This is a genomic window from Pseudonocardia sp. NPDC049154, assembly GCF_040648315.1.
Taxonomy (GTDB): domain Bacteria; phylum Actinomycetota; class Actinomycetes; order Mycobacteriales; family Pseudonocardiaceae; genus Pseudonocardia.
In genome coordinates, this window is sequence record NZ_JBEZDN010000002.1 from 63,835 (window position 1) to 118,807 (window position 54,973).

Genomic DNA, 54,973 nt, shown 5'->3' on the forward strand with positions numbered 1-54,973 from the left:
CGGTGCTGTTTGCAGAGCTCTGCTGGCACGGGCTCGTGGTTGTCTCTCTAGTGGTTGCCCTGGCGTTTGTGCGCGTGCCCCTCGTCCGGCGTTCCGCCGGCCGCGCCCTGCTCGACCGAAACGCCCTTGAGCGCCGCGCCCAGTTTCTCCTGAACCATTGGAATGTGCTGGCCCAAGTAATAGTCCATGTCGAATCTGGAGCCCTCGTTGTACGGGTAGAGCGAACTGACCTTGATCATTTCATCCCTCCCCTGCGATACCGGCACCGACGATCCCGCAGGGCGTGCGCCAGGGCAAGTCCGTCACTCACGCTCACGCCCTCTGCCCGGGCAGCAGTGCGGTACCTCCCGATCCGGCTGAGCAACCCCCTGCTTGTCCGAGTGCCGGTCGTCTGGCGCCGGCTGGGTCGGCGTTCGACGGTAGGTGATGGGGAGTGATCGTTCTGTCCAGCGTGCCGGGCCGTTCGTGCTCGGTCGAAGTTACCGGCCGTTCCGGGCCCGGATCCGTTGCGTGTTGTACCAGTCGTAATGGCAACGGAGCGGACGCCCGTACCAGCAGGCGGCCTTGGAGCCTGGTGATCGAGAGCGGCGCCCCTCGTTGCGGTGTCGCTGCCGGAGGAGATGCCCGTAGAAGCCATCGGGCTCGACCCGGGTGATCGACCTCCAGATCGGAGCAGGTGCGTCAGGCACACCCACTCCGTCTGGAGGTCCTCGCCTTGATCAAGGCGACGCACCGACCCGGCTGTCAACAACGGCCGGGGTCCGTACACCTAGGCGAACACCGAACGGCCGTCCGCAGCGCGGTCGGTGGCGACCCTGCTGACATCGATCGTCATGGCTCCTCCTCGTGGCCAGATCAGGACGACAGCCCCACCCAGCGTCGCCCGTTGGCCTGGACGACGCGGCCGAACGCCGACCCGCTGAAGTGCCCCTCGGCACCGATTGCTGACGGTGTGCCCTCGAGCTCGGCAGCGATCTTGTCGCGCGTCCGGGCCGCTGTGTCCGGGTCGACGTCGAAGATGATCCGGAGGTCGCCGTCGCCGAGCTGGATCGGGCAGTGCACGACGTCGCCGAGGATGATCGCGCGCTCAGTGCCGGAAGAGACCACCAGCGAGCAGTGGCCGGGGGTGTGACCCGGACTGGCGAGCACGTTCACCCCGCGCGCCAGAACCTGACCGTCGACGACCGACTCCACGCGGCCCTGCAGGGGCGCCTGCACCGCCTCGGGGTGCGGCCCGACCGCCGCCAGCCCCTCGTCGGTGACGTCCTGCCAGAACTCGAGCTCGCCGTCGCCGACCAGGTGGCGGGCGTTGGGGAAGGTCAGCTTGCCGTCCTGTGCGGTCCACCCGACGTGGTCAAGGTGCAGGTGCGTGTAGAACACCGTATCGACGTCGGCGGGCTGCACGCCGGCCTGGCGCAGGCTGGACAGCAGCCGCCCGCCGCGGAACTCCCCGCCGACGGGCTCGAAGGGTACGGTCATGTCCCCGAAGCCGAGGTCGACAACGATCTTCTCGTCGCCGGTCTCGATGAGGAAGCCGCCGAGGGTCAGCAGCAGCAGGCCGTCGGCGTCGAACAGCTCGCGGTGGGCCTCCCACAGCTCGGCGCTGCCGGTGGGGAACACCGCCTCCGCCGACACCGAGGCGTCGCCATCGGGCAGGTACGTGATCCGGATGTCGCCGACGTCGACGGACTCCACCGGAGCGGGACGGGCGGGAACGGTCATGCCAGCGCTCCCAACACCGGCTTGAAGGGGAAGATCTGGGTGTCGACGACGACGCCGTCGGCAACGTACGGGTCGCCGTCGAGTACCGACCTCAGCTCGGCCGCGTCGGCGACCTCGGCGACGAGGATGCCGCCGGCGCCGTCCTCGAACGGGCCTGCGATGCGGATCGCGCCCGCCGCGACCTGCTCCTTGAGGTACGCGCCGTGCGGGCCGCGCACCTTCTCGATCAGCTCCGTGTCCTCGGTGTACTTCCAGACCACGGTGAAGAACGCCATGCGATGTCTCCTTCGGATGTCGGGCTCACTGCCATTCACAGTGCGCCTGGATGCCGGCCCCGTCGTCGGTCAGCCAGCCCTTGTCGCCCGCGTACGCGAGCATCGCGGTGAAGGCGGCGGGCCAGTCGTCACCGACGCGCCCCTGCGCCATTCGCTCGATCGTGCGCGGCACCTCGCCGGTCCCACCGGCCTCGCGGAACACCTCGTAGAAGACGTGGTGCCCAGAAGTGCTTCCACCCGGTGCCGCTGCTGTTCAACGTGCTGGCGATGGTCGCCGTTCGTCAGAGACCCGCAGCTCAGAGAACACCCGCGTTGGGCTCGCCGCCGCCCGGGCCCGCGGCCGGGTGGGTGCGGCCCAGCGTGCTGACCCCGGCCAGGCTGGGCATCGCCCGGTAGCTCGACACGGGCGAGCACACCTTCGGCGAGATCGCCCAGGCCGTCGGCGTCGGGCGGGCGACGCTGTACCGGCACCTTTCGGTACCACGCCGCCCGCCCGATGAGGCCAGCCCAGCCCGTTGGTCGGTGGCCTATGTGCAGTCCCTCGAGACACTGGTAACCGGTGGAGCAGGCCACGCTGTGGTGCTCATCAGATCAGAATCTCCTCGAGATCGTACGATCAGGTCACGGCGAAGCCCTTGTAGCCGGCGTTCGCCATTTCGGACCACTTCTGAAGGTAGGTCGGCAGGCCGCCGGGGTAGTTGAGCAGCTGGCGCGGCTTGCCGGGGACGTTGGCGCCCATGTACCAGGAGTTGGCCTTCTCGTAGAGGCCGGCTTCGGTCAGCTCGGTGACGTGCGAGGTCCAGTTCCGGTCCGAGTCCGGCTCGGACTCGATCCGGCTGTAGCCGTTGTCGCGCAGGTAGTCGAGGGTGTCGAGGATCAGGTCGCCCTGCAGCTCTGCGCAGGTCGGACCGTTGCAGAAGCCGGATGGGCTCTGCGGGCCGTAGAGGAAGAACATGTTCGGGAACTTGGCCGTAGCGACTCCGAGGTAGGCCTCGACACCGTTGGACCACGTGTCCTTGAGTGAGCGGCCGTCGGTGCCCACGATGTCGATCGCGGTCAGCCCGCCGGTCACCGCGTCGAACCCGGTGGCGAGCACGATGATGTCGAACTCGCGATTGCCGGAGGCGGTTCGGATCCCGTGCGGAAGGATCCGCTCGATCGGGTCCTCGTGCAGGTCGACCAGTTCGACGTTGTCCTGGTTGAAGATGTCGTAGTAGGTGCGCTCCAGGGAGGGGCGCTTGACGCCGAAGGGGTAGGCCTTCTTCAGCGGCGCGAGCTTCTCCCGCAGGATCGGGTCCTTGATGCGGGCGCGCGTGCGGTCCCGCCAGAAGCGGTAGGCAGTGTCGTTCGCCTCCTCCTCGAACAGGACGTCCTGGTAGGTGCCGAGCCAGAACTTGAAGCCGCCCTCCCACAGCTCCTCGTAGGTGGCAGTGCGCTCCTCCTCGCTCACCTCGAGTGCGGACTTGGGGATGAAGTCCCACTCGAAGCCGGCGAAGGTGGTCCCGCGACGGCTGAAACGCTCCTCGAGGTGAAGCTTGATGCGCTCGTTGTCCTCGTCGCTGAGGTCGAACTGGCGCATGGGGAGCGCCTGGACCGGGGTGCGCTGGAAGATCGTCAGCTGCGAGGCGGACTTCGCGGCCTCCTGGGCGACCTGCACCCCGCTCGCACCGGTGCCGATGATGGCGATCCGCTTGTCACGCAGGTCGACACCCTCCTGCGGCCACAGCCCGGTGTGGTGGCTGATGCCCTCGAAGTCGTCGAGGCCGGGGATGTCCGGGAAGATCGGCTTTGACCCGAACCCTGTGCAGAGCACGAAGTACCGGCAGATAGTCGTCGAGCCGTCGCCCGCCTTGACCGTCCAGCGGTTGGTCTTCTCATCGAAGGTCGCCGATTCGACCCTGGCGTTGAAGCGGATGTCCTTGCTCAGGTCGAGCTTCTCATCGACGTGCGCGAAGTAGCGGCGCAGCTCCTGCCAGCCCGGGTACAGCTCGGAGAACCCGAAGTCCTTCCACAGGTCCTCGCGGGTGAACTGGTAGATCGGGCCTTCGCTGTCCACGCGGGCGCCCGGGTAGCAGTTCCAGTACCAGATGCCACCCATGCCGCCGCCAGCCTCGAGCACCTTCGCCGTGAAACCGCGCTTGCGGAGGTTCTCTAGCTGGTAGAGACCGGCGAAGCCGGCCCCGACGATCAGGACATCGAACTCCTCGACGCTGGTCGTACTCACAGTTGAACTCCCTCTCCTCGTTGAGTATCGAACGGAATGACGATGCGAAACCCTGGCCGCGGTCTATGCGGATCGGATGTAGGCGGTCTTGACGTTGGTGAAGAAGGCGCGAGCGGCCTTGCCCTGTTCGCGGTCGGTGTTGCTGGAGGCCTTGAGCCCGCCGAACGGCACGTGCGGCTCGACGCCGGTCGTCTCCCGGTTGACGTGCACCATTTCGGCGCGGGACCGGCGTAGGAAGGCCATGGTATTGCCGAGGTTCGAGGTGAACACGGATGCCGCGAGCCCGAACGCGGTGTCGTTGGCCTTCTCGAGGGCCTCCTCGGTTCCCGCCACCGGCTGCAGTACGGCGAGCGGGCCGGAGATCTCCTCGTGCATCAGGGGGCTGTCGTCTGCGACTCCGGCCAGCAGCGTCGGGGAGACGAAGTAGCCGGATCGTTCGGTCCCAGTGCGGCCGCCGGCGATGATTTCGGCCCCTTCAGCCTCGGCGAGCTGCAGGTAGTGATGGAACTTCTCGTACTGGGCGCGGGAGGCCAGGGGGCCGACGTCGGTCGCCTCGTCCCGCGGGTCGCCCACGACGAGTGCGCGGATGCGCTCGATGAGCAGCTTCCGCAGCTCGCCCTCCACCGCGGCCTCGACGTACACGCGACTCGTCGCGGTGCAGCGCTGCCCGGTGGAGAACATCGATGCCGAGACGATCCGCTCGGCGGCGTCGGCCAGATCGGCGTCGGCGAGCACGACGAGCGGGTTCTTGCCGCCCATCTCCGGCTGTACCTTCACGTTCCGGTCCGCCACAGCCTCGCGCAGGCTCGTGCCGACGCGGCCGGCCCCGGTGAACGCCACCGCGCCACGTCGGGGGCCGCCGGTGAGTGCGGGCGATAGCGCGGCTCCGCTGCCGGTCACGACGTTGAGCAGCCCGGCGGGCGGGCCGGCATCCGCGAGGGCGGCGGTCAGCCGGACCGCCGTCCCGGTGCTCGCCTCCGCGGGATTCCAGACGACGGCGTTGCCGAATCCCAGGGCGGGGGCGATCTTCCAGGCGGGGACTGCGACCGGGAAGTTCCACGGTGTGATCGCGAGGACGACCCCGACCGGCTCCGACAGGGTCAACAGCGTTGTCGCCGGGTCGGCGCTCGGGTAGACCTCTCCGGCTGACTGCAGGACTTCGCCGGCGAAATACCGGAAGATCGACGCCGCCCGCAGCGCCTCGGCCCGGGCGTCCCGGATCGTCTTGCCCATGTCCGCGGTCATGGCGAGGGCGAGGTCCTCGGCGGCCGCCTCGACCGCGGCGGCGGCCTGGCGCAGGAACTCGGCGCGCTCGGGCGCGGGCGTCGCCGCCCATTCGGGTTGCGCCTTCGCGGCCGCGGCGTACGCGTCGGCGACGTCCGCGGCGGTCGCGGCCGAGTAGGCGCCGGTCTCCCGGCGCGGGTCCGCGGGGTCGGTGGCGCGGAACGCCGCCGCCGCGGACCGCCACCGGCCGTCGATGAACAGCGATTCCCCCGCCGGCGCGGGTGCAACGGTGGTCATCGGTCTCCCGCCTCGGATGACGGGCGGGACGCGGTGCCCGCGGGTTCGCGAGGGTCGTCGGGGCCGGCGAAGGGTCCGGCCTTCGGGCCGGGAACGAGGCCAGGCGCCCAGCCCCGCACCGGGCTGCGAAGGTGGAACAGCAGCAGTGGCCATAGGGCCTCGCCGCCTGCCGTCACAGCCATTGTCGTCGCGGCGTCGTCCCATCCGTGGAGATGTCCGTACTCGTTGCGCCACGCGAGCGCCCGGGTGGTCGATTTGTGCAGGTCGTGCTCTGCCGTCGTGCCGATCGCCCCGTGGACCTGGTGGGCGTTTCGGGTCACGACGGAGGCCGCGTGGCCGGCGCAGGACCGCGCGGCCGCGACCGCGAACGGCAGGCCAGGGTCCCTGGCTGCGGCCAGGTCGACGGCCCCGTCGACGGCCGCCCGAGCGAGGGTGGTCTCCGCGGCGGCGTCGGTGATCAGCGCTTGGACGGCCTGGAAGTCTGCCAGTCGGCGGCCGAACTGCACGCGGGTCCCGGCGTGCTCGATGCTCAGCTCGACGGCCCGCTCGAGGGCCCCGGAGATCTGCGCGGCGCGGGCCAACGCGCCACGCAGCAGCAGGTCCTCGACCAGGAGCCGCTCCACTGGCACGCCGCGCATGGGACCCGCGTCCACGACGGTGCTCCGAGGCTCGCCCGCCAGGTTTGTCCCGTGCCCCAGGACGAGGTCGGCGGGTGCGACCACGGCGACGCGCCACCCGTCACCGTCGGGCCGGACCAGGATGACCCGGTCGGCGACGGCGGCGTACGGCGCGGCCCCGCGCCCGTCGACGCCGAGGACGCAGACGGTGTCCACACCCCCGTCCTCGGCGGCCGGTAGTCCGGTCCGGTCCAGCAGCCAACCGGCCAGCAGGTCGTGCTCGACCTGCGGGACGTCGAGCGCGTGGAAGGCCAGCCTCCGAATGAGGTACGCCCCGTCCGGCCACTCCGCCCCGCTGCCTCCCGAGGCCTCCGGCGTGGTCAGCCGGGCGAACCCGAGATCGGTCAGCGAGGCCCACAGGTCCCGGTCGAAGTAGGGGGCGCCGCGGTCGTTCACGGGCCGGCCGCGCCGGTCGCCCAGCACGGAGTCGATCGTCTCGGCCAGCATGGGGTCGACGTGTCGGGCGCTCATCGGCTGACTCCGATCTGGCGCGCGACGATCCCCCGCAGGACCTCGTTCGAGCCGCCGCGCAGGGTGAAGCCGGGCATCTCGAGCAGGCTCGCCCGCACGTGCTCTTGCAGCCGGGGTTCACGGTCCGGCGGGAGGCCGCCCGCGAGCGCGTCCGCGACGTCGGCGATATCGCCCTCGTGCCGGGTCCCCAGCAGCTTGACGACCGCGGCCTCACTTGACGCCGAGTCGCCCTGCGCGAGGGTCTCCGCCACGTCCGTGGACATGCGGTGCAGGGCCGCAGTGCGGGCGACGAGCCGGCCGACACGAGCGTCCGCGGGCACCGAGCCGCGCCCGGTGGCGGCTACCAGCTCCTGCAGCAGGGGGTAGGTCGACAGCAGCCGCTCCGGGCCGCTGCGCTCGAAGGCGAGCTCCGAGGTGACCTGCTTCCACCCGTCCCCGATGTTGCCGAGCACGCCGCCGTCCGGGACGAATGCCTCGTCGAGCACCACTTCGTTGAAGTGGTGTTCCCCGTTCATCGAAGTGATCGGCTTGACCTGCACCCGGGGGTTGTCGAGCTCGACCACGAACTGGCTGAGCCCGGCGTGCCGGTCGTCGGGGTCGGTCGCGGTGCGGGCCAGCACGACCAACGCGTGCGCCCGGTGCGCCCCGGAGGTCCACACCTTCGTGCCGGTGAGCTCCCACCCGCCGTCGACCTCGGTGGCGCGCGTGCGGACGCTCGCCAGGTCCGAGCCGGAGTCGGGCTCGCTCATGCCCAACCCGAAGTAATACGCGCCGGAGGCGATCCGAGGCAGGTAACGCCGCTTCTGCTCCTCGGTCCCGTACTTGAGGATCGAGGGCGCGATCTGCCGGTCGGCGATCCAGTGGGCGGCGACCGGGGCGCCGGCGGCGAGCAGCTCCTCGGTCACGGAGAACCGCTCAAGATGCCCCCGGTCGTGGCCGCCGAACTCGGCTGGAATGGTCATCCCGACCCAGCCCCGCTCGGCGAGCAAGCGGCTGAACGACTCGTCCCAGCCGGTGAGCCAGCTGTTGACCCGGGGAGTGAACACGCCCGCCTCGACGGCTCCCGCCAGGAAGCGGCGCACCTCGGCCCGCAGCTCACGCAGTTCCGGTCTCGGCCGGTCCGTGATCGTCGAGGTCATCACGCGCACTTCTCGTTCACGGGGGCCGGGTGGTCGCCCGCCACGACGTTGCGGGCGAACAGGTCCGCGACCTCGCCCGGCGAGTAGCCGGCCTGGGCGAGGATCTCGGCGGAGTTCTCCCCAAGACGCGGGGCGTGGCGAGTGAGCCCGACCGGGGTCTCCGAGAAGTCCATCGGGGTCGGGGTCACGAAGTACCGGCCCTCGGAGGGGTGCTCGACGCTGCGCAAGAGGTTCCGCTCGCGGACGTAGTCGTTCTGCCCCACCGCAGCGAGGTCGAGCAGTTCGCTTGCCGGGATCTCGTGCTTCGCACAGAGCTCCAGCCACTCGTCGGTCGTCCGGTGCCGGGCCATCTGACCGACGGTGGCGAGCAGCTCGTTCATGTTTCGGTGGCGGTCGTTGACCTCCCGGAACCGCGGGTCGTCGGCGAGTTCGGGCTGGCCAGCGAGAGCGAAGAAGTCACGCCAGTTCTGGTCGGAGTACGGCATGATGCAGATCCACCCGTCGGCCGTCCGATGCGGCCGGCGCTCCGACACGAGGATCCGGGACCAGCCGAAGTCCCCCTCGGGCGGATCAAAGGTGTGACCACCCAGGTGCTCGACCAGGTTGAACGCAATCATCGCATCGACCATCGGCACATCCACGCTCTGTCCCCGGCCCGTCGTGCGGGCCCGCAGCACCGCCGCCAGGGCCGCGACCGCGATGTGCAGTGCGACCACCTTGTCCGCGATGACGTATGGGGCGTAGCTCGGCTGCCCGTAGACCCGATCGGTGAGCAACGCCGCACCCGACGCGGCCTGCACGATGTCGTCGTAGGCCGGGCTGTCCGCCAACTCTGTCCGGGAGCCGTAGGCCTGCGCGGTGCACATCACCAGCCGCGGGTTGCACTCGGACAACGCCTCGTAGGTGATGCCCAGGCGCTCCCTGGACCGCGGCCGCAGGTTCGTGACGATCACGTCGGCGTCCTCGACCAGCCGCCGCAGCGCCGCAAGCCCGTCCGGCTCGCGCAGGTTCAGCGCGATGCTGCGCTTGTTGCGCTGCAGGTTCAGCGTCATCGCGGTCATCCCGGCGTGGCGGCGGGCGCCGATGCCGCGGGTCATGTCTCCGTCCAACGGCTCAACCTTCACCACATCGGCACCGAGGTCGCCGAGCACGGCCGTGGCGTACGGACCCATCACCACGGTCGTGAGATCGATGACGCGAACCCCGTGCAACGGCCCGACCGCGCTGGGCCACGCCGCGCCATCCGGGCGGCCTGGATCATCTGTGATGTCATGCACAGGCCGCACTGTGCCATCCAGCTGCGAAGACCGCAAGTACGTGAGATGCTACGTATATACGTTGCAGTTACGATGAGCGGGGAGGCGTGCATGACGACACACGGCGCGATGCGGGGACGCGGACGACCTCGGCATCGCATGATCGATCTGATGGCGGCCCTGCTCCAGGAGGCGGCAGGGTCTCCGGACGGTCTGACCCTCACCGAGATGGCCGCGAGGTCCGAGGCACCGTTGAGCACGGTGCAGACCCTGGTGAACGGGCTCGTCGTCGCCGGATATCTCGATGAGCGAGCGCGGCGCTACACGCTGGGAGCAGCGCCCTACCTGCTGAACTTGATGGCCGGCCGGTATATGCCCGGGAAGGTGACCCACGAGCACCTGAAAGCGATACATGGCGAGACCGGCCTGACGACAGTCCTCTCGATCGCGGTCGCCAATGATTTGTTCTACGTGGACCACGTGTCGAACGATCCGAAGTACGCATACCTGGCGGAGAACCGAGTGCGGCGGTCTCTCATACGGACCTCGTCGGGCTGGGTCCTGCTTGCAGGCATGGAACAGCGCAGTCTCTGGACCTACCTCCGGAATCTCCCTCAGGACGAGGAGCAGTACGTCGATCTCTTCCTCGACCACCTTCAAGGGCTGCAGGAAACCGGGATCTGCGCCTCCCCGCACGTCTCTGACATCGGCGAAGGAGTGTCGATGGCCGTCAAGGAAAACGGCCGGACCAGGGCGGCGATTGGAATCGTCGGAACTCGGCACGACATATCAGCCAGATGCGACGAGTTGGTGGAAACGCTTCTGCGCCACCAACCTTCGTTCAGCCTCGATGCACCATCGGAATGATTCGGGGAGGGTGCGTCGTCATGCACGAATGGCCTCCCGGCCTGGAGCGATAGGGCTTGCTGAACGTCCTACGTGGTCTCGGCCGACCCGACGAGCGCCTGGGTCTCGGCGGTCTGCTTCGCCGCGTCGGCCAGTGACCCGCCGCCCGCGGCCTTGCTGAGGTTCTCTGTGAGGCCGTGCGAGCCGTGCGCGCCGCGGGCCTTCGCGACCTGGACGATATGTGGGCCCGGGCTGGGGCCTCGCCACATGTGACCGTGGATTGCCGGGCAGGAAGTGGGTCCTGGCCGCGTAGAGCCACACGATGTGGGAGGCCCCAGCGGACCGGAAGCGTCCGAGCGTCGGGCTGGATGTGCACGCACGATCGGTGGTGGCCTGAGGCTGGACGGGGCGACCGGCGAGGTGTTCGAGCGCCGGCTGACCCCGGACCACGGCGAGCTGCTGGGCTGGCTGCGTTCGCTGCCCGGCCCGGTCGCGACGACCTATGAAGCCGGCCCGACCGGGTTCGGGCTGGCCCGGTTCCTGGCCGATGAAGGCGTCGACTGCCAGGTGGCGGCGCCGTCGAAGCGGCAGCGCCCGTGCGGGGACCGGGTCAGGACCGACCGCCGCGACGCCGGGCACCTGGCCCGGCTGCTGCACCTGGGCGAGATCGTGGCGGTGGCCGTCCCGAGCGCGAGCAGGAGACCGCCCGGGATCTGGTCCGGGCCCACGAGGACGTCCGCGCGGATCTGATGGCGGCCCGGCACCGCCTGTCCTACGCTGTTGCTGGGCCAGGGCATCGTCTACTCCGGCGGCAAGCCCTGGACCGGAACCCACGACCGGTGGCTGCGCGCCCAGCGCCGGCTGCCGGCGTTCGACCAGCCCGGGTTGGGGCTGGCCTTCGACATCGCCTACGACACCGTGCTGGCCACCCTCGCCCGACGGGAACGGCTCGACGCCGCGATCGGCGAGATGGCCGCCGAGAGCGCGTTCTCCCCGGTGGTGACCCGGCTGGGGTGCCTGCGCGGGGTCTGCACGTTGGCGGCGTTCGGGTGCGGTCGAGATCGGAGACTGGACCCGGCTCAGCAGGCAGGCGATCGTCGCGGACCTGGGGCTGGTGCCCACCGAGTCCTCCTCCGGCACCACCAGATCCCAGGGCTCGATCACCAAGACCGGCAACGCGCACGCCCGCCGGCTCCTGGTCGAGGCCGGCTGGCACCACCGCCGCCCCCTGCGCCCCAGCGTCGTGCTCACCCGCCGGCAGAACCGCGCCGGCCCGACCAGCGGATGAAGGTTGCGCAGCGATTCGGTACACGACTCAGCTCGACCTGCCCGCTCCACGCCCAAGCGCAGCACGATCGGCATCGCGCACTTCCGGCGCCTTCGAAGTGGGCCCACTTCAACTGCTCGGCGGCGTCGTCCTCGCCCGCAGCCACGTGGCGATCCCTGCTGACAGGCCGCGCGACTTCGGCGTGTGCTGCACGACGCTCACGATCAGCGCGGCTTCTTGCGGTAGGGACCATTTGACGGCGTGGTAGACCGCAGAGAGCGAGGCAGTGCTGTCGATGAGCAGCAGGCCCGGGGCTGCCGTCCGCGCCTCTTCCCATGGGCCCACGAGATCAGTGGGCGGTTGTGATGTCCACGCGAGGTAAATTGGCACGCTCGCATGTACCCGAAGCTGGGTGAGGTGATAGCTCGCGCCGACGGCCCCGCGCTCGTCTGCGTCGGCCGGATGGTGCAGTTGCTCGCCGACCAAGTGCCGGTGTTCGTCGCCGTTCGCTCGCCTGGCCGGGGTCGGCGTCGGCACCGCCTCCCGCGCGATCAGCGGCCGCGGCTCCATCGACCGCCACCAAGGACAAGGTCCTCGCCGCCGCCGCCGCCCAGCTCGGCTACCGGCCCAACGCCGCCGCCCGCGCCCTGCGTGAACGCCGCACCCGGGTGATCGGGCTGCTGCTGCCCGACATCCACAACGAGTTCTACACCGCCAGCGCCGCGGTCCTGCAGACCGTGCTCGACGACGCCGGCTTCCAGCTCCTCGTCGCCACGACCGGCAACGACCCGAAGGCCGAGCAGGCCGCCCTCGCCGCCATGCTCGACGGGCAGGTCGACGGGATCGTCCACGTCCCCGTCGACGACACCGCGGAGCTGCCCACCGACGTCCCGATCGTGCAGCTCAACCGCCGCTCCGAGCCCACGCGGGTGCCCGCCGTCGTCAGCGACGACGTCGACGGGGTCGCCGCACTCACCGCGGCGATCATCGAGGCCGGGCACACCGACCTCGCCGTGATCGTCGGCCCGCCCGACCACAGCACCAGCCGCGGCCGGCTTGCCGGCTACCACCGGGCAGTGGCCGAGGCCGGTATCCCCGAGACGGACGAGCGCACCGATCGCGGCCGCTCCCGCGTGCTGGTCTGCCCCTTCACCCCCGACGGCGGCGCCGCCGCCCTCGCCGACGTCGCCGACGACCTGCCACACGCCCTCATCGCGCTGTCCAGCCGGCTCACGCTCGGCGTCCTGCGCGAGTGCGGCGAACGCGGCATCCGGATCCCCGCCGACCTGTCCCTCGCCGGCCGCGGCGACCCCGAGTGGTACGCGGTCGGGCAGCCGCCGCTGACCACCTACGTCCCACCCCTGGCCGAGATGGGACGCCGCGCCGCCCTCACCCTCCTCGACCTCCTCGGCGAGAGGCCGATTACACCCGCGACGCCGCTCGTCGTGCCCGGTCGCCTCGTCGTTCGGTCGTCGGTCGCCGGACTCATCGCCGGCGCGCAGCATCCGACGACGGTACGAGCGTGATCGAAGGGGCGACGCCGCCTCGAGCCGCGCATCCCGGCCTCCACCCGTGCGGGCAGCCGTTCGCTCGTCGGTCGCTCAGGCCGACGGTGGCTCGTACCGGACGTCCCGTTGCGCGGCCTGATCCAGCTGCTCGGGTGTCAGCAGGACAGTCGTCCGGGAGATCGCCGCTCCGGAGGCGGCGGTGCGAAGGCTCAGTGCCGCCGCAGCGACGTCGTCCGGTACCTCGCCCAGGACGACCAGATCGTGCGGTCCGAACGCGAAATAGCAGGCCTCGACTCGTCCGCCGACGCTCTCCACCATCTCGACGATCGCTGCTCGCCGCGCGCTCCCGCCCTGGTCGAGCACCCCGCGCGCGCCCTCGGGCGAATAGCTCACCTGCCACAGGTACCTCGGCATCGTCGCCACGCCTTCCTCGGGGGTGGGTCGTGTCGAGCAATCCTTGACCCGGAGCCGCCGGCGCGACAACCCGTCGGCCGGGCGAGAAGCGCGGGGGAGTGCTCTCCGTGGTTCTGATTTCGGGTCGTGCCCTTGGCACACCGCCGCAGCCGGAGGCGGCGTTGGTGCCGGTACGGGGAAGCGTGGCCACTGTGTCGGCAGGAAGGACCAGGCGGGCGGTGGCGAGAGCGAGGGCGACCTCGCCGGTTGTTCGATCAGCGTCTTCGGCCCAGGAGGCCTCCTGCTCGGTCTCAGGTACCGAGTAGCAGGCGACCAGCAGGTTCGAGAGCTCGCGCAGGAGCTCTTCGACGGCGTGAGCACGGCTCGTGCCGCGGATGGGTGTCATGGTGGCGCTCTTCTGTCCGCTGCTTCGGCAGGTGGGGACCGCCGGGGGTCAGGGCCAGATCAGGTTGTCCGCGAGGCTGGATGCCGTGGCCTCGCCGTGGGTGAGAAGCTCGTGGGGGTCGTCCCGGAAGGCCTGCAGCACGATGAGCGCGGCGAGGTGACGTTCGTCGGGGTCGCGCAGCAGGCGGGTGCGGGTGGAGCCCGTGGGTCCGACGAAGGCGAGCGGTGTGCTCGGGTCGTTGCAGGTCCCCGCGATCACGGTCCACGCCGGGTCGCTCATGGCTTTTCGGGCGTGCAAGGTCGGCGCTGCGGGGGTCGTGTCGACCCGGCAGTCGAGTCCGGCTCGTCGGACGATCTGAGCGACCAGGTGCAGGTCGATCTTTCCGACGTTCCGGTCGGTCGCGTAGCCGTTGTCGGTGGTGGCGGTCGGGTGCGTCATCGTCTGATCGCCAGTGAGGTCGGCAGGGGGTCGCTGTGGAGCTGCTCGGCGGGTATGCCGGCCGTGTGGAGCTGGTCGAGGGCCGTGGCCTGCATGCGGGGTGGCCCGCAGACGACGATGTCGTGCTGCTGCCAGGTCCGGGCCCGCAGGGCGGCTCCGACCGGGGAGCTGGGCCGGTGGGTGCCGGTGGAGGCGACGACCGGGGTGACGGTCAGCCACGGCCGGTGGCGGGGGCGCGGGCCGCTGGTGAGCAGGGCGTGGAGCTCGTTCTTGCTGCGCGCGGCCGCGTAGATGTGTGTGCGGGGCGGGTCCTCGCGGGTGTCGAGAGCGGCGATCAGGGCGTTGAGTGGGCCGAGGCCGGTTCCTCGGCCGAGCAGCAGTAGATCCCTGGTCGTGGTGAGGGCGTCCGGGAGCCGTCCGAGCGGTGGGCCGATCCGCCAGGTGTCGCCTGGCCGGGTCCGGGCGACCAGGGCGGGGCTGACCACTCCGCCGGGCAGGGCGCGAACGTGGAAGCGCAGGACCCCGTCGGGGCGGGCCGGCTCGATGGGGGACAGGCAGCGCCACAGACCGGGTCGCTGGGGGATCTCGACGCTGATGTACTGGCCGGGGTGGTGGGGCAGCGGCTCGAGGGTCTGCACCACGATGCCGGCGAGGTCGGCGGCGAGTCGGTGGTGTTCGACGACACGGCCCAGCCACAGCGCCGGTCCGCGGTCGGCAGCGGCGGCGGTGAGCATCTCGTGGGTGGCGGCGGTGTAGGCGCCGGCCCAGGCGTCAGCGAGCGAGGGTGTCCACACCGGGCCGTGGATGTGTGCGAGAGCGGCGAGCAGCGCCTGCGCGCCGGCCTCGTAGTGGGTGGCGGTGACGCCGTGTTTGCGGTGGTCGCGCCCGAGATCGGCGAGTCGGCGGGTGAGTTCGCGGCGCTGATCGAGGCGTTGCACCAGCCAGATCAGCGTGTCGGCCAGCGGTGCTCGACGGCCGTACGGGTCGAGCGGGAACAGGGTGCGCAGCCCGGGGGCGTGTGCGAACAGGGCCTCGTAGAAGCGCTCGTTCAGCTCCTCGGCGCGGTTCTCGACCCGGGCGCGGCTGCGCCTGAGCAGGTCGAGCTGCGCCTGGTCCAGGGTCTCCATCCCGCGAGCGCGACGCGGCCGCCCGCGCGGTCGTGTCGTGCCGCGGCTCGGTGCGGGGCTCGGGTCGGCCGACGCCGGAGAGCCCGTCGTGGCGGCGCTCGGGGCCTGTGGGGTCGCCGGGTGGTGCATCAGCGCCTGCCGAGCTGGGCGGGGGTACCGGCCACGGCACCGCGGCAGGTCGCGAGCTGCTCGGCGGTGCGCGACAGGATCGCCTGCGCCCCGACCGCCGCGCCGTACTCGGCACGGACCGCGCGATCGGCAGCTGTGTCGGCGATGAGGACGAGCCGCTCGGCGTGGACCGCGGCGCGCAGCAGCAGCGAGTAGGTCCAGAGACGCACTGGTGATCCACCTTGTTGTTCGGTGAGTTCGGGTATGACGGTGAGCTCGGGGCCGGCCGGTAGGTGGGTGGCGACGGCGGTCAGCGTGAGGGTCTCGGCGTGAGCGCGGGCCGGGTCGCGCGGGAGACGCAGCCGCAGCAGTGCAGCGACGACGCCCATGTCAGGCCGCCTTGTCGGTGAGGGCCCAGTCCGCGATGACCCGCTGCAGCTGGCGGGTGCCCTGTCTGCCCCGGGCGAGCGTCGGCGTGGTCCGGGCCATCTCGGGGGCGGGGACGACCAGGATCGGGCATCGGGCCTGGCGCAGGCACTGGCGCGCGGTGGGCGGGATGGTCCAGCGGCCGGGGCGCCCGGCCCCGAGGACGAGCAGGTCCGTGTCGAGGTGGGCCAGCCGTGGCAGCCGGTATCCGGGGCGGCCCTCGACGACCACGGTGCGCAGGTCGATGTCGTCCGGTGCCCCGCCCATCGCCTCGTCGAAGGCCTGCGTGATGAGCTGCAGGCGCGTGGTGACACCCGGTTTGTGCGCGGTGGCGCGCATGGACTCCAGGTCGTTGCCGGTCTCCCAGACGTGGATGGCGTAGAGCACGGCGTCGCGCTCGCGTGCGGAGTCGGCGGCGACTCGCAGCGCCTGCAGGTTGGTCAGCGTTCCGGTCACGCCGACGATCACCCGCTTTCGAGCAGACGTCATTGCTTCTTCATCCCTTCGCTTCCGATATCGACCCGACAAATCGGCGCGACGACGCGCGGCAGCGTGAGGCCGGGTGACGGGCATGCGGGCGTCGGCAGGGGACTGAGGAGGACACCCGCATGCCCCGGTCCAGGCACCTCCTGGACGACACCCACGATGCCGGGGACCGCGGCCCGCGGCAGGGGTGGCGGCCGGCCAACTCTGCACCCGTGAATCTGCCGGACCTCGGCAATCAGCTGTGGGGGGTCGGCAGGGGATGGGTCAGCCGGGGTCGGGTGCGGGGAGGTCCCGCTGGGGCCAGCCGAGCAGGCGGGCGCCGAGTACGGCGGCGTGCACGGTGAAGCGTTGTGCGGGGTCGGTCGGGTCGTAACCGGTGAGCTCGGCGATGCGCTCCAGCCGGTAGGTGACCGCGCGCACGGACAGGTGCAGTCGTCGTGCGGTCTCGGTCACCACGCAACCGGTGGCGAAGTAGGCGTCGAGGGTCTCCAGCAGCGGTCCGGCGCCGCCGCGGGCGCGTGCCAGGGGACTGGCCACGGCGTGCACGAGGTCGGTGATGGCGGGCTGGTCGCGCAGCAGGACCCGGTAGATCAGCAGGTCCTCGGCCCGCACGACCGGCATGTCCAGCTGCAGGCGCACCGCCATGCCCAGCGCTTCGCGGGCCTCTTCGTAGGAGCGGGCGATGCCGTAGGAGCCCGGGTAGGGCCGGCCCACCGTGATGCGCCAGGGGCCGCCACGCGGAAAGCGGCTCAGGTCGGTGTGCATCAGCTCGCCCAGTCCTCCGCGGGTGGCGGGTACCCACCGGGCGACGTGGGAGCCGTGGGGCCGGCCGGGGCGGTCGGGGTGGCGGGCGCGACCACGACGATGCTGCCGTCCTTGGTCGCGACGAGCACGTCGCGGTCCCCGATGCCCTGCACGACCGCACGTTCCAGGCTGCTCAGGGCGGCCTCGGCGTCGACGAGCCGGCCGGTGGGCGCGGCCAGGGCCACCTGGTGGGGTTGGGCCATGTCGAGCCCGAACGGCTCGGCGCGCTCGACCAACGCGCCGATGTCGGCGTCGCCGCGCAGCAGGTCTTCGATCAGCTCGCGCCGCAGGGTCTCCTCGCTGCGCATCATGTCGCGGCGGGCGAGGGTGTAGCCCTCGGCGACGCTGGCCACGGCCCGGTCGACCGCGCGCATGACGGCCTCGGCGGCATTCGCGGTGGTGGCGCTGTCGGGGAACGTCACCACGGCGGGCAGCTCGCGCCACAGCCGCCAGGCCGCCGACAGGTACAGCTGGACGGCGTTGCCGGCGGACACGCCGAGCTCGGCGGCTCGGCGGCCGTTGAGCCCGACGGCGTCGAGCTCGGCCTTGTCCGGTCGGCGGCCGGTGGTGGCGGCCTCGACCAGTACCGACAGGAAACCGCCGAGGAGCTCGACCGGGACGCCTCCGGCGCCGCGGCTGGCCTCCTGCGCGACCCGGTGCAGCCAGGCCTGCTCGCCGCTTCGGGTCTGCGGATCGGGTGGGATGCCGGGTCGTCCGGTCGGGTGGGTCATCGCTGTCGTTCTCCTCCGCCGTACCTGCGGTCGAGGCGGCGTCCGGTCCAGATTGCCGGAGCACGGCAATCAAGTGCAATCCAACTTCGTTCGGGTTCGTCCCTGCGCCGGGCCGGGTGAACAGGGCACCGTCGAGAACGGCGCCCCTGTCGTCGCGGCCTCGCCCGCGATGGTGCCTTGATCATTTCTGGTTTCGGGCCGGGTCCTTGCCCGGCTGAAGGAGGGTTCGAGACACGTGCATCCATCCTGTGCAGATCCGGTGCCGCTCGCCGCGGCCGCGACCCACATGCGGTCGATGCAGCCATGCCAGGCCACGACGAGGATCCTGACTGCGAGCGCGCGGCTGCTGGAAAACCTTGCCGCTGTGCTGGTCTACGACCAGACCGCCGTGCCGGCCTGCGTGCAGCGCGCCGCCGCGACGCTGGCAGGCGAGGTGCTCGCGACCTGCCAGCCCGCTGCAGACCGCCCTCGCCGTGCCGTGTCGGACGACGCGTCACCACGACAGCGCACACCGTTCACCAGATCCATCCGGCTCGGGAGGATGGGATGACCCGGACACTGCCGCAGTCCGCGCCCACCTACCTCGACACTGACCTCGAGCCCGACCTCGGCTCCGGCCTCGACGCCCACCCGTCCTCGTCGCTGCGCCGGTCCGGAGCCGGACCCGTGGTCGACCACGGCACTGGTCGCGCCTCGCGCTGCAGACCTGACCCGCAGACCCGTGCGGTGACGGTGGTCAGCTCGGCAGCGAGTGCCCGGGCGCAGCGCAGGATCGTCGGCTCGAGGCCGGAATCCGGCCCGCTTTCGGTGAGGATCACCGCCGCTGACGCGCGGTCGATGCCGCGAAGTGTTCCGGCGCTGATCGGACGGGTGCGCAGCGAACTCGAGTCGCGGGTCGCGGATCGCGGACACGCCGGGGGCCCGGTGGTCGTCGACCTGTCCGAGCTGCCGGTGCTCGGCGCGGCGATGTGTGCACCGTTGATCCTGCTGATCCGGCTGCTGCATGAGCTCGTCGCTCCCGCCGAGGTGGTCGTCGTGGGAGTCGCCTCGACCGTGCGGGCCTGCCTGGTGGGTGGCCTGCCTGATGGGGTGCGGTTGGTCGACCGGCGCGGGCGGAGCTGGCCGCACTGATCCGCCGCCGCGGTGGGGCGATCCGCCAACGCAGCAGCGCTGCGACCACCCCGATGCGGACAGCGGGGCGGGTGAAGCCGTACGGGCTGAGTAGGACCAGACCCTTGATGTGCGGCGCGGGCCTGGCCGCCAGCGCCACCGCGGCGCCGAACCCGTGGGCGAGCACGGTCATCCCGTCCGGGGCCTCGCGGGCCAGCCGGGCGAGGAGCGCGTCGACCCACCGGCCGTAGTCATGCAGCCGATGGGTGTTCGGGCGGCCCGCCGACCCCCAGCCCGCCCTCGCCGGGCAGGTCGACCGCGACCACCCGGTACCGGGTGGCGAGCCGCTCGAGCAGCCGGGTCATCACAGCGGCGTTGCCGTGCCGGCCGGGCAGCACGACGAGGGTCTGCCGGTGCTGGGCCCCGGCGGTGACCAGATGAGCACTGCGGTGGCCATACGGGGCCACAGCGCTGACCTGCCGTCGTCGATGCGGCAGCGCCCAGTTGTCCAGGCGATGTCGGCACCAACTCTGGATCGCCCTTCGGGCGGACCTACCGCGGTAGACCCACATGACGTGTTCCTCTCGCTGGTTTCCCTCGCCGCATGCCCGAGCAGGTGCGCTGCGAGGGAGCCGTGCGATGACGGGACGGCTCGTCGCCGGCACGACAGACTCGGACACTCGTCCGCTCGGGCGCGTATCTGCCGCGCGTGAATCCTGCATGGTCATCAACGCATTCCGAAAAACCGTCGCACAACGGAAGGCATGCAGACCGGCCCGGAGGGCTCGGCAGCATCGGCCATTGCTGTGGCAGGTTCAGCGGGCGCGTGCCTCGCGCCGGAACCAGGATGCGGACGGCCTTGCGTGGCCACGGGTATCGCGCAGCCCCCACCTGGGCGCGGGCCTACCTCGCCGCGGCCAGGCCCTCGGGGCGGTAGGGGACCGCCCGCAACAGGGTGACCTCCATGACCTGTCCGTTCGGGAGTACGTACTGCACTTTCTGGCCCTGCTTCTTCCCGGGCAACGCCTGCCCCAGCGGGGAGTCGGGCGAGCAGAGCATCAGGTCGGCCGGGTACGCGCCCTCTTCGTGATGGGCTAGCAGAAACGTCTCGGTCTCCTGGTCGTCCTCGTAGCGGACGGTGAGCACCATCCCGGGTTCGGCCACACCGTCGTCCGGAGGATCCTGACCCACCAGCGGGTTCTGCAGCAGTTCCTGCAGTTTCCGGATCCGGTTGTCGCGCTCCCGTCGGTCGGTCAACAGTTGCTGGTCGGTGTTCTGGTCGGCGCTGTCGCCGATGAACTGCTCGGCCGCCGGCCCGCTGAGTCCCTCGGTCCGCTGCCGCAACAGTGTCATCAGCTCCGCCGTGAGGCGGTCATAAGCGCTTTGCGCCAGCCAGACCTGAGTTTCGGTCATCTTCGTCACTCCTCACAGGAACATGTCGGTGAAAGCCGCCCGGTCCGCGAGTAGCGCGGGCGCGCGATGGCTGCAGATGCGAAGGAGCACGGCCCGGGGCGCGTCGGGCCGTGCTCAATAGTGGCCGAGCCTAGCGATCGTGAAACCGCGTCGTCGACCGCTTCCGCAGTTGTTTCCGGCCGTCGGCACCCCGCATCTTCTCGGGGCCGTGGGGCGGCACCGCACACATGTACCACATCCGCCGGAATGGCACGCGATATTGCCGGACGCCGGAAACGAGAGCCGCTGCGAGGTTGCGGGACCTCGCCCTGCCCCCGCCGGGTTCCCGCGGGCATGGTGGATGTCGGGCCTGCCGACCTCCTCCGTGTGGCGCCACAGTCGGCAGGCCCACCAAGTCCTGATCAACCAGGGCCTCGACGATCCGTCCGGGCTGCTGGACGGCTATCTCATGCCAAGGGGTGCGTGCTGTGGAGTCGGCTGTGCGGCCACGGGTGATCGTGGGCGTGGGCGGGCGGGGTGCTCATCCACGGGTCGTCGACACCGCGATGTCGCTGGCCCGCGGCACCGGCGCGGTCCTGTACGCGGTCGACGTCCGCGACGAGCACGACGACCGCGCCGCCGGGGCGGGCGGCCGCTGCGACCCGCCGGCGCTGCAGGACGCCCACCGCGCGCTGGCGCAGGCGTCGATATCCGCCGACGACGTCCACATCCGTCTCGTCGTCACGCCGGGAGACCCTGACGAGACGCTGCTACGGCTGGCCGACCGCCCTGATGACCTGCTCGTTCTCGGTCACTCCCGACACCCCGCGCAGCGCGCCGAGCGTCCGCTGGCACTGCGGTGCGCTGCCCGCGCCCGCTGCTCGGTGGTCATCGTGCCGTGTGAGCATCCGCTGTCTGGGCTGGGCTCTGGTCCGCGGCGCCGATCAGGGGGTGCTGGGCGGCACCGAGCCGGGCTACCGGCACGGCCTGCGGGCGCGGCGGCAGCAACGTCTGGAGGGTCGCCCGATGGCGGGCTCACCTGAACTCGCCGCCGTCGTCCGCGCCTACTCGCAGCCGGGTATTTACACAGCCGGGAAACGCCGACCCGACCATCGGGCCATGCCCAAATAGCCTGTCCGAAACAATCCCTATTTCCGCAATGCTGCGAACGATCGGTCGTGCGCCACTTCCGCCGCCATCGGGGCGGTCGAACCGGCCACCATCCGGTGACGCCGATCTTTGGAGTTGTCGTGCCTGACAAATGTCGTGCCTCTGGTTCGCCGCGTACCCGCGCTTACGGGCACGCGTCGGCTTCGCCGTGGGTTCTCGCCGCCACCACACACGGCCTCGGCATGTCCGTCGCGATCGCCGCCGAACCGCACGAGGCCGAGGACAGCGTCCGAGACATCGTCCAGGAGTGGGGCGAGCAGTCCTTCCCGGCCAGCGATCCACCGGCCAACTGGTGACCGACCGAAGCCCTCTCTCCGGTCCTGACGAATAAGCACTGTTGAGGAGAAGTGCAATGTTGAACAACCACGAGCGGCACGTGCTCGACGAGGTCGAACACCGGCTCCGCACCGACGACCCCGACTTCGCCACCCGGCTGGGGGATGGCCAGCAGCGGCTGCCCGTCCGCAGCCGTACCCGCAGCTGCCCTCGCCAGTTCCACTTCAGCCGGCCGGTCGTCGGCCTGCTCGTCCTGGTCGTCGGTCTGCTCGTCCTGGGACTCGCCGGCCCGGCCCTTCTCGTCGCGGCCCTGGCCGCCTTCGTGGGCTGGGTGAGCGCCGTGCACGTCGAGCCACCCGTCGAGGCCAAGGAGAACAAGGGGAGCACACGGTGAACGACACCGATCAGCCCCTCGCTCCTGATCAGCAGCAGGCGGGCGCGGCCGTACATGCTGAGCCCGACGGGCGGTGGAGATGCACGGTCGAGGAGCTCCCCTCGGCGCCGCGGCGCACGGGGCGGGTCGTGGTGGTCGGCGCCGGGATGGTCGGGCTGGCCACCGCGTGGTTCCTGCAGCAACGTGGGGTCGACGTCGATGTCCTCGAGCGGAACGAGGTCGCGGCGGGCTCCTCGTGGGGCAACGCCGGGTGGCTCGCGCCCGCGCTGACCACCCCGCTGCCCGAACCGGCCGTGCTGCGCTACGGAATGCGCGCCGCGCTCGATCCCGCCTCGCCGGTCTACGTCCCGATCAGCCTGGAGGCGAGCCTGTGGCGGTTCCTGGCCGGGTTCGCCCGCAACTGCACCACGCGCCGATGGCGGCGCGGCATGGCCGCCTACCGGGGCGTCAACCGCCAGGCCCTCGACGCCTTCGACGAGCTCGCCGCCGGCGGGGTCGAGGCCCCGACCCGGCCGGCGGACCCGTTCCTGGTCTGTTTCTCCCACGCCGACGAACGCGCGCGCCTGATCGAGGAACTGGGTGAGCTGGAACGGATCGGGCAGAAGGTCGGCTTCGACGTCCTGAGCGGGGAGCAGGCACGCGAGCGCGCCCCGATCCTCACCGAGCACGTCGCGGCCGCGGTGCAGCTGCACGACCAGCGGTTCATCGACCCGCCGCGCTATATCGCCGCGCTCGCCGACGCGGTCCGGGCGCGCGGGGCCGTCGTCAGCGAGAACACCCGGGTCTCAGACGTGTTCGACGACGGGCAGCAGGTCTGGGTGCGCTCCCGCACAGGGGTGCACCGCTATGACGCGGCCGTGATCGCCACCGGCGCGTGGCTGCCCGAACTCGGTTACCGGTTCGGGGTGCGGGTGCCCGTCCAGGCCGGGCGCGGCTACAGCTTCACCGTCGCTGCCGAGCAGCTGCCCGACGGGCCGGTCTACCTGCCGGTCCAGCGCGTCGCCTGCACTCCGCTGGGGGAGCGGCTGCGGATCGCCGGCATGATGGAGTTCCGCGACCCCGACGAGCCCCTCGACCAGCGGCGCGTGCAGGCGATCGTGAACGCCGCGCGGCCTTTTCTGCGCGGGGTGGACCTCGACGAGCGCCGGGACGAATGGGTCGGCTCCCGCCCGTGCACCCCGGACGGGCTGCCCCTGGTCGGTCCGACGACCTCGCCGCGGGTGTTCGCCGCCGGCGGGCACGGCATGTGGGGCATCGTGCTCGGCCCGCTCACCGGACGCCTGCTCGCCGACGCTGTCGTCACCGGGAACGTGCCGTACGAGCTGCACCCCTTCCGCCCGATCCGGTGACCGGGCCCCCGGCGGCGCCGGGCGTCGACGGCCCGACCGCTGCGGCTCCGTGGGCTCGGCACCGCTCCTGCACGTGGCCGACTGTGGGTCGCCCCTCGGGAAGCCCGCAGCGCGTCCTTGCGACCCGATCCATGACGAGTCGCGCTGAGATGACCCACGACGCCGCGGCCGGGCTCGGGGTGGCGCCGTCGAGCCCCTGGGTGTCGTGACCGGAGTAGCGGGCGGCACGATCCGGGACACCCTGGTCCTCCAGAACGGGTCCGTGCTCGCCGGTTCAGGTCGGTCGCAACGTCTCCTGACGGCCACCCTCGTGGACGGCGGTCGCGACCTCGTCGACGGCGCGCTCGGCGGCGCGGACGGCACCTTCGAGGTAGCCCTCGAACCTCGGGGCTGCCTCGGTGCCCGCCCAGTGGATTCGACCCACCGGCATCGTCACCGCGTCGGTGTAGGCGGTCATCACGCCCGGCGCCCGGGTGGACACGCATCCGGTGATCCACGGCTCGTCGACCCAGCGCTGTTCCAGGATCTGCGTCGGCTGCGAAGCCTGCGAGCCGAAGAGTGTGGCCAGATCGGCCAGCACCGCCGCCCGGCGAGCTGCGGGATCGTCGAGGACGGGGTCGGGCCAGGCGTGCCCGCCACCGGAGCCCGCGGTGCCGACGAAGGTGAGCAGGATCCCGACGCTCCCGTCCGGCGGCGAGTTGTCGATCACGTAGTGCGCGGTCGGCAGGTCCGTCACAGCCGAGCCGTTCAGACCCTCGTCGCGCCAGAACGGCCGGTCGTAGACGGCGAACACCTTGCTCTCGGTGCCGTTGTGCCACACCCGCTGCAGGGCGGCGCGCCGGACCGGGAGACCGGGGTGGAAAGTGAGGCGCCCGGCGTCGGCCGGGGACATCGCGACGACCACCCGGGCACACCGGACGGCACCCCGGGCGGTGTCGACGACCGCCCCGTCGGAGTCCTGCCGGATCCCGGTGACCGGTGTGTCGAGCAGGACCCGGTCGCCGAGTCGTTCGGCGAGCACCGTCGAGGGGCGCTGCGAGCCGCCCACGATGCGCGTCTCCTGCGCGCCGTTCTCGGTGTTGAGCATGAAGTCGACACCGCCGGACGTCGCGATCGCGTGCAGCACCTTGAGCAGGGAGGTCCGGTGCGGGTCCTCGCAGAACATCAGCGTGAACCCGAAGGTGAACATGTGCCGGGACTCGGCGGCGTGGCAGTGCGTGTCGAGCCAGTGCCCGAAGGTGGTGCCGTCCCAGGCGACGGCCTTCGCCGCCGTCCACGGCGCCTCGACCGGGACCTGCTTCGCCATGCGCTCGAGCCGCAGCTGCGCCCGGGCGAAGTCGGCGATCGCCCAGGGGCGCATCGGCAGGATGGTGCCGGTGAAGGTCCGCGACCGGCCGCGCCGCCGGTAGAGGGTCTTCCCCGCGGTGTGGGTGGCGAAGGTGTCCAGCCCGAGCTCGTCGAGGAGGGCGAACATCCTGGTGTGCCGGGCGCCGATCCATTGCCCGCCGCCCTCGGTCACCACCCCGTCCGTGACGTGCAGGTCCCGGGTCCGGCCGCCGACCCGCCCGCTTGCCTCGAGGACCCGCACCGACAGCCCGCGCTGCCGGAGCCGGTGGGCCGCGGTGAGCCCGGACAGCCCGGCACCCACGACGACGACGTCCACCTCGTCGAGATCCGTCATGACATACTCCGTTCAAGCTCAAACTGGATTCGATATCGAGTTGGTGAGCTGTGCGAGGGCCCCGTCAAAGGGTTCGGCTGCGTCAGCTCAGGGCGCGTAGAGCTGTAGGTAGGCGGTGACCAGGCGGCGGGCCTCGTCGAGGATCATGTCGTCCCCGGTCGTCGGGGTGCTGCGGAAGGCGACGTCGAACAGGCGACTGCCCGCCTCGAAGGCCAGCTGCACGACCAGTCGCGGCGTTTCCGCGCGCAGGAGCTCCTGGTCGACGGCCAGGCGCCAGAGGCGCTCGGCCAGTGACTCGTCGAAGGCGCGGACGAGCTCGTCGAGCGTGGGGTTGCGGCGGCCGAACCACAGCTCGACGCAACTGGGGTGCGCGCGGAAATACGCCACCATCGGATCGACGACGGCGTCCACCGCCGCCCGCAGCGAGGCGGGCGGGTCCCCGTGCAGGCCGGTGTCGATGTGCTGGTCGAGGTGGTCGATGTGGCGCCGGATCAGTTCGGCGTCGACCTGGAAGCGGTCGGCGAAGTAGTGGTAGACCGAGGCCGTCGGGATGCCGGCGCGCTGCCCGATCGCCTTGAGCGTGGCCGCCTCGTAGCCGTCGGTCTCGAGGAGATGCTCGGCCGCGTCGAGGATCGCCTGGACGCGCTCGACGCCTCTGCGCTGGAGCACGGCGTGCGGTCGAGCGGGTGCCTGTGGCACGTCCGCCGGCCTCTGCGCCGCTGCGGTGGACCGCCGCGACCCGCTCACGGGCGTTCCCGGGGCACCGCGAACTCGACCATGGATCGACATGCTAGCCCAGCACCCGGCGCAGGAAGGCGATCTGGTCGGTGACGGCCCTGCGCTGCCAGGGCCCGTCGTAGACGTCGAAGTGGTCGACCGGGTACTCGTGCATGAATCCTCGGTCCCCGAGCCTGCGCACCATCCGCCGCGCCGCGCCGACCGGTACGACCTGGTCCCGGGTCCCGACCTGGACGAGGACCGGGCAGTGGACGCGGGGTGCCGCAACGACCGGGCGGTTGCGGGCGACCTCGAGGGCGTGCCGCGCGCAGGCCTCGTTCCGCCAGGTCGGTCCGGCGAGTGAGGTGTAGGCCTCCGCGGCTCCCGGCGCGGTGATCATGGCTGTGGTGCCGGGTCGGCCGACGATCGGCACGGTGTGCGGGCGCCTGCGGAGGGTCGCCGCGGCGGTGTCGACCACGCCGTGCGCGGCGAGCCGGGCGAGCTGACCGACCCCGTGGCGGCGGGCGATCAGGGCGAGGCTCGCCAGTCCGTCCGAGGCGGGTGTCATCGCTACGACGGCCGCGATCCGCGGACGCCGGGCGGCGACGACCACTGCGTGCCCGGCCGAGTACGAGGTGCCCCAGAGCACGATCCGGTCGGGGTCGACGCCGGGCAGGTGCCGCGCCGCGTCGACGGCGGCATGATAGTCCTCACGCTGGCGCCGCACCGACACGTCCTGGCGGGGACCGCCGTCGGAGGCGCCGAACCCTCGGTAGTCGAAGGCCAGCACGTCCCACCCGGCCTCGGTGAAGGGTGTGGCGAAGGCGAGCAGGCCGGTGTCGAGCGTCCCGCCGAAGCCGTGCGCCATGACGACACACGGGCGGCCCGACGCACCGCCCACACCGGCGAGGTGCCACGCGGCGCACCGCACTCCGTGACTGGTGAAGGAGAGTTTCCGGGGTTCCATGACACCCACCTCAGCCGACCGGTGCGGGTCGCCCGGCCGCGGCGAACCGCAGGGCCGGGTCCTCGATCGGGCCGTGGCGCAGCCGCTGCACGTCCTGCTCGTAGGCGTGGGCGAGGGTCCAGGGCCCCGAGCTGCCCGCCTTCGGGAACGCGGTGATGCCGCGCGCCACGTAGCCGGCGTTCAGGTCGAGCAGGGGGAACCGTTCGACGTCGGGATCGTCGCACACCGGTTCGACGATGTCGTGGCCGCGGGCGTCCATGTGATCGAGCAGGCGGCACAGGTGCTCGGCGACCAGGTCGATCTTCAGCGTCCAGGAGATGTTGCTGTAGCCGAGCGCAAAGGCGAGGTTGGGCACCCCGGACAGCATCATCGACTTGAACGCGACCCGGTCCGCGACGTCGACGGGCTCCCCGTCGACGCTCAGGGCGATCCGCTCGAACGCGAGCATGCGCAGTCCGGTCGCGGTGACGACCACGTCCGCAGCCAGGTGCTGTCCTGACTCGAGCAGGATCCCGTCAGGGGTGAACCGGTCGATGCGGTCGGTGACCACGGATGCCCGCCCAGAGGACAGCGCCCGGAACAGGTCGCCGTCGGGCGCCACGCACAGGCGCTGGTCCCACGGGTCGTAGCGGGGCCTGAAGTGCGTGTCCACGTCGAAGTGGTGGGGGAGCCGGGACCGAACGTGCGCGACGAGTACCCGATGCATGAGCCGCGGGAACCGTCGGCACGCCTTGAACAGTCCCCTGCTCAGGGCGATGTTCCTCCGCCGGACGACGCGGTGCGCCCGTTCCGGACCGAGCAGCACCCGCAAGGCTGCACCGACGCGGTCCTCGGCGGGGATCGAGAGCACGTAACTCGGTGAGCGCTGCAGCATCACGACGTGAGCGGCGTGTTCGGCCATGGTCGGCACCAGCGTCACGGCGGTGGCGCCGCTGCCGATCACCACCACGCGCTTCCCGTGATAGTCCAGATCATCCGGCCAGAACTGCGGATGGACCACGCCACCGGGAAGTCGTCCACGCCGCGGAACTCCGGCACATGGGCGCGGTCGTGGTCGTAGTAGCCGGTGCCGAGGAACAGGAAGCGCGCCACGAAGGTCGCGTACTCCGGGCCATCGCCGACACGGGTGGTCACCGTCCACAGCCCGGTGCCAGGGTCGAAGTCTGCTGCGGTGACCCGATGGCCCAGGTGGATGTGCCGGCCGATGCCCGCCTCGCCGACGGTCTGACGCAGGTAGGCCAGGATGCTTCCGCCCGCGGCGACGGTCGCGCGGTGCGGCCAGGGTCGGAAGCCGTAGCCGAACGTCGGCATGTCCGAGTCCGACCGGATCCCCGGGTAGCGGAACAGGCTCCACGTGCCGCCGAGCTCCGAACGAGCCTCCACGACCGCGAACGACGTACCCGGCCGTCGCGTCCTGAGGTGGTGGGCCATACCGATCCCGGAGATCCCGGCCCCGACGACGAGCACCTCGACGTGTCTCACGCTGTCCATGGCATCTTCCGATCTCGAATCGACTTCGGACATGCAGCTTGACACGGCTCGACGCAGAACTCAAACTCGAATCGACTTCGAAGATGAGGGAGAGAGTCATGGCGAAGCAGGCGCAGCGTGTGGTCGTCATCGGTGCGGGCGGGGAGATGTGTCGGGTCGCGGTCGAACGGCTCGCGCAGGCCCCGGGGAACCTCGAACTGGTCCTCACCGACCTCCGGACGGAGCCGCTCGAGGCGTTGGCGAGGAAAGTGCCGGCGGGCCGGGCGACGGTGCAGCGGCTCGACCTGTTCGACGACGACGCGCTACGGGCCCTGGTCGACGGGGCGGCCCTGGTCCTGCTCGGTGCCGGCCCCTACATCCGTACCTCCGGACCGGTCATCGAGGCGTGCGTGGAGGCGAGAGTTCCCTACCTCGACTTCGACGACGACGTCGAGAGCACCGAGCACGCGCTGACCCTCGACCAGAAGGCCGAGGCGGCAGGCATCCCGATCTACGTCGGCTGCGGCGCCTCGCCCGGCATGTCCAACGTCATGGCCGTCGACGCCGCCGGGGACCTCGACACCGTCGACATGATCGACCTGTGCTGGCTGGTGGGCGACGAGCGGCCGAACGTGGGCCGGGCGGTCCTGGAGCACCTCCTGCACATCTCGGCAGGCGACTGCGTCACGTGGGAAGACGGTCGCCGGGTCGTGCACGAGACCTTCGTCGAGACCGGCCGGTTCCCGATCCTCGCCGGGCAACCCGACGTCCTGCTCTACGAGACCGCCCATCCCGAGCCGGTCACCCTGCCGCGCCGCTACCCCGACGCCCAGCGGATCCGCTGCGTCGGCGGCCTCGACCCCGCCCCGCTCAACGGGCTCGCCCGCGGCATGGGCCTCGCCGCACGACAGGGTCGGATGACCGCCGCGGAGGCCGTCGACTTCATCGAGGACATCGTCAAGGGCGAGCTCGGATCGGCCGCCGGCTGGCGCAACGCCCTACGCGGCATGACCTCCCAGGTCCGACGCAAGGACTCCACGGCCGGTGAGCTCGCGAAGTTCCTCGTGACCTCCGCCGCCAAGCACGTCTATCCCTACCGCGGCGGTCTGCTGGCCCGGGTCTACGGCACGAAGGACGGCAAGCCCGCCGTCTCCACCCGGCGCACCGCGATGCGCACCGGCCGGGCCTTCAACAACATGGGTGGGGTCACCGGCACCGCGACCGCCGCGTTCGCCGTCCTCGCCCTCGAGGAGGCCGGCACCCGCGCCGGTGCCTTCGCACCCGAGGACTGGGCGGACCCGGCGAGCTTCTACCGCGCCCTGGAGAAGGTGGGGGTCCCTCGGCACGAGATCGTCGAGACCGTCCACTGAAGTCCCTGACCCTCGATCCCCACTTCGATCCGCAGTCGCTCGTGGATCAGGAAAGGAGGACCCCCGTCCGCCCCGCGCTGCGTCAGCTCCTTCGATCCACCGCCCGCGCAGGCTTGTGGAGGTCGAGCGGCCCACGACAGGAGATCCGGCAGGCGGCGCCCCCACGACCTCCTCGAGCACGAGGACGCTACAGCGCGAGCCCGCCGTCGACCACGAGCTCGGCGCCGGTCATGAAGGGACAGTCCTCGGAGGCGAGGAACAGCACTGCGCGGGCGATCTCCTCGGCTGTGCCGCGCCGACCGAGTGGGGTGGCCGCGGTCACGGCGTCGATCTGCTCGCCGGGCATGACGTCGATCATCGTCGTGCTGACGAAGCCCGGAGCGACGGAGTTGACCCGGACGCCGTGTGGGCCCAGCTCGACGGCGGCGCACTTGGTCATGCCCCGCACTGCCCATTTGGTGGTGGAGTAGCCGATCTGGTTGGCGTATCCGCGGTGCCCGCCGATCGACGACACGTTGACGATGGAGCCGGTGCCGGCCCGCTTCATTCCTCCGGCGACCGCCCGCATCCCGAGGAACACTCCGAGCTGGTTGACGCGGTAGTGCTTGTCGAAGTTCTCGACGCTGGTCTCGCTGATGTCGTGGCCGGGGTCGAGGATGCCGGCGTTGTTGACGAGCAGGGTGGTCTCGCCGAGCTCCTGCCGGACCCGGTCCAGGAGCTCGGCCCACGACTGCTCGGAGCTCACGTCGTGGGCCAGGTAGCGGTGTGGTTCGCCGAGTTCGTCGGCGAGTGCGCGGCCGTGCTTCTCGGAGCCGCCGGCGATCACGACGGAGGCGCCGGCGCCGGCGAGCGCGGCGACGACGGCGGCGCCGATCCCGCGGCTTCCTCCGGTGACGACGGCGATCTCGCCGGTGAGGTCGGTCGCCCGGGCGGTCCCGAGGGCGGTGGTCTCAGTGGTCTCGCTCGTCGCAGCGGTCATGATCGTCCTTCCCAGGGTGTCACGGTGTCGAGCCAGCCCGCGAGCGCGTCGGTGACCGCCTCGGGTCGCTCCTCGGTGACGAGGTGGCCCGCGTCGGCGATCGGCGCGAAGGTCGAGTTCGGGAGGCGCTCGTGCATCGCGCGGGCGTGGTCGAGGTCGATCCCGTTGTCGCCCTCGCCGTGCAGGACGAGCGTCGGGACGGTGATCTGGGCGAGGTCCGGCAGGCGGTCCGGCTTGTCGATCCACGAGCGGTACTCGCCGTAGAGGGACCGGGCGGGGCGGCGGCGCCATCCGTCGGTCCAGCGCTCCACCAGCTCGGGCTGCTCGGCGAGCGCCCGCTCGCCGAAGATCACCGGGCGGAACGCCTCGACGACGGACTCGGGGATCGTGCCCTCGGTGTCGAGGGGGGCGAGCAGGGCGCCGAAGGTCGTCCGCTCCTCGGCGGTGTACGCGGCGGCCTGGGTGGCCATCAGGACCAGCCCGGCGACCCGCTCGGGACGACGCAGCGCCAGCTCGACGGCCATGAACCCGCCGACCGACATGCCGAGCAGCACGAACCGCTCCACCCCCGCCGCGTCGGCGACGGCGAGGCAGTCGTCGACGAGGTCGTCGAGCGAGCGTTCGGTCCCGTACCGGCTGGTGCCGGCGCGGCTGGTGTAGGCGATGGTGCGGTAGCGGTCGGACAGCGCCGCGGTCTGCGGCGTGAACATGGTCCGGTCGAGCAGCGTGCCGTGGCTGAACAGGACCGGTGGCCCCTGACCGAGGTCGGCGACGTCCGAGTCGGGCAGGGTCGCCCGGGCGGCGTCCTGCGGGATCATGCGGTGGCCTCGTTCTCGACGGGTGCAGGCGTTCGGGCCGGGACGGGGGTCTCCCCGGCCTCGTCGGCGAAGACCTGCTCGAGGGTCTTGCCGGTGACGCGCGGGCCCAGCGTGCGGATCACCAGCGCCCCGACGGCGAGCAGGGCCGCCATCGCGAGGAAGACGCCGCCGAAGCCGACGGTGCCGAACGCGAAGCCGATCGCGACGGGTGCGGCGAGGGCGCCGACGTTGCCCGCGGTGGAGACGAGGCCTGCGCCGGTGGCGCGCACCGCGGTCGGGTAGACCTCCGAGGAGTAGGGGAAGAAGATCCCCGAGATGCAGGTGATGCAGATCGACAGCGCCATCCCGATGAACAGCAGCGCGACGCTGTCGCGGGGCACCAGTGCGAGCGCGACCGAGGCGACGGTCGCGACCGAGAAGAACGTGACCAGCAGGGTGCGTCGCTCGAACCGGTCGCTGACCGCGAGCGCGGTGAGGTAGCCGATCGGTTGGGCGACGAACAGCAGGAGGCTGTAGAGCGAGGCGACCCCGGGCGCGACGCCGATCTCGAGGAACAGCGACGGCATCCAGGTGAAGAACCCGAAGAAGGCGAACAGGAAGACGAACGACGAGATCCAGGTCGCCGTGGTGACCCGCGCGAGGCCGTTGCGCCACACCTCGAGCGGGGAGGTCGACACCCGGGGAGCGGGCGGGGTGAGCGCGGTGGCGGGCACGGCCGGCAGGGGGGCACCGGTGGCGGCCACGACGCGCTCCTCGAGCCGGGTGACCACGGCGTCCGCCTCGGCGACGCGGCCCTGGCTGAGCAGCCAGCGCGGTGACTCCGGCAGCGAACGCCGCCACCAGAGCAGGACCAGCACCGGGAGCCCGCAGAGCACCGAGGCGATCCGCCAGCCGTTGTCCAGCGGCACCACGAACGAGCCGAGCAGGGCGGCCACGACGTTGCCGAGGGAGAAGAACAGGGTGACGCCGCTGACGAACCGACCGCGGTTGCGCCCGGTCGCGAACTCGGAGATGTAGGGCGAGACGATCGCCGCCTCGGCGCCCGCGCCGAGCCCGGCCACGATCCGCGCGACGATGAGGAACAGCAGGCCGTCGGCGAACGCGAGCGACACCGACGCGGCGCAGAACAACAGCAGGGCGTAGAGCATCACGCTCTTGCGGCCCAGCCGGTCGCCGAAGAGACCGGCCGCGACCGCGCCGACGATCATGCCGATCGGCGCGGCCCCGCCGATCAGCCCGATCTCGCCGTTCGAGAGGCCGAACTCGACCTTCAGGTACGGCAGCATGAAGCCGATGATCACGATGTCGAGCGCCTGGAACAGGTGCCCGAGTCCGCCTGCGAGCAGGATGCCGTACTGCGGGCGGGCCATCGGGAGGCGTTCGAGCCGGGCGACGATCTGCGGATCGGGCCGGGCGGTGGGCGGGGGAGTGGCGTCGACCATGTCGACCTCCTGTGGTCGAGGGTGGACGTGCGGGACGGGAGGCCGGCTCAGGCGGTGCCGACGACGTGGGCGGGGTGGCTGTCCTCGGTGAGGGACCGGCCCGCCGTCTCCGGCAGCACCTTGGCGAGCACGAGCCCGATGACCAGCGCGATGGCGCCCAGGTAGAGGGCCGGGGCGAGCTGGCTGCCGGTGCCCGCCGCGAGCGCCGCGGCGACGAGGGGGGCGGTGCCCGCGATGGGTCCGGCGCCGAGGCTGAACGCGACCGCGGCACCGCTGGACCGGGTGCGGGCCGGGAAGAGCTCGACCAGCACGATGGAGGACATCACGTTCAGCCCGGCCTGTGGGACGGCGAACAGGCACATGCCGAGGAACGCCGCCCAGGGCGAACCCGAGCCGACGAGCAGCAGCACCGGCACCGCGAGCACGACGTGCGCGAGCGCGGCGCCCACGTAGACCGGCCTGCGACCGATGCGGTCCGACAGCCGACCGGCGAGCGGGCACAGCACGACGTAGACCAGCAGCGCCGCCGAGCTGACGAGCAGTGCGGTCCGCCGGGAGCCGCCGACCGACATCGCGTTCGCGAAGTAGGTCGCGAGGTAGTAGAAGCCGACGCCGGTGACCGCCGCGCAGGCGAAGGCGATCAGCAGGGTCCGGCGCTCGGTGCGCAGGGTGTCGCGCAACGGGCTGTGGGAGACCCCGTCCTGGGCCTGCAGCTGCCGGTAGACCGGGGTCTCCTCGAGCCGCAGCCGCAGGTAGAGCCCGGCGAGCCCGAGCGGGGCGGCCAGCAGGAAGGGCAGCCGCCAGCCCCAGGACTGCATCTGCGCCGGATCGAGCGTCGACTCCAGCAGCAGCACGAGCACCGTGCCGGCCACGATGGCCAGACCGCCGGAGGCGGAGATCAGCGCGGCGCGCGCCCCGCGCCGGCCAGGCGGGGCGTACTCCGCGAGGAAGGCCGAGGCACCCGTCCACTCGCCGCCCGCGGACAGCCCCTGCACGCAGCGGAGCAGCACGAGCAGCAGCGGTGCCCAGAACCCGATCGTGGCGTAGGACGGGAGGACGGCGATGAGGGTCGTCGCCACGCTGATGCCGAGGACGGCGGCGGACAGCGCGACCCGGCGGCCGTAACGGTCGCCGACCGATCCGAGCAGCGCGCCGCCGAGCGGTCGGAACACGTAGGCGACGCCGAACACCGCCAGCGACGCGAGCAGCGAGACGACGGAGTCGGTGGTGGGGAAGAAGACCCGGCCGAGGGTGACGGCGACCGCACCGTAGACGGCGAAGTCGAACCACTCGGTGAAGTTCCCGATCAGCGTCGCGGTCACGACCCTGCGAGGCATGGCGGAACTCATGACAAGGCTCCGGAGGTATGAGTGGACGGAGGGGGGCGGTCACCGGCAGCCGGGACGGCGAGGGGCGCCGTCTCGCTGCCGTGCGCGGGGACCCCGTTCGGGATGGGGGTGAAGTAGTCGAGCGCCGAGACCGCGGTGGCGATGTCCCCGGCGGTCCCGAGGTCGACGACGACGTGGGGCCGTCGACGGCGTGGGCGTACTCGGCGATCAGGCGGTGGATCACGATGGGTGCTCTCGAGCCGGTCGACGCGGACGTCGATGTCGGTCAAGGGCTCGTCCTCACTTCGAGTAGTCGATGATGCCGCGGATGATCTTTCCGTCCCGCAGGTCCTGGTAGCCGTCGTTGATCTCGTCGAGGGTGTAGCGACGGGTGATCAGCTCGTCGAGCTTGAGCTGCCCGGCGTCGTAGAGGCGCAGCATGCGGACGATGTCGTACTGCGGGTTCGACGAGCCGAAGAGCGTGCCCTTGATCGTCTTCTGGTTGAAGACCATGTCCGAGCCCGAGACGTGCACGGTGAGGTTGGCGGGGTTGGCGACGCCCGTGACGACGACGGTGCTGCCCTTGCCGATCACGGCGAAGGCGTCCGTGATGACCTCCTCGGTCATCACCCCGACCACGCAGATCGCCTGGTCCGCGCCCTCGCCCCAGGTGAGCTCCTTGACCGCCTCGGCGGCCTCACCGGCGGTGGCGAAGACATGGGTGGCCCCGAACTCCTGCGCGGCCTCGCGCTTGAACGAGACCGGGTCGACGCAGACCACGTACTTCGCGCCGGCGTGCGCGGCGCCCTGGACGGCGTTCATGCCGACCCCGCCGAGGCCGTAGATCACCACGGTGTCGCCGGGCTTCACCCCGCCGGCGTTGACCGCGCTGCCCCAGCCGGTGGGTACCCCGCACCCGACGAGGACGGCCTTGTCCAGCGGGAGCCAGTCGTCGACCTTCACGCAGGACAGCTCGGAGACGGTCGCGTAATCGGAGAAGGCGCCGAGCATGCAGAAGGCGCCGATGTCGCCGAGCTCGGGATCGTGCATCCGGAAGGTGCCGTCGGGCATGGAGCCCTCGAGGATGGTGGCGCCCTGGTTGCACAGGTTCTGCCTGCCGGTGGAGCAGTAGCGGCAGATCCCGCAGGAGGGGATGAAGCTGCACACGACGTGATCGCCGGGCTGCACCTTCGTCACGCCGGGGCCGACCTGCTCGACGACGCCCGCGGCCTCGTGGCCGCCGACGATCGGGAACCGGACGACGTTGTCGCCGTCGACCATGTGCAGGTCGGAGTGGCAGAGGCCGGCCGCGGTCATCTTGAGCAGGACCTCGCCCGCCCGGGGCTCGTCGAGCTCGATCTCGCGGACGTCGAAGGGGGTGTGGTAGCCGGTCAGGACGGCGGCACGGGTCTTCACGATGGGTCTCCTCAGGAAGGGTGGTCGGCCGGGTCAGCCGTGGAAGGTCCAGACGGACTTCGTCTCGAGGTAGCCCTCGAGGCTGTCGGGTCCCAGGTCGCGGCCGTAGCCGGACCGGCGGTAGCCGCCGAACGGGGCCGCGGGGTCGGTGAGCCCCCAGCCGTTGACGTAGACCGTCCCGGCCCGCAGGGCCCTGGTGGCGCGGTGCGCGAGGCTCACGTCGCGCGTCCAGACGCCCGCGGCGAGGCCGTACTCGCTGTCGTCGGCGCGGCGCAGCACCTCGTCGGTGTCGTCGAAGGGCAGCACGGTCAGCACCGGGCCGAAGATCTCCTCGGTGGCGCAGGCCATGTCGTCGCGGGCGTCGGAGATGATCGTGGCGGGGTGGAAGAACCCGTCCGCGGGCACGTCCGGCCCGATGTGCACGGTGGCGCCCTGCTCGCCGGCGAGGCTCACGTGTTGCGCGACCTTCGTCCTCTGCGCGGCGTTGACCAGCGGGCCGAGCTCGGTGCCCTCGTCCAGGCCGTGTCCCGGCCGCAGGCCGTCGGCGATCGCCCGCAGCCGTTCCACGACCTGGTCGTGCACCGAGCGGTGGACGTAGAGCCGGGACGGGGCGCTGCAGGTCTGGCCGGAGTGCCAGAAGATGCCCCCGGCGGAGCCCTCGACGGCCGCGTCGAGGTCGGCGTCGGCGAAGATGATGTTCGCGCTCTTCCCGCCGAGCTCCAGCGTCACCCGCTTGACCTGGTCCGCCGCCCGGCGGGCGATCTCCTTGCCCACGGCGGTCGAGCCGGTGAAGGTGATCTTGTCGACGCCCGCATGGTCGACCAGGGCCCGACCCGCCTCGGCCCCGCGCCCGGGGACGACGTTGAGGACCCCCGCGGGCAGGCCGGCCTCGATGGCCAGCTCCGCCAGCCACAGCGCGGAGTGCGGCGTCTCCTCCGACGGCTTCAGCACCACGGTGCAGCCCGCGGCCAGGGCGGGCGCCAGCTTCCAGCCGCACAGCAGCAGCGGGAAGTTCCAGGCCGTGATGGCACCGACCACGCCGACGGGGTCCTTCTCGGTGGCGATGTGGACACCCGGGTGGGAGGTCGGCACCGTCGAGCCGACGATCTTGGTGGGCCAGCCTGCGAAGTAGTGGAAGCTGCGGGCGGCGAAGTCGACGTCGATCCCGCGGGCCGCGCCACGGACCTTGCCCGCGTCGAGCACCTCGAGCTCGGCGAACTCGTCGGCCCGGTCCAGGATGGCGTCGCCGATGCGGTGCAGGACCTTGCCGCGGTCGATCGGCGTCATGGTCCGCCACGGGGAGCCGGGGGTGAAGGCCCGGACCGCGGCCTGGACGGCGCGGTCGACGTCCGCCGCGTCGCCGCAGGCAGCGGTGCCGATCCGGTGGCCGTCGGCGGGGTCGAGCACGGGGAGGGTCTGTCCGCTCAGGGCCGGCAGAGCCTGCCCGTCGACGAAGACGTGGGGCGGCAGCTCCAGCCTCGTGGCCACCGCGGGGGAGAGGGTTCGCGTGTCAACGCTCAGGGTCATCAGTGACTCCTTCTCGATAATTGATACAATCGCACACTGTGGCAGTGAGCACAACCGACGGTCTGTCGTTGCCGCCCTGACCTGAAGATTCCCGCTCATCTCCGGCTCACGAGCCTGTCAGCGGCGATGCTGTGGACCACCATGGCACCTTGCGCAAGTTGTATCAAGAATCTAATGTCGGGACCAGAGCCGGGAGCCCACCGCTCCCGCCGAACGGTCCCCTGGAGGCGTCGATGCCCCCCACGAACACCTCGGATGCCTCGGCTCCGGTGCCGACCCGGCCCTTCCGCGAGGGCCTGGTGTCGCTGGAGCCGCCGCGTCTGCTCGGATCCCGTTGTGGCGCGTGTGCCACGACGACCTTCCCGCCCCGCGAGTTCTGTCCGGCCTGCCGCGCGGTGGCGGGGCTGGAGCGCACCGAGCTCGACCGCCGCGGGCGGATCCACTCGTACACCGTCGTCCGGCAGGCTCCGCCCGGGGTCGCCGTTCCCTATGTCCTGGCCTGGGTGGACCTGCCCGCCGACCGGGTGCGGTTGATGTCCACGGTGGTGGGTGCGGAGCCGGAGGCGGTCGAGCTCGGCCTGCCGGTGGAGCTGGAGCTCACCCCGTTCGCCACCGGTGAGGATGGCGCCGAGCTGCTGGGCTTCCGCTTCCGCGTGACCGAGGGGAAGGAGAACGCATGAGCCTCGCACCCGCCCACGTCGCAGGCGCCGGGATGGTCCGGTTCGGCAAGTACCCGGCCGACGTCACGCTCGAGCGGATGGCGATCGGGGCGGCCCGTGCCGCCCTGGCCGACGCCGGGGCCGACCTCGGACAGGTCGACGGGCTCTACGTCGGCCACGTGTTCGGTGGCCCGGTGGCCGGGCAACGGGTCGCGGCCCAGCTCGGGTTGGACGGCAAGCCGGTGTCCAACCACGAGAACTACTGCGCCAGCGGCGCGACCGCGGTCCGCGAGGCCTGGGTCGCCCTGGCCGCCGGGCTGCACGACGTCGTCCTGGTGATCGGCGTCGAGAAGATGACCGACCGGATCTCCGGCGGGGTCCGGCCGGATCCCGGTGACCTCGACGCCGCGGTCGGCTACGTCATGGCCGCGGGGCACGCGATGAGCGCCCGCCGCTACATGGCCGACCATGGCGCCACCCGGCAGCAGATCGCCTCGGTGGCCGTGAAGAACCACGCGCACTCGGTGCACAACCCCTTCGCGCAGTACCAGAAGCCGATCTCCCTGGAGCAGGTGCTCGGGGCGCGGCAGATCGCCGAGCCGCTCGGGCTGCTTGACTGCAGCCCGATCTCGGACGGCGCCGCGGCGGTCGTGCTGTGCAGCCCCGCGGGCCTGCGCAGGCTGGGCCTCTCGGGCCCGGTCCCCCGCGTGCTGGGGGTGGGGCTGGTCAGCGGGGCCGTGCAGACCGGACTCGGTGACCTCAACGCCGAGGACGTCTCCCGCCGCGCCGGTGAGGAGGCGTGGAAGCTCTCCGGTGTCGGCCCGGACGAGATCGACCTCGTCGAGATGCACGACTGCTTCACCATCGCCGAGATCGTCCGGATGGAGGGTCTCGGCCTGGTCCCGCACGGACAGGGCGCCGCCTGGGCGGCCGACGGGCACACCGCCCTCGGCGGACGGCTGCCGGTCAACCCCTCCGGTGGCCTGCTCTCCCGCGGCCACCCCGTCGGCGCGACCGGAGCCGCGCAGGTGTGCGAGCTGACCTGGCAGCTGCGGGGCACCGCGGGCGGCAGGCAGGTCGACGGTGCGCGCACCGCCCTGGCCTACTGCAAGGGCGGCACCGTGAACGGCACCGACGGCGGCTCGGTCACCACGGTGGTGATGACGCGATGACGACCTCCACTCTCCGGCCGGTGCCCGTGGTGGGAGGCGGCGAGCTCGGCCCGCTGGTCGAACGGGCGCTGGAGACCGTGGACGCCACGGCCCCGGCCGCGTGCGTCGTCGCGCCGGTGCCCCGCCGCGCCGCGCTGGCCGATCTGACGGACGCCCGGCTCGCCGACGAGGTCGCGGGCTCGCTCGAGGTGGTGCTCGCCGCGGTCCAGGGCGAGCTCGCCCACCTCGGCTCCGGCGCCCATCTCGGCTCCGGCGCCCACGCCGATTCCGGCGGCCGCCTCGTGTTCGTGCTGCCCGCCGAGCCGCTCATGGCGGTCGGCGGCGGCACCGCGTCCTCCGCGGTGACCAACGGCGTGCTGTCCATGGCCCGCACGCTCTCGGTCGAGCTCGCCCGCGACACGGTGACCGTCAACGTGCTGGCCGTCGGGTCCGAGGATGCGGCCGGCGGGCACACCGCTGCGCTGGCCGCGCAGCTGGCCGCCCTGCTCGGCCCGGGCGGCGAGCGGATCACCGGGCAGGAGATCTACCTGACCGCCGGCTCGGACCTGGGGAGGTTGCGCCCATGACCGGCCCTCACGGCCTCGCGGGCAGGGTTGCGCTGGTCACCGGGGGTGCAGGCGGCATCGGGCGCGGCATCTGCGGCACGCTCGCGGCCCGCGGCGCCACGGTCGTGGTCGCCGACCTCGACCGGGAGGCGACGGCTGCCGCGGCCGCCGCGATCGCCGCCGAGCACCCGGGCCGGGCCCACCCGCTGGTCCTGGACGTGACCGACCCCGCGTCGCGGACCGCGGCGATCGGGTTCGGTGCGGACCTCGGCGGAGTGGACCTGCTGGTCAACTGCGCCGGGGTGTTGCGCGACGCGCGGATCGGGCGGCTCGCCCCCGCTCTGTTCCGGCGGCTGCTGGAGATCAACCTGCTCGGTCCGCTTGCCCTGACCCGCCTCGCCGCACGGGGGATGGCCGCGGGGGGCGGGGGAGCGGTCGTGAACCTGACCTCGCGGGCGTGGCTCGGCACGTTCGGGTCCACGGCCTACTCCACGGCGAAGGGTGGGCTCGTCGGCGCGACGCGGTCGCTCGCCCTCGAGCTCGGCCCCGCCGGGATCACCGTCAACGCCGTGGCCCCCGGGTTCGTCGAGACCCCGATGACCGACGGGCTGCCCCCGGACATCCGCCGCCGCACCCTGGCGGCCGTCCCGGTCGGCCGGGCCGGTCGTCCCGACGACGTCGCCGGCGCCGTCGCCTACCTCGCCGAGGCCCCCTACGTCACCGGGCAGGTCCTCGTCGTGTGCGGCGGGCGCAGCATCGGCGACCCCTACGCCGCATGAGGAGACCCGCTGTGTCCCACCCCGCACCGCAGTCCACCGAGGGGCCCCTGACCGGGATCAAGGTCGTCGAGTTCGCCGGGCTCGGGCCCGGCCCGTTCGCCGCGATGCTGCTCGCCGACGCCGGCGCCGACGTCCTGCGGATCGACCGCCCCACCGGCCCCGTCGACGGCGGCGCGCTCACCCGCGGCCGCCCCTGGATCGGCCTGGACCTCAAGGACCCCGCCGACCTCGACACCGCCCGTGCGCTGGTCCGCCGCGCCGACGTGCTCGTCGAGGGGTTCCGGCCCGGCGTCATGGAGCGCCTCGGGCTCGGCCCCGACGACTGCCGGGCGGACAACCCCGGCCTGGTCTACGGGCGGATGACCGGCTGGGGACAGGACGGCCCGCGCGCCCGCGAGGCCGGTCACGACATCAACTACCTGGCGCTCACCGGGGCGCTGCGGTCGATCGCGCGCCGCGGACAGGCCCCGGTCCCGCCGTTGAACCTGGTCGGCGACTACGGCGGCGGCGGGATGATGCTCGCCTTCGGGATCGTCACCGCCCTGCTCGAGCGGCACCGCAGCGGGCGCGGGCAGGTCGTCGACGCGGCCATGGTCGACGGGGTGAGCCTGCTGATGACCGGGATCTGGAGCCGCGCCGCGCAGGGCCGCTGGTCCGACGAGCCGGGTACCAACGACATCGACACCGGTGCGCCGTTCTACGACGTCTACGCCACCGCGGACGGCGAGTACATGGCCGTCGGCAGCATCGAGCCGCAGTTCTGGGCCCGGTTGCTGCAGGGCCTCGGGCTCGACCCCGACACCCTGCCCGCCCAGTGGGACCGCGAGGCGTGGCCGCGGACGAAACGGGCCGTCGCCGCCGCGTTCGCCACCCGCACCCGCGCGGAGTGGACCGAGGTCTTCGCCGACCTCGACGCGTGCGTCACCCCGGTCCTGTCCCTGGCCGAGGCCCCCGGCGACGCCCATCTGCGCGCTCGTCGGACCCTGGAGCGGCGGCCGGACGGGCCGCAGCCCGCCGCGGCGCCGCGTCTCGACCGCACCCCGCTGCAGGCGCGGCAGGCCGCACCGGCGGAGGAGACCCTGCGCCGCTGGGGCGTGTCGCTCACGGCAGGTGCGCGATGACCGCGGCGCGGTCGGCCCCGCCGGCTCGGGTGATAGTTTATCCAGGACCGGACGGGCGATCGGGGGGTGCCGGAGTGGCGGGACGAGCACGTGCTGCCGCTCCCCGCCTGCAGCGCCGGGCCATGAGCGTCGAGGTGGCCGAGCACATCCGCTCGATGATCTTCGACGGGCGGCTGAAGGCCGAGCAGCGCGTCCCGCAGGACGCCATCGCCGAGGAGCTCGGCGTGAGCAGGCTGCCGGTCCGCGAGGCCCTGATCACCCTCGAGGCGGACGGGCTGGTCGCCTCCGAGCCGCACCGCGGGACGTTCGTCGTCCCGATCCGCGCCGAGGACATCACCGACCACTACCGGCTCTACGGCATGGCCCAGGGCCTCGCCGCCGCCGGGGCGGTCCGGCGGATCACCGAGCCGGTGCTGGTCAAGCTCGAGGAGCTGCACGCGCAGATGTGCGCGAGCGACGACCCGGACCTGCTGCACGACCTGAACTGGGAGTTCCACTCCTTGATCAACAGGACCGGGGCGAGCCGCCGGACGCTGTCGGTGCTGCGCCACCTCTCGCACAACCTGCCGCGCGAGGTCTATGCCCTGCCCGCGGCCGCGAGCCCGCAGGCCAACCGGGGGCACGCCCGCATCATCGCCGCGCTGCGCGCCGGGAACGAGGCCGAGGCCGATCTGGCCAACCGCGAGCACGTCCAGCAGGAGGGCGACCAGGTCGTCGCGGCCCTCAAGCGCGACGGCATCCTCGCCGACTGACGACCCTGCGCGGTGCCCCCGTGGCCTCTCGGGCGCGGCACCTGTATCAAAGATCCGAACAACGGAGGTTCGGGACATGAATACTCCCGTTGCCGTGGTCGGCGTCGGCACCACCGGCTTCGGCGCCCTCGGGCGCTCCGCCGACGACCTCGCGGGCGAGGCGCTGCGCACCGCCCTGGACGACGCGGGCCTGTCCGCCGCCGACGTCGACGGGCTGCTGACCCACCGCGTGGACAGCTACGAGGGCCTCGCCGCCGAGCACGGCTTCGACCCGCGCTGGACGGTCGCGTTGCCCCCGGAGGGCCGGATGACCGGTCCGGCGGTCCAGACGGCCGCGGCCGCGGTCCGCGCGGGCCTGTGCCACACCGTGGTGCTGGTCCACGGCAACGACGGCCGCACCCGCGGTGCGACCTACGGCGCCGGTGACTCCGGCTCGACCGGCGCCGGCGAGGGGTACGGCACCACCCCGGCGGTGACCGCGCCGTACGGGATGACGTCCCCGGGGGCGTTCTCGGCGCTGATGCTGGCGCGCCACCGCCACCTGTACGGCACCACCGAGGAGCAGCTCGGCACGGTCGCCACCACCTTCCGGGCGCACGCCTCGCTCAACCCGCACGCTCTGCGCCGCGACCCGCTGACGCTGGCGGACTACCTCGCCTCCCGCTACGTCGTCGCCCCGCTGCACCTGTTCGACTACTGCCAGATCAACGACGGGGGCGTCGCGCTCGTGCTCACCACGCTCGACCGGGCCCGCGACCTGCCCCGGCCGCCGGTGCGGGTGCTCGGGGCCGCCCAACGGGGCCGGCTGACCGGGTCCGACCTGCCACCGGAGGACTTCTGGGCCGATGCCCTGGCCGAGGTCGGGGAGGCGGTGCTGCGGGCGGGCGGGCGGCGCCGCGAGGACGTCGACGCGCTCATGGCCTACGACAACTTCAGCCCGAACGTGCTGTTCACCCTCGAGGGCCTCGGCTGGTGCAGGCCCGGGGAGTCGGGGGAGTGGATCGCCGACGGGCGGATCGCCCTGGGCGGCGAGCTGCCCTGCAACACCTCCGGCGGTCAGCTGTCCGAGGGCTACCTGCAGGGCTGGGGCCTGCTCGTGGAGGCCGTGCGCCAGCTCCGCGGCGAGTGCGGGTCGCGGCAGGTCCCCGGGGCGCGCACGGTCCAGTACGCCTGCGCGGCCCCGATCGTGTCCTCTGTGCTGTTCGGACGGGAGGACTGATGGACGTCCGACCCCACGTCGACGGGCTCCGCGCCGGCCTGCTGCGGGTGGCCCGCTGCGGGTCCTGCGGCACCGCCGCGTTCCCCCCGCCGCGGACCTGCCCGCGGTGCGGCGCCCGCGACGCCGCCGAGTGGTTCACCGCCTCCGGCCGCGGCACCGTCTGGAGCGCCGTGGTCTTCCACAAGGCCTACCTGGCCGAGCACCCCGCGCCCTACGTGGTGGCGGTGGTCGAGCTCGCGGAGGGCCCCCGACTCGTCACCACACTCGCCGGCCCGCCCACCGAGGACGTCCGGGACCTCCGGATCGGGCAGGCCGTGACCGCGGAGATCGACGCTCACCGGGAACCGCCGCGCGTCGTGTTCCGCCCCGACCCCGAAGGAGCAGCGCCATGAGCGCCCCGACCGGCACCCCCCAGCACGGTGCGTCCGCCACCGGGCCCGCCGCCCTCACCGTCCCCGGGGTCCTCGACGACCTCGCCGCCCGCCGCCCGCAGGCCGAGGCCGTCGTCGGGCCGGAGGGGCGGGTCACCTACGCCGAGCTCCACGACCGCACCCGCCGGCTGGCCGCGTTCCTGGCCGACGCCGGCCTGTGCCGCGGCGACCGGATCGGGATCCTGCTGCCCAACGGCCTGCGCTGGATCACCGGCGCACTCGCCGCGCACCGGGCCGGGCTCACCGTCGTCCCGATCAACACCTGGTACCGCGCCGCCGAGCTCGACCACGTCCTGAGCACCTCGCAGGTGCGCCTGGTCCTCACCGACACCGCGATCTTCGGGCGGGACACCCTGGCCGAGCTCACCGCGGCCGGCTTCGGGCGCTCCTTCGCCGTCGATCCCCCCTCGGCCGACGGCTATCTCGGCGCGCTGGCGTGGCCCGCCGACCTCGCGTTGCCCGGGCAGGCCGACCCCCGGCCCCTCGACCCGCCCGCCCCGACCGACCTCGCCCTGCTGCTGTTCACCAGCGGCAGTACCGCCCGTCCCAAACCCGTACCGCTGCAGCACGGCGACCTCCTGCGCAACGCCTACGAGATCGGCCGTCGCCAGCACCTCGTCCCCGGTGACCGGCTGTGGATCGCGGCCCCCTTCTTCTTCGGGTACGGCTGCGCGAACGCCCTGCCCGTGGCGCTCACCCACGGCGTCACGCTGTGTCTGGAGGAGCGCGTCGACGGCGACCGCTCGCTGGAGTTCATCGCCCGCGAGCGCTGCACCGTCTACTACGGCCTCGCCCCCACCACGCGCAACCTGCTCGCGGCCCCGTCCTTCGGACGGCACGACATCTCCGCGCTGCGGACCGGCACCACCGGCTTCACCGCCGAGGACAAACGCCTGGTGGTCGAGGAGCTCGGGGTGTCCGAGGTCTGCAGCATGTACGGCCTCACCGAGGGCTACGGGCACTCCACCGTCTCCGACGCCCACGATCCGCTCGAGGTGCGCCTGCACACCTCCGGGACCGTCGTGCCGACCCAGGAGATCCGGATCACCGGGCCGGACGGCGGCGCCCTGGCCACCGGGGAGACCGGCGAGATCGAGCTGCGCGGCTGCGTGATCGGGGCCTACCTCGGCGGGCCCGAGCTCAACGAGGGCGTGTTCCGGCCCGGCGGCTGGTTCCGAACCGGTGACCTCGGGTTCCTCGACGACGCCCGGCGGCTGCACGTCGTGGGCCGCAGCAAGGAGATGCTCAAGGTGAAGGGCATCAACATCGCGCCCCTCGAGGTCGAGGAGCTCCTCTGCGGGCACCCCGACGTGGACCAGGCCTACGTCGTCGGCCTGCCCTCGGCGGACGGCGACGAGACGATGGTCGCCGCCGTCGTCGCCCGCCTCGGGCACGATCCGGGGCCGGACCTGGCCGGCGCGCTCGTCGCCCACGTCAAGGCCCGGGCCGCCGGGTACAAGGTCCCGAGCCGGGTCGAGGTGCTCACCCAGGACCAGCTGCCGCTCACCGACACGGGCAAGGTCAGCAAGCGGGCGCTGCGTGCGGTCCTCGCCGGGGGCGTGGCATGAGCACCCGCACCCTCGCCGCCGGCATCGGGTTCACCGAGGGGCCGGTGTGGACCGCCGACGGGCGGCTGCTCGTGGTCGCGATGTCCCGCGGGCTCGTCGTCGAGATCGACCTCGACGGCGGCGTCCTCGCCACGGTGGAGGTCGGTGGTGGACCCAACGGCCTCGCCGAGGGGCCCGACGGCGCGATCTGGGTCGCGCAGAACGGTGCCGCCCTGCGTCCGAGCCGGTCCGCCCGACCCACCCCGGCCGGACTGCAGCGCCTCGACGGCGGCCGGGTCACCGACGTCGGCGTGCCGGCGGCGCTGGCCCCGAACGACCTCGCGACCGGGCCGGACGGGCGCGTCTGGTTCACCGATCCCGGCCTGCCCGGCGGCACCGCCGCCGGTCGGCTCTGCGCCCACGACCCCGCGACGGGCGCGACCGCGGTCCTCCTGGACGGCCTCGCCTTCCCCAACGGGCTCGCCTTCGGCCCGGACCCGGACCTGCTGTACCTCGCGCACACCGACGACGGCGTGATCACGCGGCATCGGTGGACCGGTGACCGGCTGGTCCCTGCCGGAGCACCCCTCGCGCTCCCGGCGGGTGGTCCGGACGGGCTGGCTCTCGACGCGGACGGCCGGCTGTACGCCGCCGCACCCGACACCGAGGCGATCGTCGTCTTCGAACCGGACGGCCGACCTGCCGGCGAGATCCGGTTCCCCGAGCCGACCTTCCCGACCAACCTCTGTTTCGCGGGCCCGGAGCTCGACGTCCTCGTGGTCACCGGGGCCAGGGGTGGGCGAGTGCTGCTCGTCGAGCCGCCCGGCCGCACCCGCGGTCTGTCCCTGGGCGCGGGCGCCGCGTGAGGGCGGGCTCCTCGGGCGGTGACCTGCCGGACCTGCTCACCGAGCTGCGCCGGCTCGTCGCCACGCGCTCCACCGGATCGCGCTTGCCGGCGGAACGTGAACTGGCCGTCCGGCTCGGGGTCGGGCGGGCGCTCGTCCGCCGGGCCCTGCGCGAGCTGGCCCACTCGGGGACCATCCGGACCCGCGCCCAGTCCGGCAGCTACGTGTGCTGACCGGGGCGCGCTGCTTGTCGGAGTGGGCGATGCGGAACCAGCCGGAGGTCGGGACGGTCCGGTGGGTCGAAGGGAACGGTCACGGCGTCGGGGACGCCTTGATCGTCAGGTCGCCGGTACGAGGAGCGGATCGCGGCGGTCTTCGCGACCCGGACCCGCGGAGTCGACCGAGCGACTCGGTGGAGGCCGCGCGACTCTGCGGGAGCTGCGCCACGAGAGCCTGGTCGGCACCCGGCGCCAGGCGGGCAGCGACGCCGCCGCACCCTGACCGACCGACCGGCCCGGGGGAACGCCGTCCCCCAGGCGCGGGTCGGTCAGAGCTGGATGGCCTTGGTCTCGAGGAACTCCTCCAGTCCGGCGGTCCCCATCTCCCGGCCGATGCCGGAGCGCTTGTAGCCGCCGAACGGGGCGAGGGGGTTGTAGCGGCCGCCGTTGACGTCGATCGAGCCGGTGCGGACCTTGCGCGCGAAGGCGAGCGCGCGGTCCTGGTCGGCGGACCAGACCGCGCCGGACAGGCCGTAGTCGGAGTTGTTGGCGATGGCCAGGGCCTGCTCCTCGTCGGAGTAGCGGATCACCGACAGCACCGGGCCGAAGATCTCCTGCTGGGCGACGGTCGAGTCCGGGGTGACGTCCGCGAGCACCGTGGGGGAGACGTAGTACCCGCGGTCGACGCCCTCGGGCTGCTCCCAGCCGCCCGTCGCGATCTTGGCGCCCTCGTCCACGCCGACGTGGATGAAGCCGCGCACCCGCTCGCGCTGCGCGGCCGAGACCATCGGGCCGAGCTTGGTGGTCGGGTCGAGCGGGTCGCCCGGGGTGTAGCCGGAGGCGATCGACGCGGCGAGTTCGACGGCGTCGTCGTACTGGTCGTCGTGCACCAGCATGCGGGTCCAGGCGGTGCAGGTCTGGCCGCCGTTGAGGAAGCCCGTGGCCACGCCGACCTTGACGGCGGTGGCCATGTCCGCGTCCGGAAGCAGGACGTTGGCGGACTTACCGCCCAGCTCCAGGGTGACCCGGGTGATGTTCTTCGCGGCGACCTCGGCAACCCGCTGTCCGGCGCGCACCGAGCCGGTGAACGACACCGCGTCGATGCCCGGGTGCCCGGCGATGGCCTCGCCGACCGTCTGGCCGTAGCCCGGCACCAGGTTGACGACACCCGCCGGCAGGCCCGCCTCGTGCAGCACGTCGAAGAGGACGTACGCGACCAGCGGGGAGATCTCGCTGGGCTTGAGCACGAACGTGCACCCGGCGGCGAGGGCGGGCGCGAGCTTGCAGGTGATCTGGTGCAGCGGGTAGTTCCACGGCGTGATCGCCCCGACCACCCCGGCCGGCTCGCGGGCGACGATGGTGTTGCCGACCCGGGATTCGAACTCGTAGGACTCGATCAGGTCGGCGTAGGCGCCGATGACGGTCTGCGGTAGCGCGGCCTGGATCTTCGTGGCGGTGCGCAGCGGGCAGCCCATCTCGGTGGCGATGGTCTCGGCGATCTCGTCCTGCCGCTTCGCCAGGCCGTCCCGGATGCGGCGCAGGTACTCGGCCCGCTCGCCCACGGTCGTCTGCGACCAGTCGGGGAAGGCCGCCTGTGCGGCGGCCACGGCGCGGTCCACGTCCGCGGCGGTGCCTTCCGGCACGGTGGCCAGCAGCTGCTCGGTGGTGGGGTTCTCCACCTCGATGGTCCCGGCGGAGCTGGGGGACACCCAGGCGCCGTCTATGTAGAGCTTGTCCCGGTTCTCCATGGATCCTCCCACGTCGGTGAGGGTAGCTGTGCCCCGTGTCTCACGGAGACTTGCATGATTCTATAGAACACGACATGCTCCTGTCTCATCCACGGACCAACTCACCTGACCAACTCATCGCGGAGGGGTCGATGCAGGGTTTGATGTTCGACAGCCAGCTGCTGCTGCACTCGCTGCTCTGGCGGACGGAACGGCTCTTCGCCAGCAAAGAGATCATCACGCGGCTGGGGCCGGGCGAGTACCACCGCTACACCTACAAGGACTTCGGCAAGCGCGTCCGCCGCCTGGGCGACGCCCTGCGGACGCTGGGGATCGCCCCGGGTGACCGGGTCGGCACGCTGGCCTGGAACAACTACCGCCACCTGGAGACCTACTTCGCGGTCCCGGGTATCCAGGCGGTGCTGCACACGATCAACCTGCGGCTCTCCCCGGCGCAGCAGAAGTTCACCATCGACAAGGTCGAGGACCGGATCCTGCTCGTCGACGACGACCAGCTCGAGCTCGTCGCCGACCTGTTCGCCGCCGGTCTGCCCACTGTCGAGCGGGTGGTCGTGTTCTCGGACGCGGTGCCCGAGCACCGCATCCCGGTACCGGTGCACTCCTACGAGGAGCTTCTCGCGGCGGCGGACGAGAACATCGAGTTCGGCGAGTTCGACGAGAACGCCGCGTCCGCGGTGTGCTTCACCAGCGCCACCACAGGTGACCCCAAGGGTGTCGTGTACTCGCACCGGGCGATGGTGCTGCAGGCCATGTGCCTGGCCATGCACGACAAGCTGAACATGAGCGAGTCCCAGGTGTGGCTCGAGGTCGCGCCGATGTTCCACTGCAACGGCTGGAACATCCCGCACACCGCGCTGCTCCAAGGGGCGACGCTGGTGCTGCCCGGCGCGCACCCGCTGCCGGCCGACTACGTCGACATCATCGAGGACCTCGGCGTGACCGGGATGAACGCGGCGGTGACGATCGGGACGATGATCCGCGACGCCGTCCGCGCGAGCGATCGGCCGCGGGACCTCTCGACCCTGTCCACCCTGTGGCTGGGTGGGCAGGCGCCGTCGAAGGCGGTGATGAAGTGGTTCCGCGACGAGTACGACTGCGAGGTCATGCAGGGCTACGGCATGACCGAGAACTCCCCGCAGATCTGCTTCTTCGCGCTGAAGTCGAACCTCGCGGGCGGCACCGAGGACGAGATCTACTCGCTGCGCCAGACCCAGGGGCTGCCCATCCCGCTGCTGCAGATCAAGGTGCTCGACCAGGAGAGCGGCAAGGAACTGCCGTGGGACGGGGAGAGCATCGGCGACTTCCATGTCCGTTCGCCGTTCACCGCGTCCGAGTACTACAAGGACGAGCGGACCAAGGACTCGATGATCGACGGCTGGCTCAAGACCGGCGACGTCGGCTGCATCGACCCCGAGGGCTACGTGCTGCTCAAGGACCGCTCCAAGGACCTGATCAAGTCCGGCGGCGAGTGGATCTCCACGATCGACCTGGAGAACTCGCTGATGCTGCACCCCAAGGTCGCCGAGGCCACCGTCGTCGGGATCGAGGACGAGAAGTGGCTCGAACGCCCGCTGGCGTGCGTGGTCCCCGCGGACGACTCGGTCACCGAGCAGGAGCTCAAGGACCACCTGCTGGCCGAGGGCTTCATCAAGTTCTGGATCCCGGACACGTTCCTGTTCGTGCCGGAGGTCCCGAAGACCAGCGTCGGCAAGTACGACAAGAAGGCCATCCGCGGGGTGGTCGCCGACGGTGGGCTGGATCTGGCGCGGACCAAGCTCGGCGCGGCCGGCGCCTGATCCCGCCGGTCGGACGCGCCACCCCCGCAGCGCGCACGACTCCCTCGATACATCCACTCGACGAGGAGAACGATGTCCGAGAACGACAAGATCAAGCTTCGCATCATCCCCACCGGCACGATGCACGCCGACCTGACGTGGCTGCTCATCGACCCGGGGCGCATGGCCACCAAGGCCCAGCCGGAGAAGCTCAAGGACTGGGTGGAGGTCCCCACCCACGTCGTCTACATCGAGCACCCGAGCGGCAAGAAGATCCTCTGGGACGCCGGTGTCCCGCGCGACTGGGAGACCCGCTGGGGCCCGACCGGCCTCGACCAGTTCTTCCCGGTCGACACGGTCACCGAGGGCATGTGGCTCGACTCGCGGCTCAAGCAGCTCGACGTCGAGGCGAGTGACATCGACTACCTGCTGCTCTCGCACCTGCACATGGACCACGCGTCGAACGCGAAGTTCTTCCAGGACAGCGGCACGAAGATCATCATCAACGAGGAGGAGAAGAAGGGCGCGCTGTCCTTCGACGGTTACAACCAGGGCGCGCACATCAAGTCCGACTACGACGGGCTCACCTTCGACACCGTCAGCGAGGACACCGAGATCCTCCCCGGGGTCACGCTGCTCCAGACGCCGGGCCACACCTGGGGCACGATGAGCCTCAAGGTCGACCTCGCCGACTCCGGCACGATGATCTTCGCCTCGGACTCGCTGTACCTCAAGGAGTCCTACGGTCCGCCCGCGATCGCGGCCGGCATCGTCTACGACACGGTCGCCTGGTTCACGTCGGTGGAGAAGATCCGCGCCATCGAGGAGAAGACGAACGCCACGGTCGTGTTCGGGCACTCCGCGGAGCAGCTCACCGACCTGCGCCTCGGCCCGGACGAGTACTACGCCTGATCGGCCGACCGGCGGCCCGGACGGCCGGAGCCGGGTGCGACCCACCCGGCTCCCGGCCGGCCCTCTCCCGGCGTGCGGCCCCTCGACGACGAGGAGTCCCCTGATGCCCCTCTACGACTACGTCTGCCCCTGCGGCGTGCGGTTCGAGCTGCTCGTGCCGTCCTGGTCCAGCCCCGCGCCGGACTGCCCGCAGTGCGGTGCCACCACCGTCCGCCGTCCGCCGTCGCCGAAGATCCTCGGCTCGGCCAAGGCGCCCACCGCGATGTCCGCCGCACCGCAGTCCTGGGAGGGCGTCGGGAGCGGCGACCGCGACACCATCACGCGCTGGCGCCGCGAGATGGACCGCCGACAGGAGTTCGAGTCGCGCCACCCCGAGCACCGCGAGCACCGCGAGGCGGTCGCCTCCCACGAAGGGGTGTTCGAGGGCAGGCCGTTGACCTACCAGGAGCTCGCGGCGCGGTCGGCCACCAGCAAGGACGCGAACCAGGGCGTTGCGCAGGCGAGCCACGAGCGCCGGAGCGCCGAGACACCCGCGGGCTGACCCCGCACCGAGACCGTTCCGGGTCTGCACCACGAGAGGATCCCGAGATGAAGACCACCGCCGCCGTCGTGCACGAGGCGGGCAAGCCCCTGGAGATCGAGGAGCTCGACCTGGGTGGTCCGCAGGAGGGCGAGATCCTCGTCCGCTACACCCACGCCGGGCTCTGCCACTCCGACCTGCACGTCATGGACGGCGAGATCCCCGGCTGGCTGCCCATGGTCCTCGGCCACGAGGGAGCCGGGGTCGTGGAGGACGTCGGCCCGGGCGTCACCCGCGTCGCGCCCGGCGACCGCTTCGTCTGCTCGTTCATCCCCAACTGCGGCACCTGCCACTGGTGCGCCACCGGCCAGCAGGCGATCTGCGACATGGGCGCCAACACCATGCGCGGCTTCCTCCCCGGCGAGCACTGGCCGCTGTCCGGGCCGGCGGGGCGCTACGGGGCGATGTGCATGCTCGGCACGTTCAGCCAGTACGGCGTGATCCACCAGGCCTCGGCGGTCAAGATCGACAATGACCTGCCCCTCGACGTCGCCGCGCTCGTCGGCTGCGGCGTCCCGACCGGCTGGGGCTCGGCGGTCAACGCCGCGGACGTCCGCGCCGGCCAGACCGTCGTCGTCTACGGGATCGGCGGGATCGGCATCAACGCCGTGCAGGGAGCCCGGTTCGCCGGCGCCAAGTACGTGATCGCCGTCGACCCGACGCCGTTCAAGCGGGAGAAGGCCCTCGAGCTCGGCGCCACCCACGCGACCGGTGACGCCGACGAGGCCCGCCGCCTCGCCGTCGAGCTGACCCGCGGTGTCGGCGCCGACAAGGCGATCGTCACCGTCGGCGTCACCAACTCCGAGGTCGTCGACCAGGCCTTCAACGCCATCGGCAAGGCGGGCACCGTCGTGCTCACCTCCATGGGCGGTGGCTTCCACGACCGCACCATCCAGCTGCCCGCCCAGGTGGCCACCCTGTGGAAGAAGACGATCAAGGGCAGCCTGTTCGGCGACTGCAACCCCACCACCGACATCCCGCGGCTGCTGGGGCTCTACCAGAGCGGCGACCTGAAGCTGGACGAGCTCATCACCCGCACGTACACCCTCGAGCAGGTCAACCAGGGCTACGAGGACCTCGTGGCGGGCCGTAACGTGCGTGGGCTCATCGTGCACAAGCACGACTGACCTGAGCTGCGGTGTCACCGCCACTAGGATCCGGGTGCGTCGATGTCCGTCGACGCCACGGGAGGGGACGGGACGTGAGCGAGGTGCAGCCGACTCCGGGTGGGGCGGACGACCCGGTGCGGAATGCGATCGACCCGTCGAAGCGGCTGACCCCGCAGATCGTCCAGCAGATCCGCGACATGATCATGAGCGGGGAAGCTCCGGGGAACACGGCGCTGCGCACCGAACACCTCGCCGCGCGATTCGGCGTCAGCGCCACCCCGGTCCGCGAGGCGTTGATGTCGCTCTCCGGGGAGGGGCTCGTCGAGCTCCGTCCCGGGCGCGGGTTCCGCGTCGTGCAGATGAGCCGCCAGGACTTCATCGACATCTACGACGCCCAGGCCTACTTCGCCGGCGAGCTCGCCGGGCGGGCCGCCCTGCACATCACCGACGACCAGGTGCGAGAGCTCTACGTGATGCAGGAGCAGATCCTACGGTCGATCGAACGCGGGGACTCCGAGGCCGAGCGCATCGAGTGGGACCTGCACGCCCTGATCAACCGCGTGGCGGAGGCGAACAAACTGCGCTGGCTGCTGCGGCTGACCGTGCGCTACGCCCCGTTCCGGGCCTGGTCCACGGTCGAGGGCTGGTCGGAGGCCGCACCGGAGGACCACCTGCCGCTGCTGCGCGGCCTGAGCCACCGCAGCCCGCGCACGGCGCGGGATGCGATGACCGCGCACATCCGCAACGTCGGAGAGCTGCTGGCCAACCACCTGACCACGCGGGGGATCCTCGTCCCGGACGAGACCCCGGCCGAGGTGACGCGCTCGCTGGTGGAGGGGATCCCGGCTCCGCCGCGGCTCCGCGATCGGCACTACTGACCAGCCGGGGCGCCGACCTTCGGACGCTCGAAGATCAACCTGCACGAGGCGGACATTCGTTCACCCCGTACGCGACAAGCCGACGCCCGGCAGCGTGGACTTCTTGCCTGCACCGTGCGGCCGTCCGTCGGTACGTTCGATCGCGCGCCGAAGGGCCTCAGGGTGAGTCCTTCGCGACCAGCACCTCGCCCTCGAGCCCGTCCGGGTCGCGGAAGAACAGACTGTGGACGCGGCCGAAGTCGTTGACCGTGCCATCGCTCGCGCCGGCGTCGACGAGTCGCCGGCGGATGGTCGCGAATGCCTCGGGTGAGGCTGCCTGGAGACCGACGTGGTCGATGCGGCCGCGGCCCCACATCGGTGTCTGGCGCCGGGCCTCGGTGTTCTCGGGGATGACGACGATGTTCAGCTCGGTGTGTGGGCCGACGCGGATGACGGTCATCGTCTCGCGGCCGTCCTCGCCGTGCGGGCGGGTCGGGCCGACCTCGGCGTCGAAGATCTCGGAGTAGAAGCGTCCCAAGCGTGCGACGTCGTTGGAGATCCATGCGATGTGGTTGATCCCGTCGAGCAGCACTCTGTCCCCCTGTCCCTCGGTCGCGGCGCAGCAGCGGCACGGCATCCCTGATGGGAGACGACTGTGCGGCCGGGCGCAAGTCGTGCATCTCGCCTTGGGTCGTGGTGCATCGGCCCGGCGCCCCGGCGTGCGCCATCTGCCGGCCACAACTGCGAGGGGCGCTCATGATGATCTTCGAGGGCGGTAGCGTCCTCGTGGAACGAGCCTCCTCGATCAGGTCCTCAGCGAGCCCGGCGACCTGATCACGAGGCAGTTCTGTGCTGTGGGAGCCGGAGCACCACGCGTCGTCGAGAAGTGCACGCGCTAGCTTCCGGGCGGCATCGGCGGGGCGTCGCCGGGGACGAGCGTCGCGGCGATCCTCCGCCACAGGACGTCGGCGGAGTTCTTGTAGTCGCCCGTGGTCGGGTCGAAGGCAGCCTGGTCGAAGGTGACGGCGACAGCGATGGCGACCTTCTGCGAGGGCAGGTAGGCGTAGGCGCCGGCTTCACCGGAGAACAGCGGGTTCTGCAACACCCAGTTGCCGGAGGAGATGATTCCGAGCCCGTAGGTGTAGCCCGGCGACTGCGGGTGGCAGGTGGTGCATCCGGGCAGGGTCGTGGTCTTGCCGATCAGGTCCTTGGTCAGCATCTTCTGGTGAGACTCGGGTGACAGGAGCGTGCCCGTGCCCATGGCCACGGCAGTGGCGTTCAGATCATGGATGTCGGTGGTCTGGATGGCTCCGTGGGTGATGGTCCACGACGGGTTCCAGTAGGTCGAGTCCTCGTAGAAGGGTGTGCCTGCGGGGATCTTGAGCGCCTGACGGCGCTCGGAGGTGTAGGCGTGCAGCGCGGGCTCCGGGATCGCCGGTGTTCCCGGGTCGGTGGTGTCGTCCAGCCCGAGGG

At 71.8% G+C, this 54,973-nt stretch carries 59 protein-coding genes and 1 pseudogene (1 of these 60 cut by a window edge); 26 read left to right on the plus strand and 34 right to left on the minus strand.

The window, feature by feature from the left end; all coding sequences use genetic code 11:
* Window positions 1–47 precede the first annotated feature (47 nt).
* The 9 genes from AB0B41_RS02060 to AB0B41_RS02100 form a co-directional block, all read right to left on the minus strand.
* Entirely contained in the window at window positions 48–239 is a 192-nt protein-coding gene (locus AB0B41_RS02060; protein ID WP_358197907.1) for a hypothetical protein, read from the minus strand.
* 616 nt (window positions 240–855) lie between these two features.
* Window positions 856–1,722, minus strand: coding sequence for an MBL fold metallo-hydrolase (locus AB0B41_RS02065; protein WP_358197909.1), 867 nt, complete (start codon window positions 1,720–1,722; stop codon window positions 856–858).
* On the minus strand, window positions 1,719–1,997 hold the full coding sequence (locus AB0B41_RS02070; RefSeq protein ID WP_358197911.1) for a YciI family protein: 279 nt from the start codon (window positions 1,995–1,997) through the stop codon (window positions 1,719–1,721). The genes AB0B41_RS02065 and AB0B41_RS02070 overlap by 4 nt, the downstream gene beginning before the upstream one ends.
* Before the next feature lie 25 nt (window positions 1,998–2,022).
* Window positions 2,023–2,148: a hypothetical protein gene (locus tag AB0B41_RS02075; protein WP_358197913.1), complete on the minus strand. Its 126-nt coding sequence runs from the start codon at window positions 2,146–2,148 to the stop codon at window positions 2,023–2,025.
* 465 nt (window positions 2,149–2,613) lie between these two features.
* Window positions 2,614–4,221, minus strand: a complete 1,608-nt coding sequence (locus AB0B41_RS02080) for an NAD(P)/FAD-dependent oxidoreductase (RefSeq protein ID WP_358197915.1) — start codon at window positions 4,219–4,221, stop codon at window positions 2,614–2,616.
* A gap of 63 nt (window positions 4,222–4,284) precedes the next feature.
* Window positions 4,285–5,742: an aldehyde dehydrogenase family protein gene (locus AB0B41_RS02085; protein WP_358197917.1), complete on the minus strand. Its 1,458-nt coding sequence runs from the start codon at window positions 5,740–5,742 to the stop codon at window positions 4,285–4,287.
* Window positions 5,739–6,890: an acyl-CoA dehydrogenase family protein gene (locus AB0B41_RS02090; RefSeq protein WP_358197919.1), complete on the minus strand. Its 1,152-nt coding sequence runs from the start codon at window positions 6,888–6,890 to the stop codon at window positions 5,739–5,741. The genes AB0B41_RS02085 and AB0B41_RS02090 overlap by 4 nt, the downstream gene beginning before the upstream one ends.
* On the minus strand, window positions 6,887–8,029 hold the full coding sequence (locus tag AB0B41_RS02095) for an acyl-CoA dehydrogenase family protein (protein ID WP_358197921.1): 1,143 nt from the start codon (window positions 8,027–8,029) through the stop codon (window positions 6,887–6,889). The genes AB0B41_RS02090 and AB0B41_RS02095 overlap by 4 nt, the downstream gene beginning before the upstream one ends.
* Complete coding sequence (locus AB0B41_RS02100) at window positions 8,029–9,240, minus strand: CoA transferase (RefSeq protein WP_358197923.1); 1,212 nt, start codon at window positions 9,238–9,240, stop codon at window positions 8,029–8,031. Before AB0B41_RS02100 ends, AB0B41_RS02095 begins: the two co-directional genes overlap by 1 nt.
* 204 nt (window positions 9,241–9,444) lie before the next feature.
* Here AB0B41_RS02100 and AB0B41_RS02105 point away from each other — a divergent pair, with 204 nt between their 5' ends.
* The gene (locus AB0B41_RS02105) at window positions 9,445–10,152 is read left to right on the plus strand and encodes a helix-turn-helix domain-containing protein (protein WP_358197925.1); all 708 of its coding nucleotides are present in this window, start codon (window positions 9,445–9,447) and stop codon (window positions 10,150–10,152) included.
* Between the two features lie 68 nt (window positions 10,153–10,220).
* Here AB0B41_RS02105 and AB0B41_RS02110 read toward each other — a convergent pair whose 3' ends face one another.
* Window positions 10,221–10,400, minus strand: a complete 180-nt coding sequence (locus AB0B41_RS02110) for a hypothetical protein (RefSeq protein ID WP_358197927.1) — start codon at window positions 10,398–10,400, stop codon at window positions 10,221–10,223.
* 151 nt (window positions 10,401–10,551) lie between these two features.
* Between AB0B41_RS02110 and AB0B41_RS02115 the strand changes: the two genes are divergently transcribed.
* On the plus strand, window positions 10,552–10,881 hold the full coding sequence (locus tag AB0B41_RS02115; protein WP_358197929.1) for a hypothetical protein: 330 nt from the start codon (window positions 10,552–10,554) through the stop codon (window positions 10,879–10,881).
* 349 nt (window positions 10,882–11,230) lie between these two features.
* Window positions 11,231–11,335 (plus strand): annotated as a pseudogene (locus AB0B41_RS02120) (transposase); the annotation flags it as partial.
* A 192-nt stretch (window positions 11,336–11,527) separates the two neighbouring features.
* Here AB0B41_RS02120 and AB0B41_RS02125 read toward each other — a convergent pair.
* Window positions 11,528–11,968: a hypothetical protein gene (locus AB0B41_RS02125; RefSeq protein ID WP_358197931.1), complete on the minus strand. Its 441-nt coding sequence runs from the start codon at window positions 11,966–11,968 to the stop codon at window positions 11,528–11,530.
* A 98-nt stretch (window positions 11,969–12,066) separates the two neighbouring features.
* Here AB0B41_RS02125 and AB0B41_RS02130 point away from each other — a divergent pair, with 98 nt between their 5' ends.
* On the plus strand, window positions 12,067–12,924 hold the full coding sequence (locus tag AB0B41_RS02130; RefSeq protein ID WP_358197933.1) for a substrate-binding domain-containing protein: 858 nt from the start codon (window positions 12,067–12,069) through the stop codon (window positions 12,922–12,924).
* Window positions 12,925–12,999: 75 nt separating this feature from the next.
* Here AB0B41_RS02130 and AB0B41_RS02135 read toward each other — a convergent pair whose 3' ends face one another.
* From AB0B41_RS02135 to AB0B41_RS02165, 7 genes are all read right to left on the minus strand, one after another.
* Entirely contained in the window at window positions 13,000–13,320 is a 321-nt protein-coding gene (locus AB0B41_RS02135; RefSeq protein ID WP_358198189.1) for a GYD domain-containing protein, read from the minus strand.
* A 433-nt stretch (window positions 13,321–13,753) separates the two neighbouring features.
* Window positions 13,754–14,143, minus strand: a complete 390-nt coding sequence (locus tag AB0B41_RS02140) for a hypothetical protein (RefSeq protein ID WP_358197935.1) — start codon at window positions 14,141–14,143, stop codon at window positions 13,754–13,756.
* Window positions 14,140–15,270: a globin domain-containing protein gene (locus AB0B41_RS02145; protein ID WP_358197937.1), complete on the minus strand. Its 1,131-nt coding sequence runs from the start codon at window positions 15,268–15,270 to the stop codon at window positions 14,140–14,142. Before AB0B41_RS02145 ends, AB0B41_RS02140 begins: the two co-directional genes overlap by 4 nt.
* 128 nt (window positions 15,271–15,398) lie before the next feature.
* Window positions 15,399–15,767 (minus strand): hypothetical protein, encoded by a 369-nt coding sequence (locus AB0B41_RS02150; RefSeq protein ID WP_358197939.1) that lies wholly within the window; start codon window positions 15,765–15,767, stop codon window positions 15,399–15,401.
* A 1-nt stretch (window position 15,768) separates the two neighbouring features.
* A complete protein-coding gene (locus AB0B41_RS02155) occupies window positions 15,769–16,293 on the minus strand; it encodes a universal stress protein (RefSeq protein ID WP_358197941.1) in 525 nt (174 codons plus the stop codon).
* Between the two features lie 261 nt (window positions 16,294–16,554).
* Entirely contained in the window at window positions 16,555–17,055 is a 501-nt protein-coding gene (locus AB0B41_RS02160; RefSeq protein WP_358197943.1) for a helix-turn-helix domain-containing protein, read from the minus strand.
* Window positions 17,055–17,825 carry a hypothetical protein gene (locus tag AB0B41_RS02165; RefSeq protein ID WP_358197945.1) on the minus strand — a complete coding sequence of 257 codons (771 nt, stop codon included), beginning with the start codon at window positions 17,823–17,825 and terminating at the stop codon, window positions 17,055–17,057. Before AB0B41_RS02165 ends, AB0B41_RS02160 begins: the two co-directional genes overlap by 1 nt.
* Before the next feature lie 259 nt (window positions 17,826–18,084).
* Between AB0B41_RS02165 and AB0B41_RS02170 the strand changes: the two genes are divergently transcribed.
* Both AB0B41_RS02170 and AB0B41_RS02175 read left to right on the plus strand, forming a co-directional pair.
* Window positions 18,085–18,375, plus strand: coding sequence for a hypothetical protein (locus tag AB0B41_RS02170; protein WP_358197947.1), 291 nt, complete (start codon window positions 18,085–18,087; stop codon window positions 18,373–18,375).
* A gap of 116 nt (window positions 18,376–18,491) precedes the next feature.
* Entirely contained in the window at window positions 18,492–18,956 is a 465-nt protein-coding gene (locus AB0B41_RS02175; RefSeq protein ID WP_358197949.1) for a hypothetical protein, read from the plus strand.
* Between the two features lie 230 nt (window positions 18,957–19,186).
* Here the strand turns inward: AB0B41_RS02175 and AB0B41_RS02180 are convergent, their stop codons facing one another.
* Window positions 19,187–19,402, minus strand: coding sequence for a hypothetical protein (locus tag AB0B41_RS02180; protein ID WP_358197951.1), 216 nt, complete (start codon window positions 19,400–19,402; stop codon window positions 19,187–19,189).
* 436 nt (window positions 19,403–19,838) lie between these two features.
* Window positions 19,839–20,348 (minus strand): GreA/GreB family elongation factor, encoded by a 510-nt coding sequence (locus AB0B41_RS02185; RefSeq protein ID WP_358197953.1) that lies wholly within the window; start codon window positions 20,346–20,348, stop codon window positions 19,839–19,841.
* Between the two features lie 545 nt (window positions 20,349–20,893).
* Between AB0B41_RS02185 and AB0B41_RS02190 the strand changes: the two genes are divergently transcribed.
* The 3 genes from AB0B41_RS02190 (at window position 20,894) to AB0B41_RS02200 (ending at window position 23,516) form a co-directional block, all read left to right on the plus strand.
* A complete protein-coding gene (locus tag AB0B41_RS02190) occupies window positions 20,894–21,370 on the plus strand; it encodes a universal stress protein (RefSeq protein ID WP_358197955.1) in 477 nt (158 codons plus the stop codon).
* Window positions 21,371–21,849: 479 nt separating this feature from the next.
* Complete coding sequence (locus AB0B41_RS02195) at window positions 21,850–22,167, plus strand: DUF3040 domain-containing protein (protein ID WP_358197957.1); 318 nt, start codon at window positions 21,850–21,852, stop codon at window positions 22,165–22,167.
* A gap of 128 nt (window positions 22,168–22,295) precedes the next feature.
* A complete protein-coding gene (locus tag AB0B41_RS02200; RefSeq protein WP_358198191.1) occupies window positions 22,296–23,516 on the plus strand; it encodes an FAD-dependent oxidoreductase in 1,221 nt (406 codons plus the stop codon).
* A 274-nt stretch (window positions 23,517–23,790) separates the two neighbouring features.
* Here the strand turns inward: AB0B41_RS02200 and AB0B41_RS02205 are convergent, their stop codons facing one another.
* The 5 genes from AB0B41_RS02205 to AB0B41_RS02225 form a co-directional block, all read right to left on the minus strand.
* Window positions 23,791–25,197, minus strand: a complete 1,407-nt coding sequence (locus AB0B41_RS02205) for an NAD(P)/FAD-dependent oxidoreductase (protein WP_358197959.1) — start codon at window positions 25,195–25,197, stop codon at window positions 23,791–23,793.
* Window positions 25,198–25,284: 87 nt separating this feature from the next.
* Entirely contained in the window at window positions 25,285–25,866 is a 582-nt protein-coding gene (locus AB0B41_RS02210; protein WP_358197961.1) for a TetR/AcrR family transcriptional regulator, read from the minus strand.
* Between the two features lie 121 nt (window positions 25,867–25,987).
* Window positions 25,988–26,881, minus strand: a complete 894-nt coding sequence (locus tag AB0B41_RS02215) for an alpha/beta fold hydrolase (protein ID WP_358197963.1) — start codon at window positions 26,879–26,881, stop codon at window positions 25,988–25,990.
* Window positions 26,882–26,891: 10 nt separating this feature from the next.
* Entirely contained in the window at window positions 26,892–27,827 is a 936-nt protein-coding gene (locus AB0B41_RS02220; RefSeq protein ID WP_358197965.1) for an NAD(P)/FAD-dependent oxidoreductase, read from the minus strand.
* Window positions 27,821–28,363: an NAD(P)/FAD-dependent oxidoreductase gene (locus tag AB0B41_RS02225; RefSeq protein ID WP_358197967.1), complete on the minus strand. Its 543-nt coding sequence runs from the start codon at window positions 28,361–28,363 to the stop codon at window positions 27,821–27,823. Before AB0B41_RS02225 ends, AB0B41_RS02220 begins: the two co-directional genes overlap by 7 nt.
* A 107-nt stretch (window positions 28,364–28,470) precedes the next feature.
* Here AB0B41_RS02225 and AB0B41_RS02230 point away from each other — a divergent pair, with 107 nt between their 5' ends.
* A complete protein-coding gene (locus AB0B41_RS02230) occupies window positions 28,471–29,721 on the plus strand; it encodes a saccharopine dehydrogenase NADP-binding domain-containing protein (protein ID WP_358197969.1) in 1,251 nt (416 codons plus the stop codon).
* Between the two features lie 187 nt (window positions 29,722–29,908).
* Here the strand turns inward: AB0B41_RS02230 and AB0B41_RS02235 are convergent, their stop codons facing one another.
* The 6 genes from AB0B41_RS02235 to AB0B41_RS02260 form a co-directional block, all read right to left on the minus strand.
* Entirely contained in the window at window positions 29,909–30,700 is a 792-nt protein-coding gene (locus AB0B41_RS02235; protein ID WP_358197971.1) for a glucose 1-dehydrogenase, read from the minus strand.
* Complete coding sequence (locus AB0B41_RS02240; protein WP_358197973.1) at window positions 30,697–31,518, minus strand: alpha/beta hydrolase; 822 nt, start codon at window positions 31,516–31,518, stop codon at window positions 30,697–30,699. The genes AB0B41_RS02235 and AB0B41_RS02240 overlap by 4 nt, the downstream gene beginning before the upstream one ends.
* A complete protein-coding gene (locus AB0B41_RS02245) occupies window positions 31,515–32,960 on the minus strand; it encodes an MFS transporter (protein ID WP_358197975.1) in 1,446 nt (481 codons plus the stop codon). The genes AB0B41_RS02240 and AB0B41_RS02245 overlap by 4 nt, the downstream gene beginning before the upstream one ends.
* Before the next feature lie 47 nt (window positions 32,961–33,007).
* Entirely contained in the window at window positions 33,008–34,297 is a 1,290-nt protein-coding gene (locus tag AB0B41_RS02250) for an MFS transporter (RefSeq protein WP_358197977.1), read from the minus strand.
* A 291-nt stretch (window positions 34,298–34,588) separates the two neighbouring features.
* Window positions 34,589–35,704 (minus strand): NDMA-dependent alcohol dehydrogenase, encoded by a 1,116-nt coding sequence (locus AB0B41_RS02255; RefSeq protein WP_358197979.1) that lies wholly within the window; start codon window positions 35,702–35,704, stop codon window positions 34,589–34,591.
* Window positions 35,705–35,737: 33 nt separating this feature from the next.
* Window positions 35,738–37,231 carry an aldehyde dehydrogenase family protein gene (locus tag AB0B41_RS02260; RefSeq protein ID WP_358197981.1) on the minus strand — a complete coding sequence of 498 codons (1,494 nt, stop codon included), beginning with the start codon at window positions 37,229–37,231 and terminating at the stop codon, window positions 35,738–35,740.
* 233 nt (window positions 37,232–37,464) lie between these two features.
* Here AB0B41_RS02260 and AB0B41_RS02265 point away from each other — a divergent pair, with 233 nt between their 5' ends.
* From AB0B41_RS02265 to AB0B41_RS02315, 11 genes are all read left to right on the plus strand, one after another.
* The gene (locus AB0B41_RS02265) at window positions 37,465–37,911 is read left to right on the plus strand and encodes a Zn-ribbon domain-containing OB-fold protein (RefSeq protein ID WP_358197983.1); all 447 of its coding nucleotides are present in this window, start codon (window positions 37,465–37,467) and stop codon (window positions 37,909–37,911) included.
* Window positions 37,908–39,062: a thiolase family protein gene (locus tag AB0B41_RS02270; protein WP_358197985.1), complete on the plus strand. Its 1,155-nt coding sequence runs from the start codon at window positions 37,908–37,910 to the stop codon at window positions 39,060–39,062. The genes AB0B41_RS02265 and AB0B41_RS02270 overlap by 4 nt, the downstream gene beginning before the upstream one ends.
* Window positions 39,063–39,082: 20 nt before the next feature.
* Window positions 39,083–39,628: a hypothetical protein gene (locus tag AB0B41_RS02275; RefSeq protein ID WP_358197987.1), complete on the plus strand. Its 546-nt coding sequence runs from the start codon at window positions 39,083–39,085 to the stop codon at window positions 39,626–39,628.
* Window positions 39,625–40,386 (plus strand): SDR family NAD(P)-dependent oxidoreductase, encoded by a 762-nt coding sequence (locus AB0B41_RS02280; RefSeq protein ID WP_358197989.1) that lies wholly within the window; start codon window positions 39,625–39,627, stop codon window positions 40,384–40,386. Before AB0B41_RS02275 ends, AB0B41_RS02280 begins: the two co-directional genes overlap by 4 nt.
* Window positions 40,387–40,397: 11 nt before the next feature.
* Window positions 40,398–41,507 (plus strand): CaiB/BaiF CoA-transferase family protein, encoded by a 1,110-nt coding sequence (locus AB0B41_RS02285; protein ID WP_358197991.1) that lies wholly within the window; start codon window positions 40,398–40,400, stop codon window positions 41,505–41,507.
* Between the two features lie 122 nt (window positions 41,508–41,629).
* Window positions 41,630–42,259, plus strand: a complete 630-nt coding sequence (locus tag AB0B41_RS02290; RefSeq protein ID WP_358197993.1) for a GntR family transcriptional regulator — start codon at window positions 41,630–41,632, stop codon at window positions 42,257–42,259.
* A 76-nt stretch (window positions 42,260–42,335) separates the two neighbouring features.
* On the plus strand, window positions 42,336–43,478 hold the full coding sequence (locus tag AB0B41_RS02295) for a thiolase family protein (RefSeq protein WP_358197995.1): 1,143 nt from the start codon (window positions 42,336–42,338) through the stop codon (window positions 43,476–43,478).
* The gene (locus AB0B41_RS02300) at window positions 43,478–43,870 is read left to right on the plus strand and encodes an OB-fold domain-containing protein (RefSeq protein WP_358197997.1); all 393 of its coding nucleotides are present in this window, start codon (window positions 43,478–43,480) and stop codon (window positions 43,868–43,870) included. Before AB0B41_RS02295 ends, AB0B41_RS02300 begins: the two co-directional genes overlap by 1 nt.
* A complete protein-coding gene (locus AB0B41_RS02305) occupies window positions 43,867–45,477 on the plus strand; it encodes a class I adenylate-forming enzyme family protein (RefSeq protein WP_358197999.1) in 1,611 nt (536 codons plus the stop codon). The genes AB0B41_RS02300 and AB0B41_RS02305 overlap by 4 nt, the downstream gene beginning before the upstream one ends.
* Entirely contained in the window at window positions 45,474–46,322 is an 849-nt protein-coding gene (locus AB0B41_RS02310) for an SMP-30/gluconolactonase/LRE family protein (protein ID WP_358198001.1), read from the plus strand. The genes AB0B41_RS02305 and AB0B41_RS02310 overlap by 4 nt, the downstream gene beginning before the upstream one ends.
* On the plus strand, window positions 46,319–46,534 hold the full coding sequence (locus AB0B41_RS02315; protein WP_358198003.1) for a GntR family transcriptional regulator: 216 nt from the start codon (window positions 46,319–46,321) through the stop codon (window positions 46,532–46,534). Before AB0B41_RS02310 ends, AB0B41_RS02315 begins: the two co-directional genes overlap by 4 nt.
* 314 nt (window positions 46,535–46,848) lie before the next feature.
* Here the strand turns inward: AB0B41_RS02315 and AB0B41_RS02320 are convergent, their stop codons facing one another.
* Window positions 46,849–48,279 carry an aldehyde dehydrogenase family protein gene (locus AB0B41_RS02320; RefSeq protein ID WP_358198004.1) on the minus strand — a complete coding sequence of 477 codons (1,431 nt, stop codon included), beginning with the start codon at window positions 48,277–48,279 and terminating at the stop codon, window positions 46,849–46,851.
* A 119-nt stretch (window positions 48,280–48,398) separates the two neighbouring features.
* On the opposite strand from AB0B41_RS02320, the gene AB0B41_RS02325 reads away from it, so the two are divergent.
* The 5 genes from AB0B41_RS02325 (at window position 48,399) to AB0B41_RS02345 (ending at window position 53,521) form a co-directional block, all read left to right on the plus strand.
* On the plus strand, window positions 48,399–50,063 hold the full coding sequence (locus AB0B41_RS02325) for a long-chain fatty acid--CoA ligase (RefSeq protein WP_358198006.1): 1,665 nt from the start codon (window positions 48,399–48,401) through the stop codon (window positions 50,061–50,063).
* A gap of 72 nt (window positions 50,064–50,135) precedes the next feature.
* Window positions 50,136–50,954 carry an N-acyl homoserine lactonase family protein gene (locus AB0B41_RS02330; protein ID WP_358198008.1) on the plus strand — a complete coding sequence of 273 codons (819 nt, stop codon included), beginning with the start codon at window positions 50,136–50,138 and terminating at the stop codon, window positions 50,952–50,954.
* 103 nt (window positions 50,955–51,057) lie between these two features.
* Window positions 51,058–51,495: a zinc ribbon domain-containing protein gene (locus AB0B41_RS02335; RefSeq protein WP_358198010.1), complete on the plus strand. Its 438-nt coding sequence runs from the start codon at window positions 51,058–51,060 to the stop codon at window positions 51,493–51,495.
* A gap of 47 nt (window positions 51,496–51,542) precedes the next feature.
* Window positions 51,543–52,661 carry a Zn-dependent alcohol dehydrogenase gene (locus tag AB0B41_RS02340; RefSeq protein WP_358198012.1) on the plus strand — a complete coding sequence of 373 codons (1,119 nt, stop codon included), beginning with the start codon at window positions 51,543–51,545 and terminating at the stop codon, window positions 52,659–52,661.
* Between the two features lie 74 nt (window positions 52,662–52,735).
* Complete coding sequence (locus AB0B41_RS02345) at window positions 52,736–53,521, plus strand: GntR family transcriptional regulator (protein ID WP_358198014.1); 786 nt, start codon at window positions 52,736–52,738, stop codon at window positions 53,519–53,521.
* A gap of 157 nt (window positions 53,522–53,678) precedes the next feature.
* Here the strand turns inward: AB0B41_RS02345 and AB0B41_RS02350 are convergent, their stop codons facing one another.
* Both AB0B41_RS02350 and AB0B41_RS02355 read right to left on the minus strand, forming a co-directional pair.
* On the minus strand, window positions 53,679–54,092 hold the full coding sequence (locus AB0B41_RS02350) for a VOC family protein (protein WP_358198016.1): 414 nt from the start codon (window positions 54,090–54,092) through the stop codon (window positions 53,679–53,681).
* Window positions 54,093–54,395: 303 nt separating this feature from the next.
* Window positions 54,396–54,973: the end of a serine hydrolase domain-containing protein gene (locus AB0B41_RS02355; protein WP_358198018.1), read on the minus strand. Its footprint extends 694 nt past the window's final position; only the last 578 of its 1,272 coding nucleotides appear in the window; its start codon lies beyond the right edge, outside the window; the stop codon is at window positions 54,396–54,398.

Excerpts from the sequence above, each read along its gene's own strand:
- AB0B41_RS02060 (WP_358197907.1), bottom strand. The coding sequence starts at position 239 with ATGATCAAGGTCAGTTCGCTCTACCCGTACAACGAGGGCTCCAGATTC.
- AB0B41_RS02065 (WP_358197909.1), bottom strand. The coding sequence starts at position 1,722 with ATGACCGTTCCCGCCCGTCCCGCTCCGGTGGAGTCCGTCGACGTCGGC.
- AB0B41_RS02070 (WP_358197911.1), bottom strand. The coding sequence starts at position 1,997 with ATGGCGTTCTTCACCGTGGTCTGGAAGTACACCGAGGACACGGAGCTG.
- AB0B41_RS02075 (WP_358197913.1), bottom strand. The coding sequence starts at position 2,148 with ATGGCGCAGGGGCGCGTCGGTGACGACTGGCCCGCCGCCTTCACCGCG.
- AB0B41_RS02085 (WP_358197917.1), bottom strand. The coding sequence starts at position 5,742 with ATGACCACCGTTGCACCCGCGCCGGCGGGGGAATCGCTGTTCATCGAC.
- AB0B41_RS02090 (WP_358197919.1), bottom strand. The coding sequence starts at position 6,890 with ATGAGCGCCCGACACGTCGACCCCATGCTGGCCGAGACGATCGACTCC.
- AB0B41_RS02095 (WP_358197921.1), bottom strand. The coding sequence starts at position 8,029 with ATGACCTCGACGATCACGGACCGGCCGAGACCGGAACTGCGTGAGCTG.
- AB0B41_RS02105 (WP_358197925.1), top strand. The coding sequence starts at position 9,445 with ATGATCGATCTGATGGCGGCCCTGCTCCAGGAGGCGGCAGGGTCTCCG.
- AB0B41_RS02110 (WP_358197927.1), bottom strand. The coding sequence starts at position 10,400 with ATGTGGCGAGGCCCCAGCCCGGGCCCACATATCGTCCAGGTCGCGAAG.
- AB0B41_RS02125 (WP_358197931.1), bottom strand. The coding sequence starts at position 11,968 with ATGGAGCCGCGGCCGCTGATCGCGCGGGAGGCGGTGCCGACGCCGACC.
- AB0B41_RS02135 (WP_358198189.1), bottom strand. The coding sequence starts at position 13,320 with ATGCCGAGGTACCTGTGGCAGGTGAGCTATTCGCCCGAGGGCGCGCGC.
- AB0B41_RS02140 (WP_358197935.1), bottom strand. The coding sequence starts at position 14,143 with ATGACGCACCCGACCGCCACCACCGACAACGGCTACGCGACCGACCGG.
- AB0B41_RS02145 (WP_358197937.1), bottom strand. The coding sequence starts at position 15,270 with ATGGAGACCCTGGACCAGGCGCAGCTCGACCTGCTCAGGCGCAGCCGC.
- AB0B41_RS02150 (WP_358197939.1), bottom strand. The coding sequence starts at position 15,767 with ATGGGCGTCGTCGCTGCACTGCTGCGGCTGCGTCTCCCGCGCGACCCG.
- AB0B41_RS02155 (WP_358197941.1), bottom strand. The coding sequence starts at position 16,293 with ATGACGTCTGCTCGAAAGCGGGTGATCGTCGGCGTGACCGGAACGCTG.
- AB0B41_RS02160 (WP_358197943.1), bottom strand. The coding sequence starts at position 17,055 with ATGCACACCGACCTGAGCCGCTTTCCGCGTGGCGGCCCCTGGCGCATC.
- AB0B41_RS02165 (WP_358197945.1), bottom strand. The coding sequence starts at position 17,825 with ATGACCCACCCGACCGGACGACCCGGCATCCCACCCGATCCGCAGACC.
- AB0B41_RS02185 (WP_358197953.1), bottom strand. The coding sequence starts at position 20,348 with ATGACCGAAACTCAGGTCTGGCTGGCGCAAAGCGCTTATGACCGCCTC.
- AB0B41_RS02190 (WP_358197955.1), top strand. The coding sequence starts at position 20,894 with ATGTCGCTGGCCCGCGGCACCGGCGCGGTCCTGTACGCGGTCGACGTC.
- AB0B41_RS02195 (WP_358197957.1), top strand. The coding sequence starts at position 21,850 with ATGTTGAACAACCACGAGCGGCACGTGCTCGACGAGGTCGAACACCGG.
- AB0B41_RS02205 (WP_358197959.1), bottom strand. The coding sequence starts at position 25,197 with ATGACGGATCTCGACGAGGTGGACGTCGTCGTCGTGGGTGCCGGGCTG.
- AB0B41_RS02215 (WP_358197963.1), bottom strand. The coding sequence starts at position 26,881 with ATGGAACCCCGGAAACTCTCCTTCACCAGTCACGGAGTGCGGTGCGCC.
- AB0B41_RS02230 (WP_358197969.1), top strand. The coding sequence starts at position 28,471 with ATGGCGAAGCAGGCGCAGCGTGTGGTCGTCATCGGTGCGGGCGGGGAG.
- AB0B41_RS02235 (WP_358197971.1), bottom strand. The coding sequence starts at position 30,700 with ATGACCGCTGCGACGAGCGAGACCACTGAGACCACCGCCCTCGGGACC.
- AB0B41_RS02240 (WP_358197973.1), bottom strand. The coding sequence starts at position 31,518 with ATGATCCCGCAGGACGCCGCCCGGGCGACCCTGCCCGACTCGGACGTC.
- AB0B41_RS02245 (WP_358197975.1), bottom strand. The coding sequence starts at position 32,960 with ATGGTCGACGCCACTCCCCCGCCCACCGCCCGGCCCGATCCGCAGATC.
- AB0B41_RS02250 (WP_358197977.1), bottom strand. The coding sequence starts at position 34,297 with ATGCCTCGCAGGGTCGTGACCGCGACGCTGATCGGGAACTTCACCGAG.
- AB0B41_RS02260 (WP_358197981.1), bottom strand. The coding sequence starts at position 37,231 with ATGACCCTGAGCGTTGACACGCGAACCCTCTCCCCCGCGGTGGCCACG.
- AB0B41_RS02265 (WP_358197983.1), top strand. The coding sequence starts at position 37,465 with ATGCCCCCCACGAACACCTCGGATGCCTCGGCTCCGGTGCCGACCCGG.
- AB0B41_RS02270 (WP_358197985.1), top strand. The coding sequence starts at position 37,908 with ATGAGCCTCGCACCCGCCCACGTCGCAGGCGCCGGGATGGTCCGGTTC.
- AB0B41_RS02280 (WP_358197989.1), top strand. The coding sequence starts at position 39,625 with ATGACCGGCCCTCACGGCCTCGCGGGCAGGGTTGCGCTGGTCACCGGG.
- AB0B41_RS02290 (WP_358197993.1), top strand. The coding sequence starts at position 41,630 with ATGAGCGTCGAGGTGGCCGAGCACATCCGCTCGATGATCTTCGACGGG.
- AB0B41_RS02295 (WP_358197995.1), top strand. The coding sequence starts at position 42,336 with ATGAATACTCCCGTTGCCGTGGTCGGCGTCGGCACCACCGGCTTCGGC.
- AB0B41_RS02300 (WP_358197997.1), top strand. The coding sequence starts at position 43,478 with ATGGACGTCCGACCCCACGTCGACGGGCTCCGCGCCGGCCTGCTGCGG.
- AB0B41_RS02305 (WP_358197999.1), top strand. The coding sequence starts at position 43,867 with ATGAGCGCCCCGACCGGCACCCCCCAGCACGGTGCGTCCGCCACCGGG.
- AB0B41_RS02310 (WP_358198001.1), top strand. The coding sequence starts at position 45,474 with ATGAGCACCCGCACCCTCGCCGCCGGCATCGGGTTCACCGAGGGGCCG.
- AB0B41_RS02325 (WP_358198006.1), top strand. The coding sequence starts at position 48,399 with ATGCAGGGTTTGATGTTCGACAGCCAGCTGCTGCTGCACTCGCTGCTC.
- AB0B41_RS02330 (WP_358198008.1), top strand. The coding sequence starts at position 50,136 with ATGTCCGAGAACGACAAGATCAAGCTTCGCATCATCCCCACCGGCACG.
- AB0B41_RS02335 (WP_358198010.1), top strand. The coding sequence starts at position 51,058 with ATGCCCCTCTACGACTACGTCTGCCCCTGCGGCGTGCGGTTCGAGCTG.
- AB0B41_RS02340 (WP_358198012.1), top strand. The coding sequence starts at position 51,543 with ATGAAGACCACCGCCGCCGTCGTGCACGAGGCGGGCAAGCCCCTGGAG.